The organism is Psychrobacter sp. UBA6291 (genome assembly GCF_002439405.1).
GTDB classification, from domain to species: Bacteria; Pseudomonadota; Gammaproteobacteria; order Pseudomonadales; family Moraxellaceae; genus Psychrobacter; species Psychrobacter faecalis.
On the sequence record NZ_DJUD01000022.1, the window covers coordinates 1 to 57671 of the forward strand.

Annotated in this window: 54 protein-coding genes and 4 tRNA genes (1 of these 58 running past the window's edge); 28 read left to right on the forward strand and 30 right to left on the reverse strand. The window is 43.2% G+C overall.

Features of this window, described 5'->3' with window-relative positions; all coding sequences use genetic code 11:
• The first annotated feature begins 280 nt into the window (after nucleotides 1-280).
• The 9 genes from lolB to panD all read left to right on the forward strand — a co-directional run bounded on the left by lolB (nucleotide 281) and on the right by panD (nucleotide 6488).
• Nucleotides 281-916: a lipoprotein insertase outer membrane protein LolB gene (lolB, locus tag B3R91_RS02605; protein WP_286796391.1), complete on the forward strand. Its 636-nt coding sequence runs from the start codon at nucleotides 281-283 to the stop codon at nucleotides 914-916.
• A gap of 61 nt (nucleotides 917-977) precedes the next feature.
• Entirely contained in the window at nucleotides 978-1934 is a 957-nt protein-coding gene (gene ispE, locus B3R91_RS02610) for a 4-(cytidine 5'-diphospho)-2-C-methyl-D-erythritol kinase (RefSeq protein ID WP_286796392.1), read from the forward strand.
• Nucleotides 1935-1978: 44 nt separating this feature from the next.
• Entirely contained in the window at nucleotides 1979-2563 is a 585-nt protein-coding gene (locus B3R91_RS02615) for a hypothetical protein (protein ID WP_286796393.1), read from the forward strand.
• Nucleotides 2564-2730: 167 nt separating this feature from the next.
• Nucleotides 2731-2806 (forward strand) — tRNA-Gln (locus B3R91_RS02620).
• Between the two features lie 242 nt (nucleotides 2807-3048).
• Nucleotides 3049-3124 (forward strand) — tRNA-Gln (locus B3R91_RS02625).
• Between the two features lie 110 nt (nucleotides 3125-3234).
• Nucleotides 3235-4182: a ribose-phosphate pyrophosphokinase gene (locus B3R91_RS02630; protein ID WP_068404706.1), complete on the forward strand. Its 948-nt coding sequence runs from the start codon at nucleotides 3235-3237 to the stop codon at nucleotides 4180-4182.
• Nucleotides 4183-4481: 299 nt separating this feature from the next.
• Complete coding sequence (locus tag B3R91_RS02635) at nucleotides 4482-5165, forward strand: 50S ribosomal protein L25/general stress protein Ctc (protein WP_068404709.1); 684 nt, start codon at nucleotides 4482-4484, stop codon at nucleotides 5163-5165.
• A gap of 207 nt (nucleotides 5166-5372) precedes the next feature.
• Nucleotides 5373-5954, forward strand: coding sequence for an aminoacyl-tRNA hydrolase (gene pth / locus B3R91_RS02640; protein WP_286796394.1), 582 nt, complete (start codon nucleotides 5373-5375; stop codon nucleotides 5952-5954).
• A gap of 153 nt (nucleotides 5955-6107) precedes the next feature.
• Entirely contained in the window at nucleotides 6108-6488 is a 381-nt protein-coding gene (gene panD, locus B3R91_RS02645) for an aspartate 1-decarboxylase (RefSeq protein WP_045443274.1), read from the forward strand.
• A gap of 73 nt (nucleotides 6489-6561) precedes the next feature.
• On the opposite strand, the gene B3R91_RS02650 is transcribed toward panD, so the two are convergent.
• The 3 genes from B3R91_RS02650 to B3R91_RS02660 form a co-directional block, all read right to left on the reverse strand.
• On the reverse strand, nucleotides 6562-7215 hold the full coding sequence (locus tag B3R91_RS02650; protein ID WP_068405779.1) for an RDD family protein: 654 nt from the start codon (nucleotides 7213-7215) through the stop codon (nucleotides 6562-6564).
• Nucleotides 7216-7463: 248 nt separating this feature from the next.
• Nucleotides 7464-7540: transfer RNA gene (locus tag B3R91_RS02655), tRNA-Arg, on the reverse strand.
• A gap of 184 nt (nucleotides 7541-7724) precedes the next feature.
• Nucleotides 7725-7814: transfer RNA gene (locus B3R91_RS02660), tRNA-Ser, on the reverse strand.
• 482 nt (nucleotides 7815-8296) lie between these two features.
• On the opposite strand from B3R91_RS02660, the gene B3R91_RS02665 reads away from it, so the two are divergent.
• Nucleotides 8297-9091 carry a hydroxymethylpyrimidine/phosphomethylpyrimidine kinase gene (locus B3R91_RS02665; protein WP_286796395.1) on the forward strand — a complete coding sequence of 265 codons (795 nt, stop codon included), beginning with the start codon at nucleotides 8297-8299 and terminating at the stop codon, nucleotides 9089-9091.
• Between the two features lie 103 nt (nucleotides 9092-9194).
• Here B3R91_RS02665 and B3R91_RS02670 read toward each other — a convergent pair whose 3' ends face one another.
• The 5 genes from B3R91_RS02670 to ppx all read right to left on the reverse strand — a co-directional run bounded on the left by B3R91_RS02670 (nucleotide 9195) and on the right by ppx (nucleotide 15356).
• Nucleotides 9195-9764, reverse strand: a complete 570-nt coding sequence (locus B3R91_RS02670; protein WP_068405786.1) for a YggT family protein — start codon at nucleotides 9762-9764, stop codon at nucleotides 9195-9197.
• A gap of 177 nt (nucleotides 9765-9941) precedes the next feature.
• Entirely contained in the window at nucleotides 9942-10775 is an 834-nt protein-coding gene (gene proC, locus B3R91_RS02675) for a pyrroline-5-carboxylate reductase (protein ID WP_286796396.1), read from the reverse strand.
• Between the two features lie 168 nt (nucleotides 10776-10943).
• On the reverse strand, nucleotides 10944-12554 hold the full coding sequence (tilS, locus tag B3R91_RS02680) for a tRNA lysidine(34) synthetase TilS (protein WP_286796397.1): 1611 nt from the start codon (nucleotides 12552-12554) through the stop codon (nucleotides 10944-10946).
• Nucleotides 12555-12729: 175 nt separating this feature from the next.
• Nucleotides 12730-13533, reverse strand: coding sequence for an acetyl-CoA carboxylase carboxyltransferase subunit alpha (locus B3R91_RS02685; RefSeq protein ID WP_193031594.1), 804 nt, complete (start codon nucleotides 13531-13533; stop codon nucleotides 12730-12732).
• Between the two features lie 281 nt (nucleotides 13534-13814).
• Nucleotides 13815-15356: an exopolyphosphatase gene (gene ppx / locus B3R91_RS02690; protein ID WP_144296774.1), complete on the reverse strand. Its 1542-nt coding sequence runs from the start codon at nucleotides 15354-15356 to the stop codon at nucleotides 13815-13817.
• A gap of 426 nt (nucleotides 15357-15782) precedes the next feature.
• Between ppx and B3R91_RS02695 the strand changes: the two genes are divergently transcribed.
• Nucleotides 15783-16208: a DUF962 domain-containing protein gene (locus B3R91_RS02695; RefSeq protein WP_286796398.1), complete on the forward strand. Its 426-nt coding sequence runs from the start codon at nucleotides 15783-15785 to the stop codon at nucleotides 16206-16208.
• Nucleotides 16209-16307: 99 nt separating this feature from the next.
• Here B3R91_RS02695 and B3R91_RS02700 read toward each other — a convergent pair whose 3' ends face one another.
• The 3 genes from B3R91_RS02700 to B3R91_RS02710 form a co-directional block, all read right to left on the reverse strand.
• On the reverse strand, nucleotides 16308-18038 hold the full coding sequence (locus tag B3R91_RS02700) for an AMP-binding protein (protein WP_286796399.1): 1731 nt from the start codon (nucleotides 18036-18038) through the stop codon (nucleotides 16308-16310).
• Between the two features lie 266 nt (nucleotides 18039-18304).
• Nucleotides 18305-19606 carry a glutamate-1-semialdehyde 2,1-aminomutase gene (hemL, locus tag B3R91_RS02705; RefSeq protein WP_286796400.1) on the reverse strand — a complete coding sequence of 434 codons (1302 nt, stop codon included), beginning with the start codon at nucleotides 19604-19606 and terminating at the stop codon, nucleotides 18305-18307.
• A 76-nt stretch (nucleotides 19607-19682) separates the two neighbouring features.
• Nucleotides 19683-20036: a zinc ribbon domain-containing protein YjdM gene (locus B3R91_RS02710; protein WP_068405853.1), complete on the reverse strand. Its 354-nt coding sequence runs from the start codon at nucleotides 20034-20036 to the stop codon at nucleotides 19683-19685.
• A gap of 346 nt (nucleotides 20037-20382) precedes the next feature.
• On the opposite strand from B3R91_RS02710, the gene B3R91_RS02715 reads away from it, so the two are divergent.
• Complete coding sequence (locus B3R91_RS02715; protein ID WP_286796401.1) at nucleotides 20383-21135, forward strand: YgfZ/GcvT domain-containing protein; 753 nt, start codon at nucleotides 20383-20385, stop codon at nucleotides 21133-21135.
• Nucleotides 21136-21204: 69 nt separating this feature from the next.
• Entirely contained in the window at nucleotides 21205-22530 is a 1326-nt protein-coding gene (locus B3R91_RS02720) for a D-amino acid dehydrogenase (protein WP_286796402.1), read from the forward strand.
• A gap of 70 nt (nucleotides 22531-22600) precedes the next feature.
• Here the strand turns inward: B3R91_RS02720 and B3R91_RS02725 are convergent, their stop codons facing one another.
• The gene (locus B3R91_RS02725) at nucleotides 22601-24811 is read right to left on the reverse strand and encodes a molybdopterin oxidoreductase family protein (protein ID WP_286796403.1); all 2211 of its coding nucleotides are present in this window, start codon (nucleotides 24809-24811) and stop codon (nucleotides 22601-22603) included.
• 116 nt (nucleotides 24812-24927) lie between these two features.
• Entirely contained in the window at nucleotides 24928-25617 is a 690-nt protein-coding gene (locus B3R91_RS02730) for a TetR/AcrR family transcriptional regulator (protein WP_286796404.1), read from the reverse strand.
• Between the two features lie 491 nt (nucleotides 25618-26108).
• Between B3R91_RS02730 and B3R91_RS02735 the strand changes: the two genes are divergently transcribed.
• Together B3R91_RS02735 and B3R91_RS02740 are read left to right on the forward strand one after the other, a co-directional pair.
• Nucleotides 26109-26312: a CsbD family protein gene (locus tag B3R91_RS02735; RefSeq protein WP_068405819.1), complete on the forward strand. Its 204-nt coding sequence runs from the start codon at nucleotides 26109-26111 to the stop codon at nucleotides 26310-26312.
• Between the two features lie 1002 nt (nucleotides 26313-27314).
• Nucleotides 27315-27581 carry a hypothetical protein gene (locus tag B3R91_RS02740; RefSeq protein ID WP_286796405.1) on the forward strand — a complete coding sequence of 89 codons (267 nt, stop codon included), beginning with the start codon at nucleotides 27315-27317 and terminating at the stop codon, nucleotides 27579-27581.
• Here the strand turns inward: B3R91_RS02740 and B3R91_RS02745 are convergent.
• Complete coding sequence (locus tag B3R91_RS02745; protein WP_165598608.1) at nucleotides 27568-28092, reverse strand: IS630 family transposase; 525 nt, start codon at nucleotides 28090-28092, stop codon at nucleotides 27568-27570. The genes B3R91_RS02740 and B3R91_RS02745 overlap by 14 nt on opposite strands.
• Nucleotides 28067-28393, reverse strand: coding sequence for an IS630 transposase-related protein (locus tag B3R91_RS02750; protein ID WP_349681527.1), 327 nt, complete (start codon nucleotides 28391-28393; stop codon nucleotides 28067-28069). The genes B3R91_RS02745 and B3R91_RS02750 overlap by 26 nt, the downstream gene beginning before the upstream one ends.
• A 385-nt stretch (nucleotides 28394-28778) precedes the next feature.
• Between B3R91_RS02750 and B3R91_RS02755 the strand changes: the two genes are divergently transcribed.
• From B3R91_RS02755 to B3R91_RS02765, 3 genes are all read left to right on the forward strand, one after another.
• Nucleotides 28779-28910: a hypothetical protein gene (locus tag B3R91_RS02755; RefSeq protein ID WP_286796407.1), complete on the forward strand. Its 132-nt coding sequence runs from the start codon at nucleotides 28779-28781 to the stop codon at nucleotides 28908-28910.
• Between the two features lie 145 nt (nucleotides 28911-29055).
• Nucleotides 29056-29394: a hypothetical protein gene (locus B3R91_RS02760; protein ID WP_191692287.1), complete on the forward strand. Its 339-nt coding sequence runs from the start codon at nucleotides 29056-29058 to the stop codon at nucleotides 29392-29394.
• Nucleotides 29395-29707: 313 nt separating this feature from the next.
• Nucleotides 29708-30079, forward strand: a complete 372-nt coding sequence (locus B3R91_RS02765; RefSeq protein ID WP_198327976.1) for a hypothetical protein — start codon at nucleotides 29708-29710, stop codon at nucleotides 30077-30079.
• 26 nt (nucleotides 30080-30105) lie between these two features.
• On the opposite strand, the gene B3R91_RS02770 is transcribed toward B3R91_RS02765, so the two are convergent.
• Together B3R91_RS02770 and B3R91_RS02775 are read right to left on the reverse strand one after the other, a co-directional pair.
• A complete protein-coding gene (locus B3R91_RS02770) occupies nucleotides 30106-30417 on the reverse strand; it encodes an NGG1p interacting factor NIF3 (RefSeq protein ID WP_286796408.1) in 312 nt (103 codons plus the stop codon).
• A 50-nt stretch (nucleotides 30418-30467) separates the two neighbouring features.
• The gene (locus tag B3R91_RS02775) at nucleotides 30468-31115 is read right to left on the reverse strand and encodes a DNA-3-methyladenine glycosylase (RefSeq protein ID WP_286796409.1); all 648 of its coding nucleotides are present in this window, start codon (nucleotides 31113-31115) and stop codon (nucleotides 30468-30470) included.
• 221 nt (nucleotides 31116-31336) lie between these two features.
• Here B3R91_RS02775 and B3R91_RS02780 point away from each other — a divergent pair, with 221 nt between their 5' ends.
• Nucleotides 31337-31936 carry a hypothetical protein gene (locus B3R91_RS02780; protein ID WP_286796410.1) on the forward strand — a complete coding sequence of 200 codons (600 nt, stop codon included), beginning with the start codon at nucleotides 31337-31339 and terminating at the stop codon, nucleotides 31934-31936.
• Nucleotides 31937-32048: 112 nt separating this feature from the next.
• Here B3R91_RS02780 and purC read toward each other — a convergent pair whose 3' ends face one another.
• From purC to B3R91_RS02800, 4 genes are all read right to left on the reverse strand, one after another.
• Complete coding sequence (gene purC / locus B3R91_RS02785; protein WP_102077796.1) at nucleotides 32049-32762, reverse strand: phosphoribosylaminoimidazolesuccinocarboxamide synthase; 714 nt, start codon at nucleotides 32760-32762, stop codon at nucleotides 32049-32051.
• A gap of 129 nt (nucleotides 32763-32891) precedes the next feature.
• Nucleotides 32892-33212, reverse strand: a complete 321-nt coding sequence (locus B3R91_RS02790; RefSeq protein ID WP_286796411.1) for a hypothetical protein — start codon at nucleotides 33210-33212, stop codon at nucleotides 32892-32894.
• A 149-nt stretch (nucleotides 33213-33361) separates the two neighbouring features.
• Nucleotides 33362-34267 (reverse strand): 4-hydroxy-tetrahydrodipicolinate synthase, encoded by a 906-nt coding sequence (gene dapA, locus B3R91_RS02795; RefSeq protein ID WP_068405840.1) that lies wholly within the window; start codon nucleotides 34265-34267, stop codon nucleotides 33362-33364.
• Between the two features lie 516 nt (nucleotides 34268-34783).
• The gene (locus B3R91_RS02800; protein WP_286796412.1) at nucleotides 34784-36238 is read right to left on the reverse strand and encodes a Do family serine endopeptidase; all 1455 of its coding nucleotides are present in this window, start codon (nucleotides 36236-36238) and stop codon (nucleotides 34784-34786) included.
• 793 nt (nucleotides 36239-37031) lie between these two features.
• Between B3R91_RS02800 and B3R91_RS02805 the strand changes: the two genes are divergently transcribed.
• On the forward strand, nucleotides 37032-39323 hold the full coding sequence (locus tag B3R91_RS02805) for a cation:proton antiporter (protein WP_286796413.1): 2292 nt from the start codon (nucleotides 37032-37034) through the stop codon (nucleotides 39321-39323).
• Between the two features lie 101 nt (nucleotides 39324-39424).
• Here the strand turns inward: B3R91_RS02805 and tmk are convergent, their stop codons facing one another.
• A complete protein-coding gene (gene tmk / locus B3R91_RS02810) occupies nucleotides 39425-40141 on the reverse strand; it encodes a dTMP kinase (protein ID WP_286796414.1) in 717 nt (238 codons plus the stop codon).
• A gap of 106 nt (nucleotides 40142-40247) precedes the next feature.
• Nucleotides 40248-41534: an endolytic transglycosylase MltG gene (gene mltG, locus B3R91_RS02815; RefSeq protein WP_286796415.1), complete on the reverse strand. Its 1287-nt coding sequence runs from the start codon at nucleotides 41532-41534 to the stop codon at nucleotides 40248-40250.
• 171 nt (nucleotides 41535-41705) lie between these two features.
• Here mltG and B3R91_RS02820 point away from each other — a divergent pair, with 171 nt between their 5' ends.
• Nucleotides 41706-42470, forward strand: a complete 765-nt coding sequence (locus B3R91_RS02820; protein ID WP_286796416.1) for a DpnI domain-containing protein — start codon at nucleotides 41706-41708, stop codon at nucleotides 42468-42470.
• A gap of 2 nt (nucleotides 42471-42472) precedes the next feature.
• Here B3R91_RS02820 and B3R91_RS02825 read toward each other — a convergent pair whose 3' ends face one another.
• Nucleotides 42473-42961 (reverse strand): hypothetical protein, encoded by a 489-nt coding sequence (locus B3R91_RS02825; RefSeq protein WP_286796417.1) that lies wholly within the window; start codon nucleotides 42959-42961, stop codon nucleotides 42473-42475.
• Between the two features lie 155 nt (nucleotides 42962-43116).
• On the opposite strand from B3R91_RS02825, the gene B3R91_RS02830 reads away from it, so the two are divergent.
• Nucleotides 43117-43305 carry a DpnD/PcfM family protein gene (locus tag B3R91_RS02830; RefSeq protein WP_286796418.1) on the forward strand — a complete coding sequence of 63 codons (189 nt, stop codon included), beginning with the start codon at nucleotides 43117-43119 and terminating at the stop codon, nucleotides 43303-43305.
• A gap of 6 nt (nucleotides 43306-43311) precedes the next feature.
• Here B3R91_RS02830 and B3R91_RS02835 read toward each other — a convergent pair whose 3' ends face one another.
• Nucleotides 43312-44262 carry an aminotransferase class IV gene (locus B3R91_RS02835; RefSeq protein ID WP_286796419.1) on the reverse strand — a complete coding sequence of 317 codons (951 nt, stop codon included), beginning with the start codon at nucleotides 44260-44262 and terminating at the stop codon, nucleotides 43312-43314.
• 15 nt (nucleotides 44263-44277) lie between these two features.
• Complete coding sequence (locus tag B3R91_RS02840; protein ID WP_323807200.1) at nucleotides 44278-44967, reverse strand: hypothetical protein; 690 nt, start codon at nucleotides 44965-44967, stop codon at nucleotides 44278-44280.
• Between the two features lie 514 nt (nucleotides 44968-45481).
• Here B3R91_RS02840 and aroE point away from each other — a divergent pair.
• The gene (gene aroE / locus B3R91_RS02845; RefSeq protein ID WP_286796420.1) at nucleotides 45482-46333 is read left to right on the forward strand and encodes a shikimate dehydrogenase; all 852 of its coding nucleotides are present in this window, start codon (nucleotides 45482-45484) and stop codon (nucleotides 46331-46333) included.
• 81 nt (nucleotides 46334-46414) lie between these two features.
• On the opposite strand, the gene B3R91_RS02850 is transcribed toward aroE, so the two are convergent.
• Nucleotides 46415-47566 carry an FUSC family protein gene (locus B3R91_RS02850; protein ID WP_286796421.1) on the reverse strand — a complete coding sequence of 384 codons (1152 nt, stop codon included), beginning with the start codon at nucleotides 47564-47566 and terminating at the stop codon, nucleotides 46415-46417.
• A 469-nt stretch (nucleotides 47567-48035) separates the two neighbouring features.
• Between B3R91_RS02850 and B3R91_RS02855 the strand changes: the two genes are divergently transcribed.
• The gene (locus B3R91_RS02855; RefSeq protein ID WP_068407742.1) at nucleotides 48036-49856 is read left to right on the forward strand and encodes an acyl-CoA dehydrogenase C-terminal domain-containing protein; all 1821 of its coding nucleotides are present in this window, start codon (nucleotides 48036-48038) and stop codon (nucleotides 49854-49856) included.
• A 169-nt stretch (nucleotides 49857-50025) separates the two neighbouring features.
• Nucleotides 50026-50505 carry a hypothetical protein gene (locus tag B3R91_RS02860; RefSeq protein WP_286796422.1) on the forward strand — a complete coding sequence of 160 codons (480 nt, stop codon included), beginning with the start codon at nucleotides 50026-50028 and terminating at the stop codon, nucleotides 50503-50505.
• Nucleotides 50506-50555: 50 nt separating this feature from the next.
• Here the strand turns inward: B3R91_RS02860 and B3R91_RS02865 are convergent, their stop codons facing one another.
• Together B3R91_RS02865 and ybaK are read right to left on the reverse strand one after the other, a co-directional pair.
• The gene (locus B3R91_RS02865) at nucleotides 50556-50927 is read right to left on the reverse strand and encodes a 5-carboxymethyl-2-hydroxymuconate Delta-isomerase (protein WP_286796423.1); all 372 of its coding nucleotides are present in this window, start codon (nucleotides 50925-50927) and stop codon (nucleotides 50556-50558) included.
• 111 nt (nucleotides 50928-51038) lie between these two features.
• Complete coding sequence (gene ybaK, locus B3R91_RS02870; RefSeq protein ID WP_144296799.1) at nucleotides 51039-51527, reverse strand: Cys-tRNA(Pro) deacylase; 489 nt, start codon at nucleotides 51525-51527, stop codon at nucleotides 51039-51041.
• 293 nt (nucleotides 51528-51820) lie between these two features.
• Here ybaK and plsB point away from each other — a divergent pair, with 293 nt between their 5' ends.
• Complete coding sequence (gene plsB, locus B3R91_RS02875) at nucleotides 51821-54640, forward strand: glycerol-3-phosphate 1-O-acyltransferase PlsB (RefSeq protein ID WP_286796424.1); 2820 nt, start codon at nucleotides 51821-51823, stop codon at nucleotides 54638-54640.
• Nucleotides 54641-54741: 101 nt separating this feature from the next.
• Here the strand turns inward: plsB and ettA are convergent, their stop codons facing one another.
• Complete coding sequence (ettA, locus tag B3R91_RS02880; RefSeq protein ID WP_198327959.1) at nucleotides 54742-56403, reverse strand: energy-dependent translational throttle protein EttA; 1662 nt, start codon at nucleotides 56401-56403, stop codon at nucleotides 54742-54744.
• Nucleotides 56404-56896: 493 nt separating this feature from the next.
• On the opposite strand from ettA, the gene B3R91_RS02885 reads away from it, so the two are divergent.
• Complete coding sequence (locus B3R91_RS02885) at nucleotides 56897-57187, forward strand: GNAT family N-acetyltransferase (protein ID WP_286796425.1); 291 nt, start codon at nucleotides 56897-56899, stop codon at nucleotides 57185-57187.
• 294 nt (nucleotides 57188-57481) lie between these two features.
• Nucleotides 57482-57671: the 5' portion of a 4a-hydroxytetrahydrobiopterin dehydratase gene (locus B3R91_RS02890; RefSeq protein WP_068407727.1), read on the forward strand. It continues 104 nt past the right edge of the window; 190 of the gene's 294 nt are visible here — the first part of the coding sequence; the start codon lies at nucleotides 57482-57484; its stop codon lies beyond the right edge, outside the window.

The window sequence follows — 57671 nt, forward strand, 5'->3', positions numbered from 1 at the left end:
CTTTTGCAAGAGGTCTATTAAAGTGCTTTTTGCTCAAAGCTTACTAAATACTAATAATCAAATACGATTAAAAATAAAAACGTTTGCGCTAAAAACTACAAGCCAGTTATAAGAAATGAACAGCCATGCATCAGCGCGTAACAAATGATGCTTAAGCTAAGCGTTTATTGTTTTATTTAATCTTTTAAAAAATCTATTACTTTTAAAACTTGTTACTTTTAAAACTTGTTACTTTTAAAACTTGTTACTTTTAAAACTTGTCTATTTTTGAGGATATATCATGTCAGTATTAAAAAAAAATCAGCCGAATAAACTGGCGCTATTTAGCGCTTTAACCGCCGCGCTCGTTATCACATCTGGTTGCCAATCATTAAAAACCGCTAATGCTACCAACCAGCCTATCGGCACGGTACAAGGTCAGAGACCTGAACAACCTAAAAAGCTTGAGAACTTTAATATCACGGGCAAAATCGGCGTTACCACACCTAGTAAGGACAATTCAGGAAACCAAGGCGGCAGTGCGTTTTATGCATGGGGACAACAAAATGACCGTTTTGCTATCGAATTGATTGGCGCGCTTGGTATTGGCAAAACCAATATCGAATATAATGGTCAGTCGGCGACTTTAGTCAGCGAAAAAACCGGCACGTTAACCGCTGCTGACCCTGAAACCTTGCTCAAAAAAGCCACGGGCTGGCAAGCGCCGATTTCACAAATGCCGTATTGGATATCGGGTCGCCCCGCGCCTTCAGACAGCGCGCCACAGCTTGATGACCAAAGCCGTTTGATTAGCTCGGTCAATGGTGAATGGCAAGCGAACTTTAGTTATAAAGGCAACGACAAATTGCCAAATAAAATCAGTGCCGTACAGTCACAAGGCAATAAAGTAGTGATGACTATCGATCATCAAAAATAATAGCCTTATGTAGACAGTAGAAAACACTATCTTTACTTACAACTCATAAAGACATTTATTTATGACTGAACGCACCACCGCAACATCAGTTATCACGCGCTTGTCACCGGCCAAGATTAATTTATTTTTGCATATCACTGGTAAGCGCGCTGATGGCTATCATAATCTGCAAACCGTCTTTCGCCTGCTTGACTGGGGCGATTATCTGCATTTTACGTTTGTAGACGATGCAGTATTTTCTATTATAGATAAAACCTTCGACGCTACTAAGCTTTGTCATCAGCTGCTAACGCTTGCTGGTGCCGACACCATAACCAGTAGTATCGATGACAATCTGATTTTTAAAGCCGCCCAAGCGTTACTAGCATTTGCTCTTCAAGCTGACAGACTACCTAAGCAGCTGCAATCAGTGCAAATCACCTTGGATAAGCATTTACCAATGGGTGCAGGCTTAGGCGGTGGCTCATCCAATGCCGCAACGACCTTATTAGTCTTAAATGAGATTTGGCAGCTCAACTTTAATCAACATGAGCTGATAAAAATTGGCGCAAGCATTGGCGCCGATGTGCCGATATTTATCTTTGGGCAAGATGCCATTGCCATGGGTATTGGCGAGGAGCTGTCCGCCATTGATTTGCCCGAGCAGCAATATTTAGTGTTAACCCCAAACGCCCATGTGAACACGGCTAAGCTGTTCGCGCATCCAAAGCTACAACGAGATATCGACGCCCTATCCATTGACATCATCAAAAGCCAGACCAATGACTATGTGCAACATTTAAACTCGCCTTATAACAATGTCTTTACGCCAGTGGTGACGAGTCTCGCTCCGGCTGTCGATGCAGCGTTACAGTATTTGCAAGGCTTAGAATCACAGGCACTCGGTACAGCTCGTATGACCGGCTCTGGTAGCGCCGTGTTCTTGCCATTGGATACGAGTGTCACGACTGATAAGGCGCTGTTGGCAAAATGGATTACGGATGCGCCTTGTGCAGGGTATCTCGTTGGCAGTTTGTAAGATGGACGTGCCCTACTCAAACTCTCAAATAAGTTGGTATTAATATGAACCATTCATATCTAAATAAGAGTCTAATAACCGCCACCGTTTTTATTTGCTTATCATCGAATTTGACTGGGTGTGCATTACTATCTAAATCTCACGATGAATCTCATGCTAATCGCTTATCCGATAAAATAACTTTGCCACAACAACTAGACATAAAAGTAAAAGACAACTCTCAAAATATAGAGGTTTCTCAGCAAGATTCCAAAGTCAGCTCGCCTACTGAACTATTCACTTATGCCGCGACTCTTTCAATGCGAGAGATAAATTTTGTTTTCAAAGGTAAATACGTTATCAAAAATAACTGCTTATACTTTGTAAAAAATAACAATGAGTATCTTAGTCCTATTTTTTATCCCGATAGAGCGATTCTTTTTGAGAATGAACAAGCCATTTCTCTAAATGGAACCAAAGTTAAGCTCGGTGAGGAGGTTGTCACTAGCGGTATAATTAAAGAGCGTATAGGTAGTTACTATTTACGAAAAGGTGATATTGTCATCGAAGACCCAGAGAATACAGCTTGTTTGACGGAACCTGCAATATTTATGAGTGGTAGAGTGGTCAATCCTCTCGTACAAAAGTAACTCGCACAGCATTAGCTTACGATTGACAGGCTTAATAAAAAGACCTCTATTCACTACAATAGTAGCGATGCAACTCAGGCTAATTCACTTAGTTTCGAATAAAAGCCATAAAAAGGCGCAAATGACTTGCAAAATCTAAATATTTATTTATAATAGGTCGCCTCAATAGGGGTATAGCCAAGTTGGTAAGGCATCAGGTTTTGATCCTGACATCCGTTGGTTCGAGTCCAGCTACCCCTGCCATTTTTAAGTGTAAAGCGTTCGATATGTCGTCATTATAAGCCTTTTTTAAATAAACGCTTATTTTATTGACATTGACAACGTTATCCCAGTTTCGGTATAGTTCGCAATGAACACCGTTAGGGAAAAGTTATATTGTAGACAGTTTATCTGTTTATAATATAACGAACAGGTCGTGACGCTATTTTAAGCGTAATTTAGTATAAATTATGCCTAGATATCGACGTACACAGCCTAGACATTACAGGGGTATAGCCAAGTTGGTAAGGCATCAGGTTTTGATCCTGACATCCGTTGGTTCGAGTCCAGCTACCCCTGCCATTTTTTACTGTAATAGTAGTCATCAATAGTTTTCCATACTCTTTTCTAAATTTGAGCAGTTTGATACTGCTTAGCGGTCGCTGCTTGAGTTAATCAATAGGACTTCTGTCATGCCTTATTTGGCGATTTTTACGGGTAATGCCCACCCAGAATTAGCAAAAACCGTAGCCGATCATCTCCATATACCTCTTGGTAAAGCTGACATCACGCGTTTTTCTGATGGCGAAATTGCCGTGGAAATCAAAGAACACGTTCGCGGTAAAGACGTGTTTATCATGCAGCCTACTTGTGCACCGACTAACGACAATTTGATGGAAATCATGATGATGGCCGATGCCTTGCGTCGTTCTAGTGCTGGCCGGATCACTGCTGTCATGCCATACTTCGGTTATGCCCGTCAAGACCGCCGTCCGCGTTCAGCACGTGTACCTATCTCGGCCAAAGTCGTCGCTGACATGCTAAACATCGTTAGTATTGACCGCGTTATGACCGTTGATTTGCACTCAGATCAGATTCAGGGCTTCTTTGATATCCCAGTTGATAACATCTATGGTACGCCTGTCTTATTAAACGATCTTAAAAAACAAGATTATGACAATATCATGGTGGTTTCACCTGACGTCGGCGGTGTGGTACGTGCGCGCGCGATGGCGAAGCAGTTGGGCGATACCGACATGGCGATTATTGATAAACGCCGTGCCCGTGCCAATGAATCACAAGTGATGCACATCATCGGTGATGTCCGTGACCGTGATTGCGTCATCGTTGATGATATGGTTGATACCGCAGGTACGTTATGCAAAGCCGCTGAAGCCTTAAAGCAAAATGGCGCTCGCCGCGTACTCGCTTATATTACCCACCCTGTCCTATCGGGTAATGCGCTAAAGAACATCAGCGAATCGGAATTGGATGAGATTGTGGTAACTGATACCATTCCATTGTCTGACGCGGCTAAAGCCTGTAGCAAAATCCGTCAAGTAAGTATCGCACCGATGCTGGCTGAAAGCTTACGCCGTATCAATAACGAAGAATCTATCAGCGCTATGTTTGATGCCTAGTTAATGCTTAAGATTTTCTTTCGCTAAAAAATATATTACTAAAAACGCTAAGTTTAATGACTTGGCGTTTTTTTATGTAAGACTGGCGTGCGCTATTTTAGCTAGGTCTTTATTATTGTTAAAGAATCACGTATAATGCGCGCCTGTATTCATCATTCGTTAACCCCTATTATTTTTGGGTATTTTATACTTAGCGACATGATTGATACTTTCTAAAGTATTGATTATCCGGTGATAGACTGGTCGCAAGTCTGTTATTGCTGGTAGATACTTCACATACTCTCTATAGGATTATATCCATGGCTATTGATCATTTTGCAATCAACGCAGTTGACCGCTCTGCTGAACAACAAGGTAAAGGTGCGAGCCGCCGCCTACGTAAGCAGAACCTAGTTCCTGCTATCATTTATGGTGGTGGTGAAGAACCAACTGCTATCTCTATCAAAATCAACGAGCTCGTAAAATCGCTTGAATATGAAGCGTTTTTCTCACAAATTTTGACCATCACTACCGATAAAGGTGATGAGCAACAAGTCGTTATCAAAGACTTGCAGCGCCATCCTGCTAAAGGTTTCCCAATGCATGCAGATTTTCAGCGCATTGTGAAAGGTCAAAAAATCAACATGCACGTACCGCTACATTTTGCTGGTCGTGAAGAAGCGCCAGGTACGAAAGCGGGCGGTATCTTATCTACGCTAGTATCTGATGTTGAAATCGTTTGCCTACCATCACAATTACCTGAGTACTTAGAAATCGACGTATCAGGCATGGAAATTGGTGATCTATTCCGTTTATCAGACATCAAATTGCCTGAAGGCGTAATTATCTTTGATCTTGACATGGAAGATGCGCACGACCGTACCGTTGTGAACATGCAGCCACCAACAGTTGAAGAAGTTGACGAAGACGCTGACGAAGTTGATGCAGCTGACGTACCTGCTACTGAGCAAGGTGCTGAGCCTGAAGACAAAGACGCTGAATAATAATCTTTATAACGCTTATATAGCGGCCTTATGGTTGCTCGGTTATAAAAGATTGGTTTAGTCAAAAAATAGCAGGTGATGAATGTCTCCTGCTGTTTTTGTAACTGAGGTTTGAAAAGAAGGTTTAAAAAGTAGGATAAGCACGATCAGTTCATCTTACTTTTCAAACCTTATCTCTTATTTATTAAATTTAAGCAGGGTGTTTTTATGGCCATAAAGCTTATTGTCGGTCTTGGTAATCCTGGTCAGCAGTATATGTTTACGCGTCATAATGCAGGGTTTTGGTTCGTCCATCATTTGGCGCAGCAGTTTAATATTGCCCTCGCCCCTGACAAAAAATTCCACGGGGTGACGGGACGCGGGCAAATTCATGGTCACGATGTGCGCCTGCTTATGCCTCTGACCTTTATGAATAAATCTGGTCAATCGGCGGTGCCGATGGTCAATTTTTATGGTATTAACAATAATGAGCTGCTGATTGCCCATGATGAGCTCGATATTCCCGCTGGCAGTATCAAGCTTAAAACCGACGGTGGACACGGTGGTCATAATGGTCTGCGTGATATCACCCCGCACATTGGCAACGACTTTCATCGCCTGCGTATCGGTATCGGTCATCCGGGTCACAAGTCTAAAGTCAGCGGTCACGTATTATCGAAAGCGGCGCCTGATGAGCAAATGGCTATCGATAGCGCGTTAAGTGCTGCTTTTGACGCCTTACCGTTATTATTAGATGGTGATATTGAAAAAGCACGCTCGCAGATTAATGGCTTTAAATTACCAGAATAATCTGCCGTTGATGGCAAACATTTAAGTCATTTAAATCGCCAAAGCGTAAATTTAGCCGTGACTTTTAGGCAAATAACTTTTATTCTACTTACCCTGTCCCCATTAAGCTTTTGATTTGGTTCATTTATATCAGTTACCCTAAGGAAGCAACCTATGCTACTTAATATGCTCAAGTGCAAATTACATCGCGCCCGTGTTACCCATGCTGAGCTGCATTATGAAGGCTCATGCGGTATCGATGGTGACCTACTAGACCTTGCTGGTCTGCGTGAAAACGAATCTATCGATATCTACAACGTCACCAATGGCAAACGTTTTCGCACCTATGCGATTCGCGCTGAAGCGGGCTCTGGCATTATCTCGTTAAACGGTGCCGCCGCGCATATGGCAGACCTGGGCGATATCGTCATCATTTGTGCTTATGCCCATTTTGATGAAGTAGAAGCCGCTACCTATCAGCCAAAACTGGTGTATTGCAACGAAGACAATACCGTGAAAGACACTGCCAATATCATTCCGGTACAAGTGGCTTAATTATCCATGACTGCTATTTAAGTGATCAATAAAAAAGCTGAATCTAATTAAGATTCAGCTTTTTTTATGCTATTTATTTATCCTGCTTACGGTTTCTAATCACCCGCCATAGCCCTTCATTTTCTGTTTTCGGCATTTTTAAAGTGATGGTATTTGATAGCATGTCTTGTATTGCCAAACCGCGACGATTAAACAGACAAAAGGCATAGTTGAAAACAAAGCCCAAAAAAGCACTGGTCAATAAGATAGCGCGTGAACCACCGATGACACTACCGATGAGTCCAAATATCAGCGGCATCAGGCTCGCCGCCAAGATACGTTTGAACGACTGCCCCCACGTAAGCAGGTGACCATCATTATTGACCGTTTTTAAGCGCCACGTTTGCATACCTAGTGTTTGCCCACCGCGGCGCCAAAATAGCCCGTAGAAGCCCACCAGCGTCAGGATAAACGAAGGGGTCATAATAAAGTTTTGATACCATGTCGGTAGCGATCTGGCTTGCTGTGACTGCGTGCCCGTCTCCATCGTCAATAGCGTACCAATTACTGTCAGCACCGTACCAACCAAAAACAGTAGTGCCAAAATCAACATACCATCATAAAGGATGGCCGCCATACGCGTGCCTGGCTTGGCAATCACTGCCTCTTCGGCAACGGAGTCTTGATGCGCTGAGTTGTTGCGTGGCGATTTTGCTTTAGTAGCAGCTTTTGGTGATGATTTTGACATGATACCAGCCCATAACAAGCGAAAAATAGAGCGCTCATTGTACCGTAATTCAGGCGCTTAGCGTACCTTATGATAAGACAAGACTTTTGGTACAAGGGCAGGAGAATTTGAGTTTAGGAAAAAACATCAATACCAGATTGTACTGCTATAAAAATGACAGACATAAAAAAATCGCCAAATTGTCATAAGACAGGCGATTAATTTAGTTTAGCTTAATGGTTACATGAACAAATAAGCTAGTATGCAAATGGTGCGCTTGGAGAGATTCGAACTCCCGACCCCTTAGTTCGTAGCCAAGTGCTCTATCCAACTGAGCTACAAGCGCGTACTTTGCACATTATCTACTGAATTATTCAAAAACAATTGCAGTAAATTAGGTTGGTTATTATATAGATAATCTCGCTTGTGTCAACTTATTTTTTAATTAAATTCAAATTATTTTTGAATGTTAATCTAAAATATCATTAACGCTATTTTTGCGTCATTACTCTTTATAACAACTGAATAAATGGCGGTGAAGGAGGGATTCGAACCCTCGATACGCTTACACGTATGGTTCCTTAGCAGGGAACTGGTTTCAGCCACTCACCCACTTCACCGGACGATTTAAGACGCTTATCAAAATATTTTTATTAAAAATGCTTTTTAAGCCAAATATCTCTTTAAACACAGTATCGATGCTAATGATACGTCTTATGCCGTGGGCGAGTATTATAACAAAGCCGAAACGAATTGCAAGCCTTGTCTACAGATTTAATGCCGCTTTTGTCATAATTATTAATTTAAATGGTTTTATCATTCTCTAGTCATAAGGAATATCTTATTTAGCGGTGAATATCCGAGTTTTTAGACTTTATTACTTATAATCAAAATATCCCAAAATCGCTACGGGATTGCTGATATCAATTTTTCGTAGCCTCTGTCTGCGCAGGCACAGCAAGCAAGAAAAATTGGTATCAGCAGATATATTGATATTACTTTTCACTGATTGTATTTACTAAAATCTGCTGGCTATGGCTTTTTGGTCAATGGATGGCTATAGTATTTATGATTGATTTTAGAATAAATAAAAGGAAGGGTTATGCGACCGGTAGTACTGTGTTTTTCAGGATTGGATCCGTCAGGTGGTGCTGGATTACAAGCGGATATCGAGGCAGTCGGTCAAGCAGGTGCCCATGCCGCTATCGCTTGTACGGCAATCACCATTCAAAACTCACAGCAGGTATTTGGTTTTGAGGCTTGTGCTGCTGATTTGGTAGCAGCGCAGGCGACCACCGTGCTCGATGATTTGCCTGTGCGCGTGATTAAGTCAGGTATGCTTGGTACCACTGACAATATCGCCATGCTGACGCGTTTATTTGCCGAGCAGGTTATCGCTGCTGAGACGCCATTTGTCCTCGACCCGGTATTGGTTGCCAATAGCGGCGGCAGCTTGGGCGATGAGCAAACCTTGGTAACGGCGTTTAGAAAACTACTGCCCTATGCGACGTTAATCACCCCAAATACGCATGAGCTACGGGCTTTAAGCGGCGAGCAAGATTTACATATCGGTGCGCAAAAACTATGCGCCCAAGGCTGTCATGCGGTATTGGTCAAAACTTCACACGACTTTACCAGCGGTGATATCAAGCAGTATCTCTATATTAAAGGCGAGATGGTGCATAAAAGCGTTTTACCGCGCCTAAAGGGTGAATTTCACGGTTCTGGTTGCTCATTAGCGAGCTTTATCGCGGGACGCTTGGCGATGGGTGACGCGCTTATCGATGCGGTAAAAGCGGCAGATAGTTGGATTACCCAAACGCTGCGTGCCGCTGATGCGCCGCACCCTAATAATGCCAACGCTCAATTGATACCCAATCGCTTTGTAGAATTTTAGAACAATCTATAGATGGTAAATAAAGAAAGGCGCTCTATAAAATATAGAGCGCCTTTTGTATCTTTTATAGAATCGCTAGTTTTTTAAATTTTATTAAGCCAGCCTAACCCAACATCGGCATAAAGCTAGATGCTAAGCCACCGATAAAGATTTCCAGCAGATAAAAGGCAAAGAAAGCAATCATTGGCGATAAATCAATCATGCCCAAATTTGGCGTAATACGACGAAACGGCGCTAAAATTGGCTCAGCCAACATAACTATAATACCAATAATCGGATGCTGAGACTGGGTAAACACCACAATCCAGCTGACAATGATAGAACCGATGACCAGATAGCGGCACATGCGTAAAAAGTCTAATATCAAGCTGATAGTACCAGTAAAAAATAGCGGCACAGGCGCGATACCTTTATGGGTCAATGCCGCCTTGCCAGAGATATCAATCAGGCGAATTAAAAACATCAAGACAATGGCAGCAATACTGATACGACCTTGGCCGACGGTAGGGAAAATACGCCCAAATACATCAACGATATGAGTGGCTCTATAAGCAGGCGCAATCATAGGGTTGCTGGCATCCATCCCTGCAAACTGCAGCATAAAACGGATAAATACCAACATCATGGCGAAGGTGGTGATCAAATCAAAAATTTGCAATAACAGGTTGTTCATGAAGTGCTACTCAAGGTGACATTATTAACGGGTTTTAGGATGACGAATGTCATTATCAGGCATTTTTATGACTTTAAGTTTTTTATGACTTTAAGTTCTTATAATTATTAATAAGGCATCTCATCAACCGCGACATGCCCTATCAATAGCGTACTAGCCTAGCTATTTAGTACTATTTTATTTACTCATCTCTTCGCTTAGCGCTTGGCTACGATCGGCGCAAGCTTGCATGGCTTCAACGATTTGACGGCTGATGTCATTGGCCTGCATGGACTCGATAGCTGCTTGGGTGGTACCATTTGGTGAAGTGACTTTACGGCGTAGCTCGCTTGGTGCGTCCTCACTACCCAGCGCCATTTTCGCCGCGCCAAGCATGGTTTGCATCGCTAGCGCTGACGCTTGCTCTTTATCCAAACCTAATGCGACTCCGCCATCGACCATCGCTTCGATAAAGTAAAACATATAAGCGGGCGCTGAGCCTGATACGGCGGTGACCGCATGCATGTGCTCTTCATTATCGACCCACATGACCAGACCTGACGCTTCCATTACCGCAGTTGCCAATTGCTTTTGTTCGGCAGAAATATTATCCGTACCGTAGAGACCTGTTGCCCCCATTTGAATCATGGCTGGCGTATTTGGCATCGCACGAACGATATTGCCATAGCCGCCGAGCATATTTGATAATAGCGCAGTCGATAATCCTGCTGCCACTGAAATCACCAGCTGCGTGTCTAAAACGTCAGCAAAACCACTGACCACCACTTTCATGACTTGCGGCTTGACTGCCAATACCACGATGTCAGCACCGATAACCGCCGCTTTTGTATCGGCCGTTGGATCGACCGTATTCAATCCTTTAGCAGCCAATTGCTCGCGCGCATCACTGCTCGGATCAGCAACGGTAATCAGACTCGGTTTGACGCCGCAGCTGATAAGTCCACTAATCAAAGCCTGCGCCATATTACCGCCACCGATAAAGCTGATTTTTTTATTATCTAATACTGACATACGTGTCTCCTATTCAAAAAATGCAAAGGCACTCAAACTAACATAATGATAGGTAAAATGACACTCAGTTTACCATACTGCTACTGGCGTCGTTTGATAAATTGAAAGACTCAGTAATGGCGTTGCTGTTTAAGTAATTATCACTATAGAACGCACCATATTTATTATTTAACAGGTTTTATGCAGAGTTAAATGGCTGTTGATAAATGCGACAAGCTGTTTTACATCTACACTAATATTCGCCTGCTCAGCATTCAACGCCCAGCTTTCAAAAGGTGATAATAATAAAATAGGCAGTTCTATCGGGCAATCGTTCTCTAAAGGCTCATTTTTACTACTTTCTTTATTCATAAAAGTAACGCTCACTACTACCAAACTCTCACGCAGCCATGATGGAATAGCCAAGGTTTGATAGAGTTTTTTACCAGATTGCGGGCGCGATGCCAGTGCGGTTTGTATACGCTGTTGCCTGTCTAATGGTGCAAAGGTAATCTTAAGCTTATCTTTATCGCTTTCTACTTTATAGCTTTCTAATAGCTGAATTACTTCATTTGGCAAAACTTTTAATTGCCAAGCAAATTTATCCTCATTACGTAAATTAATTGCAACAGGTTGTCTGCCAGTTGCCTGAACATCAGCCTTAATAAGATTAGACTCAGTAAAATTAAATAAGGTTTGAGTCTGCTTGGCAAGCGGCAACTCTAACCATTTGAGCCAGTCACTGCTGAGACGGTAAAGCTGTTGACGATAACGGCGAACAGTATACGACTGCTTGCGACCTTGCCAAAATAGCACCGTTTGATGGTCATTATCATCACGTTGGCTTAGGCTTAACACATCATCAACGAGCTGTTTGGCTGTCGGTAATGGCTCATCTTGACCAAGCCAATGATGCAATAATTGTCGCTGACGATAAATCGGTAGTTTTTGCAATTTATCTATATTTAGCACGCGCTGGGCAGGCGGCAGCTGTAATGAGGCAACCTCTGTGTGCTGCAAATCCTCGCTTGCTTGGGCATTGATTATTAATTGCGCGTCACTTAATAACTGCGCGCTACGGGCAATATTATCAATAACGTTGGAGTTATAGCTCGCCAATATCGGCATGATGTCTCGACGTAGGCCGCTACGCACATTATCACCAGCATCGTTGGTTGGATCGTCGATATATGGCAGCTTTAAACGCTGAGTATAGGCGCTGATAGTGGCGCGTTTGATAGTCAGCCACGGTCGCCATAATACTATGCGATGTGTGCCCTGCGTTTGAATGCGCCACGGCTGCATACCAGACAAACCATTCACCCCAGCGCCTTGAATCAGACGCATTAAAACCGTTTCCGCTTGGTCATCGGCATGATGAGCTAATAATAAAACGTCATCTTGATTAAGCTGCCTTCGCATCGCATCATAACGAGCTTGCCGTGCGGCTTGTTCATCTCGACCATTGACCTGCGCCTGTAAAATTCGACAGGGTATATTTTGCGCCTTCGCCCAATTAGCAACGTGCTGCGCCCAAGCGCCACTAGCCGCTTGCAGATGATGATTGACATGCAGTAATTGCGGCAAAAATGGCAGTTTACCGTGGCGATAAAGCTGCACACATAGCGCTGCTAATGCCAACGAATCTCGCCCCCCGCTACACGCCAGCCAAACTCGCCGACCATGTAGTTGCTCGCCATATTCAGCTAGACTTTTTAACAATGCCTCTGCTAGAACAGCATCGATAGGCAGTTCTGCAACTGGCTCAATGGGGTGTGGAAGAATGGCGCTACTGGTCATAATCGTTCTTATTTACTGAGTGGTTTTATTTACGTATCAATCAATTAAAACATAAACAAGTCGGCACAAAAAAACGCGCCATAAAATGACACGTTTTTATTTTAACATTAAGCGCAAAGCGATGTCGTTAAAAGCTAAGTCTAAGTAACTTAGCAATATACTTTCATATAAATGCTTAGCAAGGCAACATCACTTCTGAGTTAAAGGACTTCAATTTCTCATAACGCAGCTCGCAGCGCTCATCCGCATCCATATCTTTAAGCTCATCTAATTGCTCAACAATTAATGCTTTTAGCGCCGTCATGACTGGCTGCGGCTGAAGATGAGCACCCTCGCCTTCATCGATAACTGCGTCAATTAGGCCCATTTGATAAAGGTTAATGGCATTCAGTTTTAATGCTTCACTGGCATCTTGGGCTTTTTCAGCAGTTTTCCACAGGATAGACGCACAGCCTTCAGGTGAAATGACTGAATAAATACTGTTTTGGAGCATATTTACTTTGTCGCCAACGCCAATTGCCAATGCGCCACCTGAGCCGCCTTCACCAATAATAGTGACGATAACAGGTACTTTAAGGCTAGAGAACACGGCGATACTTTCAGCAATGGCTTGCGCTTGGCCGCGCTCTTCAGCACCAATGCCGGGGTAGGCACCTTGGGTATCGACAAAGGTCATCACCGGAATATTAAAGCGCTCAGCCATTTTGACCAAACGAATGACTTTGCGATAACCCTCGGGGTTTGCCATGCCAAAATTATGTGCGATACGCTCACGCGTGCTACGACCACGATGCTGACCAATCACCATTACAGGCTGACCATCTAGGCGCGCAAGACCACCAAGAATAGCCTTGTCATCTGCATAAGCACGGTCGCCATGTAATTGATCAAATTCGGTAAACAGCTGATTGACATAGTCCATAAATAATGGACGTTTGGCATGCCGTGCAAGCTGAACGCTATCCCAGACGGTACTCATAGACGCTTCCCTTTCATAATTCTATATAATGTGGTGATGGTTAATAATGGCTGTGTTAGTTAATACTATTATTATCGACTCTCAAATAATGAAAGTACAGTTGTAAACTCAATAGAAGCTATAGTAGCACATCTTAAATCGCATGGCATTACTGACAACGCCGCTTTTGTTACGTTAATCCGTAGCACCATTATTATAATAGTAACGGCTTCGCATTAAGAATCAGTATTAAGAATCAGTACTAAGAGTCGGCATTAAGAAACAGTATGAGCAATCAGCCCTTATGCCTCAACCATACTTCCATCAACAACACTCAGCTTTACGCCCCATTTAGCAAACTGCTCAATCTCCGTATGCAAGTCTGACAATAAGAAAGTATAGTGCTCACTACTTTCACCAACGGTAATTTGCCAGCGGTTATTGTCAATCACTTTTAAACCCAGTTTTGGTAATTCATGCTCGCTACGGCTATGATGCGCAAGCACCGCCAAACGTAGCAGCAAACACAGATAAACCAGCGAATCGCCACCGATTATACAAGCCTGCTCTAACATATCCGCTTTGAGCTTACGGCGATGATTGAGCATCAGCTGCGCCATGCGTTTTTGATCGACCTGCGAAAACCCTGGAATATCAGAGTATTCAACCAAATAAGCACTGTGTTTATGATAGCCGCTATGCGCAATTGCTAAACCGATTTCATGTAATGACGCTGCTCGTCTAAGTAAATCACCATCTTCTGTACTAAGTCCAAGCTTTTCTTTGACTTGCTCAAATAAACTGCGGCTGGTTTTGACCACTTGTTTGGCTTGTTTTTTATCGCCAGAGTAGCGTTTAATCAGCGCAAGCACACTGCGGTCACGCACATCTTCGCTAGCAAAACGTCCAAGCATATCGTACATAACGCCTTCACGCAGCGCGCCATCTGAATACACCATGGTCTCAATGCCGAGCACTTTCATCACCGCTCGCAATACCGCAACGCCCGCTGGGAAAACCGCTTTACGGTGCTCTTTGACGCCTTCTAATTCAATGTCATCGACGTTGCCAATTTTAAGTAATAATTTTTCTAACTTTTTAACACCTTTATAGGTGATGCGTTCTTGTTCATCTGCCCAACCTTTTGACACAAGAACGTTGCGCACCGCTTTAATCGTCCCACTTGAGCCAACCACACTACTCCAGCCGGTTTTTTGGTAACGGCCGTTAATCGCAAGCACTTCTTTGCGCGCCGCTGAGATGGCATTATTAAAGGCTTCTTTAGTAATTAAGCCGTCCGCAAAATACTTTTGGGTAAAGGCGACGCAGCCCATTTGTAAGCTTTCGGTCAATAACGGATCGAACTCTTGACCGATGATAAACTCTGTCGAACCGCCGCCGATATCAATAACCAACCGCTTATCGCTACTGGCATTGGTATGCGAGACGCCCAAATAAATCAAACGCGCCTCTTCTCGTCCAGCGATAATCTCAATCGGTTTGGGCAAAATTTTATTGGCCCGAGTAATAAAGTCATTGGCGTTTTTTGCTTGGCGTAAGGCGTTGGTTGCTACCACGCGAATACGCTCGGGCGGCACCGAATCCAAACGTGCCACAAAGCGGCTTAAGCATTCAAGCCCGCGCTTTTCAGCCGCCGCGCCCAAGATATTATTCTCATCGAGTCCGGCAGCGAGCTGCACCTTTTCAGACATAGACACCACTTTTCGCACTTCACCGTGGTCGAGACGCGCAATCGCCAGATGAAAACTGTTGGAGCCGATATCAATAGCGGCCATCATTTCATCTTCAGCAAGTGGTGGATTTTTTAGGTAGTCTTTGGGCATAAGCGAGATTGTTACCGTATTAGATAAAGTGGTATTTAAAAGCTTTCAAGCTTTTAAAATAAAAAATATGAGCAAGTTTTGCCATTAAAGCATTTATGCCAAACGCTGGCAAGTCAGCGGCTACCATCGCTAAACACAGCTTGCAAAAACACCCAAATATCTAAGAAGGCTCAATTAAATACTGGCTAAACAATGATTAAATCAGAACCTTAAAGTCAGTCTCTAACGCTTGTCTTAATACCATCGGTTTGCTACATTGAAAATGCGTTAGAATCTCATAATTAGCCGGTATATTGTAATAGATAACAACTACTTACTTATATTATAAACATTGGTTATATAAGCTCATTACATAAAGCAGCGACCAATTTTGCGATTGAATACTCATCTTTATTTAAAACAACTAATTTGCAAGGAAGCAAAACCATGAATCAAACTACTACCCAAACCTTACAAAACAAAGCTGCCCAAACTGAAAATGCCGATACTCATATTAATAAACAAAGTAATGGCAAGCTTATCAAGGTAGCAGACCTAGCCAAACATAAATTTTATGATTTTTATCTAAATGAGCATCAAAATATGGCTTGCCGCCGTTTGCATTTCGCGGGTAGTAGCTTTGGCTTATTAGGCTTAGCAAAGTCTGTCAAAAATCGCTCAGCCAAACCGCTGCTTAAAGGCATCGCTGCGGGATATGCTTGCGCGTGGGTCGGGCATTTTTTCTTTGAGAAAAACAAACCTGCTACTTTTAAATACCCATTACAAAGTTTTGCTGGTGATATTCGTATGTTCACCGATGTGCTCCGCGGTAATTTGAGCTTAAAAGACCGTAAGTTCGATAAAGCGCGTTAAATTTATTGATAATAAACAGAAAAAACAAAAACTGGGCCAGTTTAAGACGCTAGCCCAGTTTTTTATGTTGTTATCAAAAATCTATTATTTAGCAGCTATTTAGCGTAAAGACTTACGAAGTATTTTACCTACAGCGGTTTTTGGTAACTCATCGATAAAATCGTAAGCTTGCGGACGCTTATAACCGGTCAAACGCTCTTTGGCAAACGCCGCCAATTCCTCAGCCGTTAAGCTGGAATCTCTTTTAACCACAAACGCTTTTGGCACTTCGCCACTGTGCGCATCTTCAATGCCAACGACAGCCACCTCGAGCACTTTAGGATGTTCCGTCAGCGCCGCTTCCACTTCATTTGGATATACATTGAAACCCGAAACCAAAATCATATCCTTTTTACGATCAATCAATGTCAAAAAGCCATTTTCATCTAACATGCCGATGTCACCGGACTTAAAGTACCCATCATCGGTAAAGGTCTCTGTATTATCCAAACCCCAATAACCCTGCATCACTTGTGGCCCTTTAATACCCACTTCGCCGGGCACGCCAACAGCGCAGGCGGCTCCTTGCTCATCAATGATTTTGATATCCATCATGGCTAAAGGTAATCCGACGCTGCCATTAAAGCTATCTATGCCCGGTGGATTAAAAGAGATAACCGGCGACGTTTCTGACATGCCATAACCCTCATTAATAATCATGCCTGTAGCGCGCTGCCATCGGTCAGATACCGCTTTGATAATCGCGGTGCCGCCACCGATAGATAGTGCCAGCCGACTAAAATCAAGCTCGGTAAACTTTGGATGATGGAGCATGCCGTTAAATAACGTATTGACCGAAGGAATCACATGCGGCTGATGTTGTTCAATGCTATTTACTAAGCCATCGATATCGCGCGGATTGGTGATCAATATATCTTCCCAGCCGCCATAAATACCCAGTAAACCACAAACCGTGAAGGAGAAAATATGATAGAGCGGTAAAGGGTTAAGTATCTTGATTTGCTCGCTGCGACCTGCTTCGACAACGCTGCCAAACATTGCATAACACTGGCAAATATTAGCCATCAAATTATAATGAGTAAGCATCGCGCCTTTTGGCTTACCCGTTGTGCCGCCCGTATACTGGAGTAACGCCAAGTCTTCGCGCGTGATGGTCGGTGGCTGAAACTGATCTGCATGGTACGCTTGCATAATATGAGCAAAGCTCACATAACGTTCTTGATGAGATTTTGCAACTGTAAGCTCATTTTCACCGTCATTTTCGGTTGAACAATGAATACTGTTAAGGATAGCAATATCATTATCGATAAGCTCAGCACTCGGATTGATAGAACAATGTACGACTAAAGACAGTTGCGCTTTAACCTCATCATCCAATTTATCGAAAGCTGCCGACATACCATCGAGAATCACCAATCCACACGCTTGAGAGTCTGTCAGCTGATGGGCCAACTCATACTGGGTATACATCGGATTGACATTTACCAATACTACCCCTGCGCGCAGACAACCAAGCAGCACCACCGCATATTGCAATATATTTGGCAATTGCACCGCAACACGGTCGCCCTTTTGAATGCTTTGTGCTTGTAAAAAAGCAGCAAAGCGGCGACTTGCAACATCTAACTGAGCAAAATTTAAGGTGGCAGCGCCCATGCTAAAAGCAATAGCGCTACTGTGCTGATCAATTTTTGGTTGTAATAAATCAAGCAGGTTGTCCTTACCGTTTAACACATCCAAATTATTTTCCAAGCCATATTGCTCGTAAGCCCGCTGCCATAATGGCGGAACACGGCTACTTAGTGCATTATTTTCAAAGCTATTATCCATCAAATTGCATCCTTGCTAAAACGTGATTGGTGCTCTCAGAATAGCACAACTTAGTCGTTGTATTATAGGTTCTAGAACAAGGATACTTTTAGGTTATAGATTATTTTCAAGCCTAAAAAACTTCCACCATTTATTAAAAATTCGTTTTATTAATACGCAGGGACAAAAAAACCAGCACGATAATCCTGCTGGTTTTTATGTTGCAGATATAAATTCTAAAGAACATTAAACTTTAAATTTTAGACAAGTAATTTTAACCAAATGATTTACGCTTTTGCCATTTCTGCAAAAATCTCATCAGCGGCTTTAATAGACGCTTCAATGTCTGCATCACTATGCTTGATCGACATAAAGCCTGCTTCATAGGCAGATGGCGCAAGATAAATACCGCGCTCTAACATGCCATGAAAAAAGGTATTAAACACATCCATATCGCATTCTGTCACGTCATCAAAGTTTTGCGGTACGTTTGTCGTCTTGTCTTTAACAAAGAACATGCCAAACATGCCGCCCAATTTATTGGTGCGCAGATTGATACCATGCTTATCTGCCGCCGCTTGGATACCATCAATAAGCTGGTCTACTTTCGCAGATAATTCGGCGTAAAAACCATCAACGGTTAAATCTTCAAACATCGCAATACCAGCGCGCATGGCCAGCGGGTTACCTGATAACGTACCCGCTTGATAAACGCCGCCAAGTGGTGCAATACAGGACATCACTTCTTTTTTACCACCAAAAGCACCAACCGGTAAACCGGCACCGATGATTTTACCAAAGCAAGTCAAATCAGGGTCAATGCCAAAATGCGCTTGCGCGCCGCCAAGTCCGACGCGAAAACCGGTCATTACTTCATCAAAAATCAATACTGCGCCATTGGCGGTACATTCTGCGCGCAAAGTATCATGGAATTCTTGCGTCGGAATGACCATATTCATGTTGCCAGCGATTGGTTCGACAATCACGCAAGCAATCTCACTACCCCATTTTGCAAAGCACTCTTTAATCGCTTGCGGGTCATTATAAGGAATGGTAATCGTATGCTTAGCAAAATCCGCTGGCACGCCTTTTGATGTTGGTTCGCCAATATCTAGCATCCCTGAACCCGCTTTTACCAGTAAGCTGTCGGAATGACCATGGTAGCAGCCTTCAAATTTGACGATTTTGTCACGCTCAGTAAAGCCACGCGCCAAACGAATCGCGCTCATGGTCGCTTCTGTACCTGAGCTTGTCATGCGAATCATCTCAACACTTGGGACGATGTCGCAAATCTTATCGGCCACGGTGGTTTCAAATGGCGTTGGTGTACCAAAGCTCAAACCATCATCAGCGGCTTTTTTAACCGCATCAATGACTTTTGGATGCGCATGACCCAAAATCATCGGCCCCCAAGAGCCGACATAATCGATATAAGCATTGTCTTCGGTGTCATAAATTTTGCTGCCGTTAGCACGGTGCATAAAAATAGGCGTACCACCAACGCCAGCAAAGGCGCGAACCGGTGAGTTTACGCCGCCAGGAATATGTTTGCGGGCTTGCGCAAAAAGTTGTTCATTTTTAGTGCTCATAATTAGTCTCTACTTATTTTTTTGGTGTTATTTTATTAACGATAGCTTAATTAACAATCACTTAATTAACAAAAACTTAAGCTTTTTTAACCACTGACGATTTGAGCTTCATCGGTCCAAAACCATCGAGTTTACAGTCGATATCATGACCGTCAGAGGCATCTGGCAACAGACGAATCCCTTTTGCTTTGGTGCCGACTTTGATAATGGTTGATGATCCTTTGACCTTTAAGTCTTTAATCACGGTGACGGTATCGCCATCTTGCAGCTCGTTACCGACCGCATCACGAATGACCGCATCTTGCGCTTCAGCCTGCGCCGCATCGGTTTCAGCCGCGGTCCACTCATGAGCACACATAGGACATACCAGTAACGCACCATCTTCGTACGTATATTCAGCATCGCATTTTGGGCAATTGGGTAAGCTCATAATTTCCTCGTCAGCCGTGATAAATTGGGTGTATTCTAACGCTAACATTGTACCGTAACTCGCCAGCTTTCACCAATCGCTCCGCTTGTAAACACAGAACTGTGACTAATTGATACATTCGTTTATCCCTTAACGCGGACGTTTTTTATCACGTGGTTTTTTGTGGTACTCTGCTGTAACCAAATTTGATTTGATCACCATTTGTCTTTAGGTACTAAAAAGATGGTAAAAACTTAAATAACGACTTTTTCGCATTATTTTAACAGTAAGTCTTATAACGACTTTAATCACTCAGTATTAACCCTAATATCTGAGGCTATAGCGACTCATAAATAGGACAATAATAATGACTCAATCAACATTGCCACAATTTGTTCAACTAACCATTCAAGGTGAAGATGCCGCAAAGTTCTTACAAGGGCAGCTAACCTCTGATGTCACTAAGCTTGGGCTTAGCTATCAAGCAACGGCGCTTAGCAATTTAAAAGGTCGTATCGATTTTGGCCTTTGGATTAAAAAACAAGACGAAAAGCATTTTGATGTAGTCATCAGTGCCGATTGCGCTGAGGCTTTGCAAGCGCATCTTAAAAAGTTTGGCGCCTTTTCAAAGTTTGATACCAGTACACCAACGCCCATTTATCCTTGCGTACTCGATGGAGAGCCAACCTTTAGTCATAAAGACGAGCATAATACTATCGATGACACTCAAGCGTGGATGCAGGCGAGTCTTGCAGCGGGTAATTATTGGATAGTCGCGGACACACGAGGCGAGTTTCAGCCGCAAGAGCTGCGCCTACATCAGCGCGGCGGTATGGACTACGATAAAGGCTGCTACCTCGGTCAAGAAGTCATTGCCCGTATTTACTTTAAAGCGGCACCAAAAGCGTTTTTACATTATGTCAGCGGCACAGGTGAGGTTCCAGCCGCAGGTGATAAACTAGAGAAAATTCAGGTGGTCAATGCCATTGCTGATGATGATATTAATGCTAATGGCTTTAAGGCATTGGTTGTTGCCCGCCCAGAGCATTTAGCCGATAGTGAGCTTACGATATTAGATTTACCACCAGCACTACAAGCAGATGCCGCCCGTCAAAAATAACGTGAAACGTTTGGTAGTCCATTTGGTATTTTAAAAAGCATTTTTACTAAAAACGTAGCAGAGCAATTTATGACCCATATTGCGGTACTCGGAGCAGGTGTGGTGGGCGTGACCAGCGCTTGGTATCTTCGGCAAGCAGGCTACGATGTGACCGTCATTGAGCGCGAATCTGCTGCCGGTATGCAAACCTCATTTGCCAATGGTGGGCAGATATCCGTCTCGCACGCAACCCCTTGGGCAAATCCGAGCACACCAATGAAAGCGCTTAAATGGTTGTTTCGTGAAGATGCACCGCTGCTCTACCGCTTGCGAGCTGATAAAGCGCAGTTGAAATGGGCAATGCAGTTCTTACAAGAATGCCGCGCAGAACAAGCCGATGCCAATTTGGTACAGATGGTGCGTTTGGGCTTGTACTCACGCGAAGCATTGCAGCAGCTGCGTGCTGATATTGGTATTGATTACGAGCAGCAAACGCGCGGTATCATGCATTTTTATACCAACCAAGCTGAGTTTGATGCTGCCATCGCGCCAACCGAGCGTATGCAAGAGCTCGGCTGTGAGCGTTATGTGATAGATATTAATAATGCTATTAGCCTTGAGCCTGCGCTTTACCCTATCGCGCATAAGCTCAAAGGCGCCACTTACACCAGCCGTGACGAATCAGGTAATGCGCATGTATTTACCCAGCGTTTGGCGCAGCGCTGCATCGATGCTGGCGTGAAATTTTTATACGATACCGACATTTTGACGTTAAATACTGACGCCCATTCTGCTCGCCCGCACGTGCATAGTATGACCATTCGTCCCAAGGGCGAAAACGCACAGACTTTTAGCGCTGACGATTATGTACTGGCACTTGGCAGCTATAGCGTATTGCTCATGAAACCGCTCAATATCCATCTGCCGATTTTCCCTGCCAAAGGGTATTCAGCCACTTATCAAGTCAATCCGCGTGCGCCACATTTAGCACCTTTCGTCAGCCTTATTGATGATGAGTTTAAATTAGTCACCTCGCGCCTTGGTGACAAATTACGCGTCGCAGGTACGGCGGAATTTAACGGCTATAATATGGATTTAAATAGCACGCGCTGTGCAGCCATTACCCGTCGCGTACAGCAGTTATTTCCCAAAGGTATCATTGCCAATTCTGTGCAATATTGGACAGGACTGCGCCCAATGACGCCATCAAATGTACCATTAATAGGACGCGCACATCATGGTCAAGTCCGTCATGGTAGTGTCAATACAAACGCCAGCTTTGATAATTTGTGGCTAAATACCGGACATGGCACGCTTGGTTGGACCCATGCTTGCGGTTCGGCAAAGGCGCTCAGTTTATTGATACAAGGTGAAACGCCGCAAGTAGACTTTGATTTTATAGGTTTAGGAACTTAAAATTAAAAACGTAAAAAAGGCACTTTTTTAAGTGCCTTTTTAAATTAAAGACTTTTATTTTAGAGCTATTTTATGCAGCGCTTCCTGATTTAATATCACCATTAACCTCAGTATCAACAGTTTCCAAATCAACCACCTCTAGCGCGATTGCTTCTAATTGTACAGGTACGCCATTGACCGCCGCATTACCACTTAGCTGGTCGATTAAGGTATCGTCCGTCAAGTCATTAACACTGACACCGGCATGCGCTTGCGCAATCTTTTGCTGCACACCTTTACGCCCATGACCCCAACCATGAGGAATACTGACTACGCCAGGCATTAGCTCATCGGTGACTTCTGCTACGATCGTCACACTACCAACACGCGAGGTCACTTTTACTTCCTGTCCATCCTTAATACCATATTCTTTCGCTGTTTCAGGATGCAGCATCAGCGTACAGCGTGGCTTGCCTTTTACCAAGCGATAGCTATTATGCAGCCATGAATTGTTACTGCGTACATGACGACGACCGATAAGTAAAGTCTGTTTGTCATCGTAATCCTGCATCATCGTTTGCACGCGCGCCAAATCGGCTTGATAAAAATCGATATTAAGATGAATTTGCTTATCTTTATGCTTTATTGCTTGCGGTAGCATTCTTTTGAGCGTGCCTAAATCCAGTCCATGCGGTTTTTTCTTGAGTTTATTTAGATTCATGCTAGCATAAGGTCCACGTCTCAAGCCTTGATCAAGCAAAAATTTTGGTCCTAAAGTCTTAACCAATCGGCGCTCAATTTTGGTCGTAAGCGGCGCTTTTTTATCGAGGCGTTTTGCTAATTCCAAATAGATTTGCCAATCATGTTTGGCACTTTTTTTCTTAGCAAACAACGCTGGAGAGTATTTAGCGACATTATGTACAGCAAAATTATTAAAGGTAACGTCATAATGGTCACGCTCTAGCGGCGAGACGGGTGGCAAGATAATATTGGCATGCCGGCTGGTTGCTGTGACAAAGTAATCAATTGCGACCATAAAGTCCAAATTGGCAAAGGCTTTATCTAACTTTTCACCATTTGGCGTACTGAGGACAGGGTTGCCTGCAACGGTCATAAAGCCTTTTAATTGACCCTCGCCTGTTACCAGCATCTCGTCACCCATCGCTACGACAGGATAATCACCATTGAAATCAGGCAAATTACTCACGCGGCTATGACGTTTACCTAAATAACCTGGGCCGGAGTTATTGACCACATCGAGCGCAGGATTGGGGAACATGAGGCCGCCCACTTCATCCAAACGTCCGGTGACGATATTAATCACCATAATCAAATACTGGCTTAATAAGCCAAATTCTTGCACCGATACGCCCATGCGCCCATAGCAGACGGCGCTTTCGGCTTCGCAAAACTCTTTGACCAGTCTTTTAATCTCATTTGCGGCAATGCCAGTAATATCAGCAACTAACTCTGCGCTATAGTCTTTAGCGAAATCTGCCAAGCGCGCAATCTCTGGCGCAAGCGCCGCCGCTCTATTATTAGTCCGTGCTTTGTCCGCGTAACCTTGGTCATAGATTTCATTGAGCATAGCAAGCAAAAATAAAACATCGGTTGCTGGACGGATAAAATGATGCTCGCTTGCAATGTCAGCAGTTTCGGTACGTCTTGGATCAATCACTACTACTTTGCCATCGCGGGCTTTGATGTCTTTTAGCTTTTGGCGCATATTTGGCGCGGTCATAATACTGCCGTTAGATGCCAGCGGATTGCCACCAATGATGAGCATATATCGGGTGCGATTGACGTCAGGCACGGGGATACGCAGCATATGCCCAAACAGGTGCATGCTGACGATATGGTGCGGTAATTGATCGACCGAGGTTGCAGAAAAACGACTGCGGGTCTTGATACTGCTTAATAGATGCTTAATGGTCAGCATGCCGCCCATATTATGGACGTTGGGATTGCCTAAATAAACACCAAAAGCATTTTGGCCATGTTTCTTTTGTACTGACTGAATACCCGCAGCTACTTTATCAAGCGCCTCATCCCAGCTGACTGTTTTCCAACCGTTAGCCGTCCTCTCAATTGGATGACGCAGGCGATCTGGGTCTTCATGTAAATCTTGTAAGGCAGTTGCTTTTGGGCAAATATAACCTTTAGAAAATGGGTCATTTTTATCGCCTTTAATCGATAATACTTTTGCTCCATCGTGCTTTACTTCAATACCGCACATCGCTTCGCACAGATTGCAGGTTCTAAAATGTGTTTGCTCATTCGTCTTGGTTTGTTTACTGCTCATGGTCACGCTCCCTGTGATCGTTACTATCGCTTTCGCTAACTAAATTCCGTTTTATGATATGAATAGATTCGTTAGTTTTAAAAATTTTGCGAGCTCAGCATTCATTAATTTGCTCACTAGCTACTTATTACTTGCTCATTATTGATAAAAAATCCACCAAAAAGCCCATCAAAGTTTTTGCACAACATCGCAATTGCTTGCTGCTGTGAATAACGTCCTTGATGACAGCCTAATATCAACTCATGAACTTGCGCGCTCGCACTATCAACGCAGAGATAAACTTCAAACGTCTCAAAAGAACACTCGGCTGACTGTAATTCTTGGATGAATATCTTTGTCCATTCCTCGCGTATGTCGGTAAACAAACTTCCCAAACCTTTATCTTCTATTCGCAAATCAAAGCGCAGACTGTCTTCGAGTAACCGTTGGAATAACCTAATATTTTGAAAGGCAGCTGTAAAAATTAGCGTCAAGCAATGCTGACAGCGCTGATTGAACGCCGCCCTAGACAGCGTTGGATAATCACCAAGCATATCTGCCCACGCCTTACGCATCAGTGATAAATAATTGTCTTTTAATTGCCTACTCAACTCACTTTGTAGCGCCTCTACGCTGTCAAAATGATTATAAAAACTTGGCTGAGCGATTCCCGCCCCTTTAGCGATTTTGTTCATACTCATGCCGCAAGCGCCTTCCAAGCTATAAAGCTGCAGCGCACTTTTTAATAAGGCACGACAGGTTTTGGCTTTTGCCAGCTCACGCTTCGTATCTAATCTTGTGGCGTTTACGGTATTAAGTGGACTCACTGTTATTCTGTCCTAATTGTCTAAGGCTTATGATTTCAGCTATAAGCTTATAGTTATTTAAATAACAAGTCTATAATCAGGGGCGTAAAAGATTAGATTTTCCATTAATAGTTTTAGAAGTAGGATTGATAAAGACATAAAAAAGGACAACGCACTATATAGGTAGAGATTTGGCTGCTGGTTTTCTTTACGTATCGCTCTGACAAAGTGCCCTGTCTATTACACAACTATGCCCTCCATAACATAGCAAGAGCAATGACCATAATTAAGCAACACTACAAACATTGCTCATACAGACACGGCGGTCTGAAATTCATATATTGGTATCACAAGTTGGCCACGGGCTAGCTGTAAAGTACTTAAAACAGTACGAGATAAACAAGAACAATCATAAATAATAACTTGCTCCTAAAGCACTTTACGGTTTATAGCGTTAGAATTTTTAAACTATTTACCTTAAAGATTTGATAACTAAAATAAGGATTATAATAATGAACGAACATACGCTAAAAGGTGATTGGAAACAGATGAAGGGTACGGTCAAGCAGAAGTGGGCTGACCTAACTGATGATGATTTACTACATATCGAAGGTAGCCGTGATAAGCTCGTGGGTAAAGTCCAAGAGCGTTATGGTCACAGTAAAGATGACGCTGAGCGCGAAGTAGATGCATGGCGCGTTGAAAACAAATACTAATTTGTCTTATAAGAATTTTCTTACATATAGATTTTTATAAGCTGTTTATTGAGAAAGGTCACATTGATTTAATGTGGCCTTTTTTATCGTCTATGCTTTTTTATCGTCTATGCTTTTTTATTGTCTATAAGTAACTACTCATCATATTGGCTTATAGATTTTAACGATAAAAATATGAGGTCGTTATCATTTGGGATAACGGGTATGATAAAAGTTTTCTAAGGAATACACGTTCTGAGAAAATCTGAATGGAGAATTCTTAACACCCAGACACGATAAAACCGCATAGCAATTAATTGTTATGCGGTTTTATTGTTAACCATCCTTGTTACCCATCACCACTCTAATCGCTGCATCCTTGCAAGATATTGAGTATATTGTGATAGCCGGGCATCCTGCCCATTTGTTCTGACTACTACTGGCATTAGATGCCTGCAGCACGGGTCATGTGTCCTTATTCCAATTGCCTTTATCATCCTGATGCTAGCGATTGAACTATTATCCTTAATACGGTTAACTCAATCCTTGAGTCACATTCCCTTATGCCGTGTGTGTATAGTGTCAAATTATGCATCACGTGTTAAGTCGCGTAAGCGTCATTGCATGTAAGCATATGCTTACGTCGATTTTAAGATAGCCAATATCTCAATCTAAGTTATTGATAAATTTGAAATAATTTTTACGTATATCTTTAATTGTTTCGTACTCCCTATATTAGTCATTAAAAGTGTTAGCGATATTGAACAAATTTAGAAACGCCCTAGTCACCTAAAGTGTCGAATGTTTACGCAACTATTTGCAAAATTTACAACTTATTAACATCAAAGACATGGAAAGATGATTTTTAAGTCTTACTATGTGTATGTAAGAAAATATTTCAATATTAAGAAACAAATATTGGCTTTGCAGGCTTATAAGCTACCAATCACCTATTGTTAAAAGTATCCCTGTTAAATAATCGTTCCTTATTCAGATCATCGGTACTCCAAAGGAGATTTTATTGTGAAAACTCTATCCGCTTTCTCATTTAAGACCGCAATATCTGCTGGTTTAGCGCTGACTTTGTTAGGAACGGTGGCTGGTTGTGCCGTTGTTGATCGAGGTTATGGAAATTACCCAATATATGGTGGTAACAGCAATTACGGCAATGCTGACTATAAACGCGTTAGCCAGACTCTAAGCAATAATCTACGCCGTCAAGGCTATCAAGTCATGGACATCCGCTCTGATAACTATCGTGGCAACCATGCTATAGTCAGCTCAAAATAAAATTGTTATGGTTAGGACAAACATCATAAAACAATTTGGATAAGTCGTTTTCCATCCAGCCTTGGCGTAGAAACTTCACCTGAGCCCATTTCTTTTCGATAGGGTTCAGATCAGGGCTGTACGGCGGCAACCATAAAATACGATGACCATGCCTATTCAGTAGCTTTTGAATACGCTTACTCTTATGAAATCTGGCATTATCCATCACAATCACGCATTTGGTTTTAAGACTTGGGATTAGCTTGTGTTTGCACCAGTGATAGAAGACGATGCTGTTGATGTTGTGCTTAAAGTAATCTAGGGCAAACAGCATCTTTTCATATAGAGCACCGATAACGTTGGTTCGCCTTTTACCTTGCCAGTTGTAGCTATCGATACAAGGCTCACCAATCGGTGCATAGCCATGAGAGCGAATGGTCTCGTGCTCAAAGCCGCTTTCGTCCATATATACAATGGGGTAGCCTTGCTGCTTAAAGTGCTCAAGCTTATTCTGATATATCGCTCTTTTGATCGGACAGGCTTTTGGATGTTCTAAAGTCTTTTTTTTGACTGATGCCTAGACGCTTTAGGGCATGATGAATGCCTGTTTTACTACAGTTTAGACGACGTGCTCGCTCATACTGGTAATCATCAGGATGTTCTTTGACATCATTAAGTAGCACATCATCTGGTATTTTATAGGGTTTGGTTTGCCTGGTTGTTTTACTATGAACACGCCGCTTCCAGTTTTGTATGGTGGTTGGGCTCAGATTATAAAACTCAGCTGCCTCGGCAAAGGTCATACCATCATCTATACTTTTAAGAACTTGCATACGAAAATCTAGTGAGTAAGTCATGGTCTTTATAATAACAATTGAATTTGATAGTTAGTTTATAACACTTTTAGGTGGGATTGACTATATTACTGCCATCGCTAGAAAGAACAATCAAACCTACGAGCTTAAATATAGCTATCCAGACTTAAGACTCATCAGCTCAAACAAAAGAGGTTCCTCTAATGTTTGGCAAGATGATAGAAACGATAAAGACCGTTACGACAAAGATGATTATAAAAAAGACAAGTATAAAAATCATGGCAAATATAAAAACAATAAGCGCTATAAAGACGATGGTATCGAAAACAGTATCAAACGAGATTCTCGTTACCCAGCCATTAAGCAGCGCGCTGTCAACAAAGTAAGATCAATGGGATACCGTGTGGAAGACATTGAATTTGAAGAAAAGAACGGTCGCGGTGTGTTTGAGATTGAAGCCAAACGCGGCTCACAAGAATATGAGATTTTACTTGGCTATCCAAACTTGAATGTGATTAAGATTAAAAAAGACTAATCTTTAAACAGTCCATTTTTATACGTTAGCTTTTCTTATGCAACGTTATTGTGGTAGTGCAACATTAAGATCAGTAATTAAATACCAGTAATCGCCACATTACTGATAAGTAATAGGAATTAATAAGATAATAGGAATATTTATTATGAAGATATTAAGCTTCTCAACTTTAAAAACCGCTTTTTCTGCTGGTATTGTGCTTGCTTTATTGGGCACTACCTTTGGTTGTACCGTCACGCCAAGACATGATGGTCAAAGAGTTTATTACCCAAACGGTCCGTATCAGGGTAACGGCAAGTATAACAATAATGGTCGTTATAATAATGGCGGCCATAAAGTCAATCATGCTCACCACGATAGCAAAAAAGGCAAACATAAGAATAAAAACGGTCATCACAAAAATAAAAACGGTAAGCATAAAAAAGATAATAGCCGCTACAACAATAATGGTCGCTATAATAATAACCATTATCGCTACAAGTAACTTAACCTCTCAACAATTTATAGAAATAGCGCATAGCGCCTAATGGCTAGGCGTTTGGGTTTTTGGGTCTGTGCTCTCGTTATTTGACGACGTTTGACAAAATTTAGCTATTTTAGATGAGTACGATTCAATTAAGAACACGCCTTGTACGTACAGATAAGATTTTGGCATCGTTGATGACTTGATGCCCTTGGTCAAATAAGCCAGCCCTTGGTTTAGTTGACCATTTTTTTATTGTGTCGTTTTTAACATAGAACCTTGCTTATATAGACGAGCTACCAATACCTTTAATAGCATAGCATGAGAGAATATTATGAAAAAATATACGTTATTAAAAACCACGGCGGCGAGCAGTATGATTGCCGCGTTACTGTCCATAACGACTGGCTGCGTCACCGCGCCCGGCTACAATGCTTATGGTGACCTTTATGAAGACATTTACAAAGATACTAAAATCTATAAGAAACACAAGAAAACCATCAAGTCTATTGATAAAGAACTTTATCAGCCTGCTATCGAGCAGCGCGCGGCCAATCAGGTTAGCAATATGGGTTATCGGGTCAAAGACGTCAGATATAAAAAAGGCGACAGTAAAATAAAAGTAAAAGCTCGCCGCGGCAGTAAAGACTATAAAATCGAGCTTGATTATCCAAGCTACAACGTGATTAAAATCAAAGAAGACTGATAATTTCTGATAATAAATTCAAGATCTTAAAAATCCAATACTTGAATCACATCATAGGCAGGCGTTTCATAAGGATGCGCCTGCTTTAATGCTTCAATCACTGGCTTAATATACGCGTCGGCTACCACCATCTCCACGCACCATTCTTCGACCGTTTCAAGTGTATCCTGCGTGCCAATATGCGGCTGACTGCCTGCTAACGGCATAAACTGCCCTGTTCCTTTAACTTGCCAACAGCACTGCTCATAATCACCAATTTTTCCAGCACCAGCCGTAAATAAGGCAGTCTTTACTTGCTCTAGCGCTTCATTGGGAATAAAAACTGTCAATTTATACATTGCTTACCCCTTTCATGCTCTTTAAAAAATTAGTAACAACTCTAGATTGGCTATTTTTTGGACAGTGAAGGATGGTCGGTCCAAACATAGCGCAGTAACCAATCTTTCGCCGTGCCCGCATAATCAATGCCAATACGTGGGCGCAGCGATACTGGCGGCTGACAGCCGTCGTCTTCGACCCAAAGCCCTGACGCAGGCATGATAGGCGCACCATATAACTCGCGGTCAATTTGCAGCCGTTTGGTTAGCTTGCCAGGACCTGCAAATTGCTTGGGATCGGTTAGCTGTTTATCTGCGCTCAGTAATTGCTCGTCGATTAAGCGCGCGCTATCGTCTGTCAAAAACCCTGCGCGTATTAATACCGCTTCTGGCGACTCTGCCGTTCCGCTGACCAAATTGAGCATATGATGGATACCATAAGTCAGATAGACATAGAACACCCCACCCTCGCTATACATAATTTCGGTACGCGGCGTGCGCGTGCCAGCATGGGCATGACAAGCGGCATCACCTTCGCCAATATAGGCTTCGGTCTCTGAGATGCGCATCCGTAGGGTTTTTTTCTTACCATCACTATCGATTAGCTGTCGGCATAAAACTTTGCCAATTAAATCTGCCGCTACCACGCAGGTCGGGCGGACAAACCAGCTAGGTTCTAAAACCGTGGATTGAGTATCAGGTAATTTGGACGATAACATCAAGGGCGACCTTTTTTATAACGGCATTTATATCAACGATATAAATTTAGCATAAAAAACTACGTAAGGCGGCTAAGCGTTAGACCTTATTACCTATTGCAACTGTTGCTATACAGACAGTTAACTCATTCTAATAGTAAGCTTAAAACTCGCCAACCAATTTTAAAGTTAAAAAACTAAAAACATCCAACACTAAAAAATACAATCAAAAGGATATAACAATGACTAACTCTAATACTAACAATGATAAGCAGCAAAATAACGATAGCAATAAAAATGCTAGCGAAAAAGATACGAATAAAAACGCAGCGATGAAAGATAACAACACTAATAATGGTAATAATGCTTCTAAAGGCAACGCTACTAACGATTCAAAGGACAACGCCTCAAAAGATAGTCAGTCTAAGACAGACGATAACAGTAAGAACGACAAGCAAAATAGTCAGTCACAAAGTAAAAACAGCAAAGACGATAAGTCATCTAATCAAGACAATACTAATGACAAAAAAGATGATAAAACGTCGGACAAGAACGATAGTAAAGATAGCGATAATGATAAATCGTCTGATAAAAACAATAGCGGTGCCAAAAAAGACGATCAATCAGACGCTAAAAACGACAGTAAAAATGGTGACGATTCTGACAAGAAGGATAAAGATAGTAAAGATGATGACTCTAAATCTAGCGAAGATAAAGAATCTTCTTTAAAGGACACTGCTACCACTAAAGCTAAAGAAGTCGTTGGCACATTAGCAGACAAAGCTGCCGATGCGATGGAGATGGCAGCGAAGAAAATCAAAGAAGCGCGTAAAGACAAATAACATAGCAGTTTTTAACATAGCAATCTTTAACATAACCGTTTTTAAAGTGCTTATTCCCATAAAAAAACTGAGCTCAAGGCTCAGTTTTTTATTCTTTAAATACTTTATATTTCTAGTTTAACGGCACACCGATACGTTTTGCTACTTCTTCATAGCCTTCAATCACATCACCCAATGATTGGCGGAAGCGGTCTTTATCGAGCTTTTTCTTGGTCGCTTTATCCCAGATACGGCAGCCATCAGGCGAGAACTCATCACCTAAAACGATACGATCATGGAATACGCCAAATTCAAGTTTAAAATCTACCAGTATTAAATCGCCAGCATCAAACAGCTGTTTTAATACTTCGTTTACTTGGTGGCTGAGCTCTTTCATTTTCGCCAATTGAGCTTCAGTTGCCCAATCAAGCGAGATAGAGATGGACTCATTGACCATCGGATCGCCAAGCGCATCGTCTTTATAAAACAGCTCATAGGTAGGCGGCGTCAAAGCTTGACCTTCCTCTAAACCTAGGCGACGTACCAAACTGCCCGCGGCAAAATTACGCACGACGCATTCAACTGGAATCATGTCTAAACGCTTGACCAACACTTCATCGTCTGACAACTGCTTTTCAAAATGGGTTTCGATACCAGCGTCAGCCAGTTTTTGCATGATAAAAGCGTTAAAGCGGTTATTCACCACGCCTTTACGAGCGAGCTGTTCGATACGCTTACCATCGAGTGCGGAGGTATCGTCGCGGAAGTGTAAAATCAGCAGATCATGGTCTTCTGTTTCATAAACAGACTTGGCTTTGCCTTTATAGAGCAGTTGTTGCTTTTGCATGAGGGAGTTCCTGTTCGTTCAAGCTTATGTGGTAAAAACGCGCAGTGACCGCCAAGCGCTTTGTATTAAGGTATAAAATGCTTAACCATAATAAAAGACCAGCGGTATAGATAGGGATGAAAAAGGGGTTTATTCTGCTGCTTGGGACGCAGCAACTGTACGCTGAGGTCTTGGCAGCTGGTATTGTTTACCCGACTCATTTTCTAGTTTCAAGGTATTAGCACCGGCATTAGGCGTTGGGTATAACGGCACAAATGGCGCTGTTTCTTGCGCCGCTGGCAATTCTAATGGTGCCAGTTTTTTGCTTTGCTGATACTCAAGGCTACCATTATCGCGCTTACCAAACAGACCTTTTGTCGCTTGGCAGCCGCTCAACACTAACGTACTACCCAAAACCACGGTCATTAGCATCGGGAATATTTTTGCAGGGTTTGATGATACTGTCATCATATTATCTCTCTGAGTTAGCAGTTATTGCTTATTTGGTGCGTATGTAGGCAAAGCGTTTATAGTTTTACTTACTATGTCTAAAACTTTTTACTTAATAGTCAAAGCTTATAGAGCCACTATAAGCGGTATGTTTATTAAATTATAAAAACCTAAAGTAAATTTGCACGGATTAGAGCTTCATCAATGGTCGCATGGTGCTTTTCAGCCAACCATACCAACGGCAAACGAATACCGGTATCTATCATGCCCATTTTATGCAGCGCATATTTAACAGGAATAGGGCTTGATTCGATAAATAAGTCACGGTGTAAGTGCTTAACCACGTCATGAACTTTATGAGCGGCATCAAAATCTCCACGCAGGCCGGCGCTAAAAGTCTCACTCATAGCTTTTGGTGCCACGTTAGCCGTCACCGAAATATTGCCTTTACCGCCAAACTGCATCAGCTCAAGAGCTGTACTATCGTCACCAGATAACACCACCATTCTGTCGCCAACGGATCTGATCAGTTGCTCACCGCGAACAGCCGAACCTGTGGCGTCTTTAATAGCAACGATATTGTCAATATCAGCGAGGCGTTCAACGGTCTCTTGGGCGATATCTACAACGGTACGTCCCGGTACGTTATAAAGCATTTGCGGAATTTTTACCGCTTCAGCGATGGCCTTATAATGCTGAAACAAGCCTTCTTGTGGCGGCTTATTATAATAAGGCGCGACCAATAACGCACAATCAGCACCTGCTTCAGCGGCATCTTGGGTTAGTTTAATGGCTTCCATCGTATTGTTGGCACCAGTTCCTGCAATGACAGGCACGCGACCTTTGACATGCTGAACAAAGTAGCGAATCACATCACTGTGCTCTTGCATGGACAAAGTCGCTGACTCGCCAGTGGTACCGACAGCGACCAAGCAATGCGTACCTTGCTCAATCTGCCAATCTATGAGGTCTGCCAGACGTTTATAATCGACCGTGCCGTCAGGATGCATGGGCGTTACCAAGGCTACCATTGAGCCTTGTAGTCGGGTTTTAATATCGTCGTATGCTGTACTCATAACCGTGCCTGTATATCCTAGCTTTTATTAAAGCTATCACATGATAAGTCGTTTGCAAGTGTGCCTATCTGCTCTATGGAGCTGAACGTTTGGTTTGGTAAAATAACGTCAGGGCAAGACCTTGCGTGATGTTCATACTGTGTATTCATTTTACTAACGTGATTAACGCTATTTAGCTGCTGCCACTTGATTGGCTGAGAGCCATAAAAACGCCTGCTAGTGTAGCATATTTTGCCTTCATCGCTATCAAACAATTCATGCTTAACACTTCTATAAAGCGAAAAATTTGCAATCTATCATAATGCTAAGCGCGATGTTATTTGGCTTAAAAAATAAGCCTGAAAACTAAATAGTTAGTGTAACGTAACTGCTTAGTGTAGCGTAACTAGTTAGTAGCAATAAAACCTTTTTAGGTATTTTAACGAATCGTCAACATAGCAATGGTCGGACGATATGTATTACTGTCAATAAAGACAGCCGATTCATAACGCTGCTAATCACGCACGCTATCCTTTGCTATTCAATGCGCAAACCAATAATACCTGGGATGCCCTGACGGACTATCTCAATCGTCACCACCCCTTTTTCGGGTAATGACCCCACGGCGCTAGAAAAATCATTGACCGTTTTAATCGGTTTTTGGTGCAAATTGGTGATGACGTCGCCTGCCAGTATGCCCGAGCGTGCCGCGAGTCCCGTCGGCTCAATAGCGGTGACCAACACGCCGGTCTTATTATCAGCAGCCAGCTCTATTTGCTCCTCCGGCGTTAAATTGCGCAGCGCCAGTCCCAAGCTGATGCCGTTGGCTTGCTGTGCGCCGGTTTGCAATTGCATAGCATTGGAAGCATTACTAAGCTTGCCCGTTATGATAGCTTGTTTACCGTCGCGCTGAATGTGAACGCGAAAGATATCGTCAGGCCGCGCCCGATTAATCAGGTTTAATAAATCGGAAGCTTCCATAATTAGAACATCATTGTATTTTAAAATAATATCGCCTGGCTTTAGCCCCGCTTTTTGCGCCGGTGAGTCTGGTGAAACGCGCGTCAATAATGCCCCTTGCGGACGCGCTAAATTATAAGCTTCGGCTAAATTCCGGTCGATATCCTGCGGAAAAATACCCAGATAGGCGCGCGCGACCTCACCGTTATCTTTTAGCTGCTCATAAATATCCATCGCTGCATCAATCGGGATAGAGAATGACAGACCCATATAGCCGCCCGTGCCACTAAAAATACGCGAGTTGATACCAATCACTTCACCGCGCTGATTAAATAGTGGACCGCCAGAGTTACCCGGGTTTAATGCCACGTCAGTTTGGATAAAGGGTACACTGGTTTCACGGGAAAAATTACGCGATTTGGCGCTCACAATACCCGCTGATGCTGAATAATCAAAACCAAAGGGCGAGCCAATCGCCAATACCGGCTCCCCTACTTTTAGCGCGTTAGAATCGCCGATTGGCAAGGCGGGGAATTGACGCCCCGTCACCTTGAGCACCGCCACATCTGAGCGCTCATCACTGCCCACCAATTTGGCATCAAGCTCGCTTCTGTCATTGAGTGTCACAGTAATTTTGTCCGCACCTGCCACCACATGATGATTGGTTAGCATATAACCATCACGGGTGACAAAAAATGCGGTGCCATAGGCATGTTCAATCGCGGGCGTCGCTGCTTGGTCAGGAATATGTAAGCGATCACCAAAGAACTTACGTAATAGCTCGGCGGTTTGGGCTTTAGCAAGCTCCGCCTCACTGACAGTTTTGGTGACGTTTACCCGCGCAACCGCTGGCGTGACTTGCTGTACCAAGCCCGAAAAATCTGCGGTGGTAACGGCCGCTTGGGCAGTTGGCACGGTCGCGATATTGATACCTGCCGCCATAGTAGTGGCTACCGCTATAGCCAACGCGCTCTGCTGTAACCAACGGCTCAAATCGGCTGTATTCGACGTTTTAGACATATTTTTAGGCATGTTACCCTCCATATAATGGGTCTTTATAATTGTTATAAACGGTTTGAATAGGACCGTTATGAATAATAATTCTGGCGTCTTATTTATACATTATGCTGATAATCGCTCAGTTTACTTTTTCGCTAACCTCTAAAGCTAACATTTAAAAACTGATTTTTATATTGGTCTTTGCATTGCTGGCTGAGAGATTCTACCGCTTGCTTTTGTTATCTGCGTTCAGCATAAACTTTGGGAAATGCAAACTTACAAAGAAGAATGCTTGTTAGTTTACCGTCCATTTTCGACTTATGGTATAAAACTTTATCTTTTCTATCATAAAGATAACCTTATTGCTAACATGCCAGCACTACTCCCTTTAATAAGCGTTCTTAGCTGAGAATCAAGTGGCGCAAAGATTGCTCTAGAATACGTCAAATAAAACCATGTTATGATAACAAGCCCAATAATTTATATGACAAACAAAAGTTAATTTTTGTAGGTCGTTATTTTAGCAAATCGGCAATCATCAGCTTATTTTTCATCTTTTGCTTTTTAGATTCTGCTTAGGGATCTAAAAAGCTTTTGTCTTTACGACGATATCGTACTGATAGCCAACCTCACTTGTGCTTTGATTACTTGTACTTTGTTGATAGTGTGGTTGATGCTTTTATTAACAAGCGCTAGATTTAGCGCTCAGCGGTGTCAGATATTGCAACACTATATTTAGACGACGTTTGCTGCGGCTTACGCTAGCAGCGCTGGTAGTGCGCCTGAATAGATATAAAATATGACAAGATTATAAAAGGATTAATTTATGGATACCGCCTTATTGTTATCCGGCGTGGTTGGGCTTGGTATTGCCGCCCAATGGTTGGCTTGGTATTTAAAGCAACCATCCATTTTGTTTTTATTACTGATTGGTATTATTGTTGGCCCGATATTGGGCGCTTTTGACCCAGACTTGGTGCTCGGCGAGCTGATGTTCCCCTTTATCTCATTGGGCGTGGCGATTATTTTATTTGAAGGCTCGCTGACTTTAGAGTTTGATGAGATTAAGCAGCACGGCTCTGTGGTACAGATGCTGGTGTCGGTCGGTGTCCTTATTACCATTGTCATTGTGGCGCTATCGACTTACCTGTTGTTTGATGTCGACCCTTTGATTGCTTTGCTATTTGGCGCGCTGGTTTGTGTGACTGGTCCTACCGTCATTATGCCGTTACTGCGTAGCGTACGTCCGAATAAAACTATTTCTAATATTTTGAAATGGGAAGGTATCATCATTGACCCTATCGGCGCGATTGCAGTGGTTTTGGTCTATGAATATATCATTTCAGGCGGCGAAGCCAGTAGTATCTTACTGTTTGCCAAAATTGTAGTATTGGCAGTGGCCATGGGCTTAGCGGGCGCGTGGTTATTGGCGTTTTTAATGCGCCGCCATATGATTCCTGAGTTTTTACGTAATGTCTTTACCTTAGCTTTTGTACTGCTCCTGTTTTCTATCTCCAACCATTTAGAGCACGAGTCCGGCTTATTAACGGTCACCGTCCTTGGCGTGGCGCTGGCTAACTGGCCAAAATTTCCACGTGAGACGATTTTAGAGTTTAATGAATCGCTGACCATTTTATTGGTATCGGTATTATTTATCATTCTTGCGGCTCGCGTTGAGCTTGCAAGCTTGCTTAGCGTTGGTTTTGCAGGCTTGGTGTTGCTCGCGATTGTGATGTTTGTCGCGCGTCCTTTGTCTGTTTGGGCATCGTCTATCGGCTCCAATCTAAAAACCAATGAAAAGCTAATGATTAGTTGGATTGGGCCGCGCGGTATCGTTGCCGCCGCTATCTCGTCGCTTTTTGCCATTCGCTTGCAAGAGTATGATATTCAAGGCGTTGGGCTGCTCGTACCTTTGGTTTTCCTCGTCATTATCGGCACAGTAATGATTCAAGGTTTGGGCGCCAAAATGGTTGGTAATTTCTTGGGCGTCCGTGAGCCTGAAACCAACGGTATCTTAGTCGTTGGCTCCAACCCTATCGCTTTATTGGTAGCGACGTCTTTAAAAGACCAAGGTTTTGATGTCATCGTCGCCCATAATAACTATACTAATATCGCCAAAGCTCGTATGAGTGGTTTGCGTACTTACTTTGGCAATCCTATCTCTGACCATGCCGGCCATCACTTAGACCTTATCGGTATTGGGCGTCTGTTTGCCATGAGTACCGATAGAGAAATGAATACCTTGTCTGAAATTCATTACCGTCATGAGTTTGGCGAGCGTAAAATCTATCGCCTCAAATTCAGTGATGAAAAGGTCAAAAGTGAGCGCGATGATAAGCAGGGCAACTTCCATTCGCAGTGGTTGTTTGGTAAAGATGTGACTTATGCCAAGCTTGCCAGTATGCTGTCGAAAAAAGCGCGTATCAAAATCACCAACATCACCGACAGCTATAGCTTTGAGCAATATAAGGCCGATAATAAGCAATTCGTGCCGCTTTATACCGTCGATAAAGAAGGTAAACTGCACGTGATTACCGATAATTTCGATGGGGTGGTGCCGCGTGATCGTAAGCTGATTTCATTGGTCGTCGATGATGAAGTGCAACCAAAAGCGGTCGATGTAACGGCAAAACAAGAGCAGGCACGCGCGGCGGCAGATGCCAGCTTTGAGTCCAGCTCGAAAGCGCCTGAAAAGCGTAAAGAAATAGAGCTTACCGATGATAGTAATGACACTGCTATGCCAGAGGCAGTATTAACCACTGCTAAAGAAGTTAATGTAGCAGAAGTCTTCGAGTCAGAAAAGGTACAAGACAAACAAGCCAATAGCGTTATTGATACGCCTAATAAAACTCATGTATCAAGCACGACGGTTAAGAAAGATAACGTGCAAACAACAGAGTCTGATGCTACTGCTCCTAATAGTTCTACCAATGCTATAAATAAAGGTGTCATGTCGGATAATTCGTCCGCAACTTCAAAAACCAAAACCTCTAGTAATACCAACGGTAATGGCAGCGCACCAAAAACTAAAAAAGGCACGCTTGACCCCAATCGTTTGCCGGATTCTAGCGGTGACAGCCTTGATAACGTTGACAGCATGGATATAGATAAAGAGTAGAGTTATCTTTTTAATATTTTCCATAAACGATAAAAGCCCCAACTGCGCAGTTGGGGCTTTTTTTGGACAATATAAGGTAGAAATGACAGCGTTAAAAAACCTTAGCTTAGCGCAAATTTTTCCTGAACGGTTTGCCAAATACGTTCACTGACTTCCTCAGCGCTACCTGACGCATCAATACGCTGGATACGCTCCGGCTGCTCGCTGGCAAGGACGCTAAAACCTTGATGCACTCGGGTAAAAAACTCCGTCGCTTGCTGCTCAAAACGGTCAGCGGCGCTGCGTTTATTGGCGCGCGCCATGCCTTCTAATACTGGCAAATCTAGCCACAAGGTCAGCTCTGGCAACTCTTTGACAAACTGCTCGACAAGCATAGCAATTTTGGCACGTACAGCATTATCACCATGCGCGCGTCCAAAACCTTGATAGGCAACGGTCGAATCAGTAAAGCGGTCACATATTACCCACGTACCGCGTTGCAGCGCAGGTAAAATAACTTGCTGTAGATGGTCACAGCGCGCCGCAAACATGAGTAGCAGCTCGGTATCATCATTAATTTTGGTATCCGGGTCTAATAAAACAGCACGCAGCTGCTCGGCAAACGGACTACCGCCCGGCTCACGAGTACGCAGATAGTCAATGCCTTTTGCTTGTAGCTGGTTGCAAAGCTGCTCAATAGCGGTGGTTTTGCCAACGCCTTCGGTCCCTTCAAAGCTGATAAAGCGCCCTTGATTGGACGCTGTATTTATATAATGTTTAGGCGAATTTATTTGTGCTGATTTTTCTTGCACTGATTTATCTGGTAGGGATACTGACATGATATGACCTTATGTCATTGATGAGTGTTATGGCGTTATATAGATAGCTATATAACGCCATGACACTCAGTACACGATAGGTTTTTAGAAAAGATAAAGGATTAAATTACGGCGGCGGTGTTTGTGCTTTTTTCTGACGCATGACGCTGAGATATTCTTTGACCGCTTGGTTATGCTCATTTAAGCTATTGGTAAATTTGTGCCCGCCGTTACCGGTCGCCACAAAATATAGTGCTTCGCTATCAGCAGGATGCAAGGTCGCTTCAATCGAGGCCGCAGATGGCAGCGCGATTGGCGTTGGCGGCAAACCATCGATTTGATAGGTGTTATAAGCCGTCTTTTCATCGATATCTTGACGGCGAATATTGCCTTCATAACGGCTGCCCATCCCATAAATAATGGTCGGATCGGTTTGCAAGCGCATATTTTTATTCAAACGATTGCTAAATACCGCCGAGACCAAAGGACGCTCTTCTGCCACGCTGGTTTCTTTTTCGATAATCGATGCCATCACCAGCGCTTCATACGGACTGTCATAAGGCAGAGCAGGGTCGCGATTTTCCCACGCTTTGGTCAATGCTTGCTGCTGACGCTTATACAAATCGGTCAATACCTGCTTATCAGTGCTGCCTTCGCCATAATAATACGTATCAGGCGCAAACCAGCCTTCAAGATTGTGATTGACGATAGGGTCATTACTATTGATCACCGAATCTGGCAAGATGCCAACCAAATCCAACGCCTGTGCGATGCTGGCATTCGTGCTATCCGCCGTCAGTACTTCTTTTTTGATGCCTTTATTATCTCGTAGCGCCTGATATAAATCTTTTGAGGTTTTGCCTTCGATAATCTGTACCTTGACCATCGCCGCTTTTACCCCTTGCCCCAATACTTCTAAGGCTTCAGCAAAGGTAGGGTTTTCTGGTAATTGATAAATACCGGCATGCAATGGGCCATCGATTTGCGTTTTCATATAAAGCTTGGCAATCGTGGCAGAAAACAGCGGTATTTGCTGCTGCCACTGCGGCAATAGCCCATAATACGTCTGACCCGACTCAATCGTCACCATCTGCTGCGGCTGCTCAATACGGCCAAACAGCGTCTGATACACCATCACCAAAAAGAACGCTGCAATCAGCCCAAGCACCAATAACACTTGATAACCACGCTGCATAAAAAACGATGGATTATCAGCTTTATAGTGGCGCGGTTTAGTGCCACCGCTAATGAGTGAGATATCCGTCGCCGGTACTTCCTCTGCGCTAACGTCGTCAATGATAGGTTTTTTGTCCAGCGCTGTCGTCTCGACAGGCTGCTCCAGCGCGTCGTCATGTTCATTTTTTGGCGACTCATCAGGGCGTTTAGGGGGTATTTCAGGTGTTGGCTTGCTCATGGCAACTCGCGAGGCAGAAGTTTGCTAGAATTTAGCACTGAACTGGGCGATTTTCAATGGTATTTGCTTAGCTTATCGATTAACTTACTATTTGCCTTGAGAGTGATGGCTTAATATTCATCCTTTTTTATTGTTATTTCCCAGCTTGCCCATTGGTCACGAAAACTTATTATGAATCTAAATTTCAATCAAAGTCTTGCCAACAACTATCAGTCACCAAGCCAAATCATTAGAGTGCTCAGTGAGGATTGGGTTGCCAAACACGGTTATTGTCCTAATTGTAGTGCTCAGCCATTGAATGAATTTGCTAATAACCAACCTGTCGCTGATTTTTATTGTTCAAACTGCGATGAAGAATATGAATTAAAAAGTAAGAAAGCAAAATTAAGCAACATTATTAATGATGGCGCTTATGATACTATGATTCATCGAATCAATAGCAAGAACAATCCAAGCTTTTTCTTTTTAACCTATTCGCCAGAATACAAAGTTAATAACTTTTTAATCATCCCTAAGCATTTTTTTAAACCCGATATGATTGTTAAACGCAAACCTTTATCTGCAACTGCCAAACGCGCCGGTTGGGTTGGTTGTAATATCGATTTGCGCAAAGTACCCGAATCAGGAAAAGTATTTTTGGTCAAAGACCAGCAAGTCATACCACGCAAAAGTGTCACCGAGCAATTTCAAAAAACCTTGTTTTTACGTAAGCAAACTATCGCTTCACGTGGTTGGACACTAGACGTTTGGCAATGTATCGATAGGCTAGAAGACAGCTTTTCTCTCAATCAAGTTTATGCGTTTGCCGACTTATTAAAACTCAAACATCCCGAAAATAACCATGTTAAAGATAAAATCCGTCAGCAATTACAAGTATTACGTGATAGAGGTATTATTGAGTTTGTTCGGCGTGGTCATTATCGAAAATTATACTAAGTTTAATTATCATCCCAAAGTGGCAAATAGGCGCTTGATACTAGAATCTCATAAAATCTATGAGGAACATAGTCTTTCTCTAACTCGCCTTGTAGTAAAAATAAAGAATTTAAATCATCTTTAAAGCAATTGCTGACTTTATTCTTTACATACCTATTCCAGTCTATTAGCAATCCTAATGGTGTACGAGCAGGTCTAGTAAAAGGCTGACCTTTGACGGTAATCTGGCACATTGGATAATCACTATTTATGGGAATATCGAAATCATATTTAATGCCCTCATCTGATATATATGAATATTCAAACACACTGCCATAAGCGACATACCTCTTACTTTTCGTACAATATATGACACTAAATGCTAGTTGCGATTTAGTATTCATATAGACATTTTCATGAGGGTATTGTTTGGCTTTAAGACAAATTTCACTAAATATCATTAATCGACGTAATTGTAGTGGGATTCGTTTATTTTCATAAATTGAACGCATACGATTTTATCCTTTAAAAAATAGGATCATTGATCGATTTTCCTTATCGCACAAGACTACGTAACAAAAGACGATCACTTCTTTTTGAGCGCCTTTGCTAACCTAGTAAATATACATCTTAGAGAAATTTTGATAAGCAGGTATTGGGAAGGGTGATGATGAAAAACGATAAGAATATGGAAAAAGTCTTTCAGATAGAGATTGTCGAGACGTTAAGTAACATCATAGAGATTAGCGCAGAGAACGAGCAAGAAGCACTATTAAAAGCGCAAGATATGTATAAAAAAGAGGAAGTTATTTTGTACGCAGATGATTGTATTGATACCAAGTTTAATATTCTTTAAATACAGTTAAATCGCTTCAAAACTCACCACTTCACCCGACAATAACCTCAGACTACTCATGGGCATAATACCGCGCAGCGCATTACAAAAGAATAACTGGCTTAAATGGGGTAAATCCTCATCTTGTAACGACCTGATGATAACGGGGTTATTGCTAGTCGATAATGTATCGATAATCACTTGCCGCATCACGCCAGCAACGCCCGATTGCGCCATCGACGGCGTATACCATTGACCTTGGGTTAAATAGTTGCTGCTGTTATTTTGAGAGTGTGGACGATTGAACGATTTTGCGACTGGCGCTTCTACTAATTGATAAAACACATTACTCATCGTGCCCTCAACCCACTGCCCGCTCATATCGCGTAGCAGACCTTCGGCGATGCTTGGCTTGATAGTGCCTGCCAATGTCTTAGCTTTGATAGCTTGCAGCTCGCCACTTGCCAGCACATTATCGAGGCGATTTAAGCTTTTAAGTCCAGCAAGCGTTGGCGGCAAACAAGCAATTTGAGAGGATAAGCAAATGGCGCTCGCGGTAGGTTGTAGCGGGAGGAATTGATTATTAGCGAGTGGCAGCGATCGTGCGGTAGTAATGGCCATCGGTGAGGATTTAAGCCAAATCTCGCACGCACTGCCGCCACCAGTATTTGGTGTATAACCATAACCACGGACTTCTTGCTCGGCGCGCGTGATTATAAGTTTTAGCATACCTTGCTGTAATTGCTTGGCATGTGTTTTTAACGCCGTTAATAATGAAAAACTGTCCAGCTGAAGTTGCAAGGCTACCGCATGCGAGACAAGGCGCTGCTGATGATAGTCCAACCACAGTATCTGCCCATCGATGACGCCCATAGTGGTAAAAAAACCATCACCGTATGCCAACCCGCGATTGTCTAACGATACCGTGGTCTGTGTAGCATTTGACGGATGCAAACATATCCAGCTATTGGGCGACATTCAGGCCAGCCCCGCTTATTTATCAGCAGTTTGAGCAGCAGATTTATTAATCACTAGCATACAGCTATAAAACTCGCATTTTGCCAGCTCTACTTTTTGACCGCCGATGGTTTTATTTTTGGCGATTTGACCGCCGAGCATATCAGCGACCAGCTTGCCGCCTTCATCGCCCATTAATTGACGCGCCAGCTGATAAGCTTTTTTGGCATGGTTTTGACTGATTTCTTTTTCTTTATCAGAGTCGGTTGGATTGGCAAAATACCAGCCAAGCTCGAGGTATTTTTCAGAATCAATCAGGTCCAAATACGGCGCATCATCCTGCATAAAGCGATATTTGGACGCCGGATTACTGGCATAGTCCAAGCTATTTTCGTCGGTGCTGACCACCTTACCAAAGGCTGATTGTATCTTTTTAAGCTCATCGATACTTAAGGAGGTTACTTTGGCAGTGCCCCACGAGGCGATATCGTATTTTACTGGCGTCCCTTGCGCAGCTGTTGCGCCATCAAGATCAGCGTTGGCATTGGGGTTTTCTGCCTTGGAGGTCTCAGCGGCGGTCTGCTCGCTATTATCAGCGCCTGCTTCTTTGGCCGCAGTATCACTCTCTGTATTGCTATTACAGGCGCTCAAAGACACGCCAACTGCCATTATCGTACTGACCATCAAGGTCTGTAGGCTTTTATTCCACATGGGCAATGTACTCACACTTTTAAAGGGATCCAAAAACGATATTAACGAGCGGGGTTTGCTGCCGCTGATAACGAAAAATGTCTGTTAAACTTTTATAGTTATATAATTTATTGGTTATAGGCTTTGGTAGCAGTCAAATTGTTAAATACTGCCTTTTAATCATCGTAAAATGCAAGGCCGACTAAAATCTTCATGCTTCCTAGTTTACCCAACTGCTTAACACTTGACTAGCTTTTACCTTACACTTACCGCTCCGGCAGAGTACAGATTTGTTAAAGACCTCACGAGATAAAGGCATGATTTATTTGGCTAATGAGCAGCTCCGTTTTTAGCCCTTTTATTGACTTAGCATAATTGGCTTAGCTTAGTTGGTTTAGTATAGGTTTGTGAAAGTTAACGTTATCCCCTATGATAAGTAGCAATTATTAAATGACATTGCATAAGATAATTAAACGGCCACTTTTTTATTGATAACTTCTCACCTGTTGATTTTGCCTATATTTCACCCTTTACAAGCAGCGGACCCTTTATGACCCAGCATTTTATCGTTATAGGCAATCCGATTGCCCACAGCAAATCCCCTGAAATCCATACGCAGTTCGCTGTGCAGACAGGCTTAGAGATTAGCTATCAGCGCCAGTATTGCCCTGATGATGTAGCCAGCTTTACTGCGGTGATTGAGGCATTTTTTCAGGGCGGCGGCGTTGGTGCTAACGTGACTGTGCCCTTTAAGCAAGTAGCTTATCAGTGCTGCGCGGCGCGTGGCGGCTTGTCTGAACACGCTAAGGTTGCAGGCGCTGTCAATACTTTGTTGATCAATAAAACATTGTTAAAAAATGGCACACCGATAGCCGAGGCGATATATGGCGATAATACCGATGGCCAAGGGTTGGTCAATCACATGACAAGTTTAGATTGGCCGCTAAAGGGCGCGCGCGTGGCGATTATCGGCGCAGGCGGCGCGGCGCGCGGGGTGATATTGCCATTGATTGAAGCGGGTATCAGCGAGCTTACCCTTGCCAATCGTACATTAAATAAAGCGACAAATTTAGTTACTGATCTAAACGCTGCAAGTGAGACAATTGCTAAGCAGCAGATTAAAACCTGTAGCACTGAAACGCTAAGCGGTGAGTTTGATATCATTATCAATGCTACCTCGATTGGGTTATCGGGCGATACGCTGCCGCTTAGCGACCAACTAGACGGCCATTATGCTTACGATATGATGTATGGACGTGAGCTGCCGTTTTTGCAGCATTTTACCAAGCGCGGCGCACAAACGTCAGACGGTTATGGCATGCTTATCGGGCAGGCAGCGTTAAGTTTTGAGCGTTGGACAGAACATAAAGTCGATGTTGCGCAAGTCATCGACAGTTTATAAGTACATTGAATGAACAGCTTAAACCGCGACTAAAAAAGCCATATGAATAGAAATCATACAGCTTTTTATCTGCTAAAAAATTTAGCTAAAACGCGCTAGCAGCCAATTCTCCATCCGGCGCAGCGGCACGCGTAAATCGGTCGAATGCATAACCACCCCGCCGCTTAGCCCCACCACGCAGCCAATCATGGTATCAAACAAACGCGCTAAAATGACCTCTTGATAAGCTTGCTTAGTAAACGGCAACCCACTGCCATATTCGGCAATAAATATCGTCAGCGGCGTGATAAATATCACCGCCAAGCCATAATGGCGGTCGACCAAGGTTTCGATACACAGCATTAAGCTTAATATCGCCAGTGCCACACCCCATATCGGCAAACCCCACGCCAGCATCCATCCCGCCAGCCCAACGCCAACCATGGTGCCAAGCAAACGATGGATTTGCTTAATCCACATGGTACGCAAATGAATACCTTGGATAATCAAAAAACAGCTGACTGCTGCCCAATAGGGATTTGATAAATTTAAGCTCAGCGCGATGACTAAGGATAGACTGACAAAACCGGCGACAATCACACTCTCCGTAATGGTATCGGGCTCATAGCTATAGGTCGGGGTCGGTGTCGCTGGGCGCGTCGCTAATAGAAACAGCGAATATAGCAGCGCCATCACCAAAGCAAAACCACTACCGAGCATCACCAAACCCGTGGCTGGCATGGCATCTTCTAAAGGCAGGGGGATAAATAGCGCAATCGCCCCCGCCATCATCACAAACAAACCTGCGGGCGGCGGCTGGCGATAATAGCGCCCAAAAATTACAATACCAAACGCCATCAAGGTAAATATCGGCAATTTTAATGGCGGAATTTGCTGCGCTATCAGGCCCAGCGCAAAACACAGCGACATGGCAAACCCCCACGCCATCACCGTCACCAAACGAAACGGCAGCTTACCTGCTAACGGGGTATTTAAAATAACCATCGCCCCTAGTGACGCTTTAATACCAGACGGCAGAGCATCAAAATACGCCCCAACAAATACCGGAAAGCTAATGGTAATTGCAGCGATAATCGGCATGTGCCACGGTCGCTTGCTACGGTTGACGGTTAATAAATGGTTGAGTTCACCATCGATAAGTTTTTTTAACCGCGCAACTACTGCCATTAGCCAAAATACGGGCGTCGTTTTGTGCTGTGTTTGGTATGCTAAATTGCGCTTTGGTGCGCTCATAAATTGTGTTCCTTTATTCTGTTTGGGCACGCAACTCATACACTTAACGGTTGTTTTGCGTCTATCCCGCTGTCTATAATAAAACTTACGCTGCAACCTGTACTAAAACTATGGTTGTTTATAAAACTGGACTTATTGATGCCTGTTTATAAATAAATAACCATTTATATTTATAACTTAAATTTTTATGTTTTTTAATATATTATGAATATTAGTTATCGGTTGTATATTTGTGGCTATAGAAGATTTATACTGACCTCAATGCTACGACAGCTGTTTTTTATCAAGGATGCCTTAACGGTTATCAAAATGGACAAGCTGTTCTTAATAAACTTAGATGACGACCTGTGATACTGTCTGCCTTTATCCCAGATAATTAAACTCCCGTTTACATGAACCATAGCTCAATTGATGAGCCGACAGTCTATGCTAACGAACTATGCTAATGAAATAATCAAAGAGAGCGACTATGTTAACTTACAAAGCACCTTTGCGTGATATCAAGTTTTTGATAAATGATGTTTTTGACTATCAAACGCATTATAAAAGCCTAGACAATGGCGAAAACGCCGATCCTGAAACCGTCGATATGATTTTGCAAGGCTTTGCTGACTTTGCTGAGAATGTCTTAGCGCCTTTGTACCAGCCAGCGGATGAAGAAGGCTGTCATTTTGAAAATGGTGTGGTCACTACGCCTAAAGGTTTTAAAGAAGCTTATGACCAGTTCGTCGAAGGCGGCTGGCAAGGTATTTCGTACCCTGAAGAGTACGGCGGTATGAACTTACCGATGTCAATCAACCTTATTAAGTCTGAAATGATGGGTACGGCTAACTGGCCTTGGGCGATGTATCCTGGCCTATCAACTGGTTGTATCAACACCTTACTACAGTACGGTACCGACGAGCAAAAAGCGATTTATTTACCTAAATTGGTTGAAGGTACGTGGTCGGGCACCATGTGTTTGACTGAGCCGCAGTGTGGTACTGACTTGGGTCAGGTTAAATCAAAAGCCATCCCGCAAGATGACGGTACTTATAAAATCAGCGGTACCAAGATTTTTATCTCAAGTGGCGAGCATGACTTAACCGACAATATCGTCCATATCGTTTTAGCTCGTCTACCAAATGCGCCAGAAGGCACACGCGGTATCTCATTGTTCATCGTACCAAAATTCTTGCCAAATGCTGAAGGTGAATCTGGCGAGCGTAATGGCGTGGTTTGTGGCTCTATCGAGCACAAAATGGGTATCAGCTCATCGTCAACTTGTGTTTTAAACTTCGATGACGCAGTTGGTTACTTAATTGGTGAACCAAATAAAGGCTTGAAAGCGATGTTCACCTTTATGAACACTGCTCGTATCGGTACTGGTATTCAAGGTTTGGCGCACACTGAATTGTCTTTCCAAAACGCCCTACCATACGCTAAAGACCGTCGCTCTATGCGTACCCTATCAGGCACGAAAGACCCTGAAAAAGTGGCTGATGCGATTATTCATCATGCCGACGTACGCCGTATGCTATTGACCCAAAAAGCCTTTGCTGAAGGCGGTCGCTCAATGATTTATCACTCAGCGCGCTATGCCGACAAAATGTCTCAAGGCGTTGCCAATGGTGATGACGCTGAGTTTGAAAAATGGGATGACAAATTGGGCTTTTATACGCCTATCCTAAAAGGCTTTTTAACGGAGCTTGGTATTGAAGCGGCCAAACACGGTCAGCAAATCTACGGTGGTCACGGCTATATCAAAGAATGGGGCATGGAGCTTATCGCTCGTGATGCACGTATTGCGACGATGTACGAAGGTACCACTGGCGTACAGGCGCTTGACTTACTCGGTCGTAAAGTTATCTTGCAATCTAAAGGTAAAATCATCCGTGATTACACCTCAAGCATTATGAAATGGTGCGGCGAGTATGCGCTTGATAAAGACATGCGTAAATTCGTTTGGGCGCTGACCAAACTATGTGCTGAGTGGAACACCTTGACCGTACGCTTGATGCTGATGGCGCGTAAAGACCGTGAAATCATCTCTGCGGCATCAGATGACTTTTTGATGTACTCAGGCTATGTGATGATGGGTTATCACTGGGCGCGCATGGCGGCGGTCGCTTATGACAAGCTTGAAAACGGTGGCACTGAGTCACCAGAATTCTACAAAGCTAAGATTCAAACGGCTGAATTTTACTTTGATAAAATCTTACCACGTACCTCAGGCCATGCTGAAAGTATGGTTGCTCCAAGCGAGAGCATGACGGCAATGGCAATCGATAACTTTGCTTTCCTAGACTAGGATTAAGATTACTTCACAATCAAGCAAATAATTAACAAGAAAAGCGCCTATTCATTAGGCGCTTTTTTATGTTTAATATAAAGTCAGAGAAGATACTAGAACCATAGTCATCAAGTAATAGACATGCAAATAATAGACAGCTGATAAAATATAATTTGATAAGGAAGCAATGATGTTGTCGATTAATAACAGAACCACTTTATCAGGTACACGAGCGCTAAAAACGCTATTATTGAGTGCCGTATTAATCAGCGTTGGCGCAAATAGTGCGCTGGCTAAAACCAGCGATACCACCATTCATTTTGCCAAAGGCGCTATTAGTAGCGTGGTTACGGGTAAATTAAAACCTAACGAACAGGAGCGCTGGTATCGTTTTAATGCCGCCGCTGCGCAATATGCCATCATTAATATTGCGCCGCTTACTGGCACGTCTGAGACCGCCAATGTCGGCGTCCTACATATGCCAAATGGTAAGTATGATGGCACCAAAGGCGGGATTATTTACCAAGGCTGCCTACCCGCAACTGGCGAATATCGCTTACGTATCGCCCGCAATTTGATGGCGACTCACGGTGAAACCGCTGGTTATAAAGCTGAGGTGATGGTACTGCCTAAGTTTGCCAGTAAGTCGCTATGTGCAGATAAATAGCTGGTCTGTCATTTTTATAAATCACTCTTATAAACAATTGAGCCTAACGTTTAGCTCAGCATTTTTTTATGATAAATCGCGCTGAGCTCTTCGACCTCAACACAGATTTGGATGTCGGCGCGTCCTGATTGCTGTGCATTCAAGCTTTCCTCTATAGCAGCCGTCAATAATCCAGCGAGTTGATGGCGTATGACTTCGTCACGGCCGCTCATAATTTTTAGATGCGCAAAAATAAAGCCATTGCGCTGCTCGTCATCTTCCACGCCAACCAAAAACGTCTCAATCGGTACGATACGGGCTTTTATATCAGCAGGTTTACCAAAGTGTCCACTGTCCCATAGTGCTTGATTTAATGCTTTTAGAAATGATTCTTCATGAGTAATCGTGACGTTTGGCGTCACTTGAATGGTTAAATGCGGCATGGGTAACATCCTTATTTAAAAATAGCAATTCTACTAATAAGCAGCGCAAACACTATTGAGAGCAAATGACAAAGGCGCAGAATAAACGGCGTGTAAAATTCTTCTTGAATACTAATCATCGATGATATCTACAAAGCGCGCGTTAAGCGTGGTCGCTAATTGCTCAGGTGGCAACTCAATCTCTAGACCTCGGCGACCGCCACTCACATAGATAGTCGCTTGCTGTTGCGCGGCGGCATGGATAAGCGTCGGTAGGCGCTTTTTTTGCCCCAATGGGCTAACGCCACCGAGCACATAACCCGTCGACCGTTCGACCAATTTAGGCTCAGCCATTTGTACTTTTTTACAAGCCAGCATTTTATTGCTCGATAAAGCCTTCGCCACTTTTTTAAAATTTAGGGTTTTATCGACCGGCAAAATCGCTACGGCCAGCGCACCTGCGTCGGTTGTCACCACCAAGGTTTTAAACACCCGCTCGGCAGTAATGCCCAGTTTTTCTACTGCTTCTAGTCCGAAAGAGGCGGCGGTGCTGTCGTGAGTATATTCATGCAACTTATAATCAAGGCTTTGCTGTTTGGCAAGTTTGATAGCAGGGGTCATAATATTTTGGCTTAGAATATTGAAGTTAAAAGATAAAATTCCACATAGATTTGAATGTAAGTATTTTGATTTAATGCCATACAGTATTGCGCGAAATCGCAGGCTTTTCTACCTCTTGCTTTAAATAATTTCGCCTTTTAACAGTTGGCTCGTTAAGTATTCTCGGGCATTTAAACCAGTATTCTATGCCGTTATGCTGTTAATATTGGCAGTATATACAGACACTATATATCGCTTTGATGGCTTTTATGGCATCATAAGCTCACCACATTTGACTAATTTTGATACTGATTATGATACCGAAGTTCTTAAAAAAACGGATTTTTAAAGCGCCCGTCGCAACTGATCATACAACCTCGACCCCAGAATTCGAGGCTGAGATGTTGCCGGTTGCGTCAACCCTTTATGCCAATGCGCCGATTAACCAGCTTTATCGCAAACTATCGGGTCAGCTGCTTGATGTGGCTGTGAAGCCAAAGCTTTTGGGTGAGTTGCCAGAATTTGACGATGACGACAATATCCTCAGGTTTTATGTGCTGCAAGATTATTCGCGCTCCAACAGTATTTTGATTGACCTACAAACACAAGAGCACAATCTGCCACCCGCCTTGGTCGGTGTGCAAGATATTACTCATGATATTAAAGAAAATGCCGCCATTATCTTTTTACATCATCCACATGCCAAAGACAGCCAGTTATCACCTCGCCTATCGCGTCTGGTTGCCGCGGTCTTACAACATCCAGAATTACAAGTGCGCTTGGTACCAGTGTCAATTCTATGGGGACGCGCGCCAGAAAAAGAAGACTCGTTATTTAAACTGTTGACCGCCGATAACTGGGAAGATCCTAGCATCACCAAGCAGTTATTTAATATCGGGGTGATGGGGCGTGATACCTTTGTCCAGTTCCATCCGCCACAAGATTTACGCACCCTTATTCATGACAACTTAAAAGGCGATGGCGAAGGATTTTCTGTCTTTGATTCAATAGCGACCGAGTCCACCAACAAAGCCGCCCAAAACGCTACGCCAGTTTCTAACGCTGAAATAGCAAATGGTACTGATATAGTAAATGATGCTGATCTGGTAAATGATATAGCGCCTAGCTTTGCCATGGTTGCGTCAGCCGATGGCAATCGCGAGCTGGTGCGCTCATTACAACAGCAGCTTAATATTTATTTGGACAAACAGCGCGCCAGCATGCTCGGCCCCGACTTATCGGACAGACGTAACTTGGTCGACAAATTGGTTTATTCGCCCGCTATCAAGCATGCAATAGAAGCAGAGGCTGCGGCGTCAGGCACCAGTGTGCGGGAAGCGCGGATGTTAGCCAAGGGCTACGCCAATGAAATGGTCAATGATTACTCACACTCTATCGTGCGCGGTTTTTATAAGTTCCTGACGTGGTTGTGGACGCAGCTTTATGATGGCGTAGAAGTGCATCACTTTGAGCGTGTACGTGAGCTGGCCGCTGATTATGAGCTTATTTATGTGCCTTGTCACCGCAGTCATGTCGACTACTTGCTGCTGTCCTACGTCATTTATATGCGCGGATTAAGCATTCCTTATGTCGCAGCGGGTGATAACTTAGATGTACCAGTATTGGGGCCGTTATTGCGCGGCGCGGTTGCCTTTTACATTCGTCGTAGCTTCCGTGGCAACGCGCTATATACTGCGGTACTGCGTGAATATATGCATACGCTGATTACCCGTAATACCCCGATTGAGTACTTTATCGAAGGCGGACGCTCGCGTTCAGGGCGACTGCTGCCACCGAAAATGGGTATGCTAGCGATGACGGTACATAGCCAGTTACGCCGAACCAATAAACCTGTGGTGTTTATACCGACCTATATCGGTTACGAGCGTATCATGGAGGGTGGCACTTATGTGGGCGAGCTAAAAGGCAAGCCAAAAGAGTCAGAATCGCTAATAGGTCTCCTCAAAGTTGGCCGTAAGATTGAGCGTATCTTTGGTAATGTGCATTTAAGCTTTGGCACGCCGCTGCACCTTAGCGACTTTATGCAAAAATTCGATGTGCCGGCCAACAGCTTACCTGCCGATCGTACCGACACGCCACTCGATGATAAAACCAGCGCCATGGTGGATAATATCGGCGTCAAAGTCATGCAGCATATCAATAAGGCGGCGGTCATCACTCCAGTGTCGCTGTTGTCATTGGTATTATTATCGGCACCAAAGGCGGCGCTTGATGAAGATATTTGCCGTGAGCAAATCGCCCTTTATCAAGGTCTGGCTCAGCATTTGCCCTACTCTGATGATACGATTATCACCGATATGACGCCGCAGCAAATCATCGATTATGGTATTAAGCTAAAACTTATCGAACGCATACCGCATATCTTGGGTGATATTATCCAGGTTGCTGGCAAACAGGCGGCGCTACTAAGCTATTTCCGCAATAATATCCTGCATGTCTTTATTTTATTGTCTTTCTTATCCGCTCTGGTCGCGCGCAACGGTCGCATTGAGCGCAGCCGTCTCAATAGTATCGCCGAGCAGTTATATCCATTCTTACAAAGCGAGCTGTTCCTCTATTATTCAGCGCATGGTCTTCAAGAGACGCTGAATAAAAAAGTCGATAGCCTACTTGCAAGTGGCCTGATTGTAGAATTAAGCGATGGTATGTTGAGCGTCCCTGAGACCAATAGCAAATGCTATCAGCAGCTACAAGTACTGGCGACGCCAGTTGAACAAAGCCTTGAGCGTTACTTTATGACCCTTGCGCTACTCGCTCAGCAAGGCTCAGGCAATCTGACCGAAAACGAAGTTGTTGACCTCTGTCATTTGCTTGGTCAGCGTTTATCAGTACTGTATGCTGACGACATTCCTGACTTCTTTGACCGTGCGCTATTCACCAGCTTTATCGGTGCCTTGATTCGTCTTGATTATCTGCAAAAAGATGAAGAAACTGGCATCTTAATTTTCGATCAGCGTATCGATAATATTGCCCATCATGCAAAATATGTCCTGAGTCCTGATATGATGCAAATCTTGCAGCAAGTGGCGAGCCTCAATGAAGAAGAAATTGCCCACGCCATTACTGAAATTAGCAATAAAAAGCAGCGTAAGTTTGGCCGTAAGCGTTCATAAAGCAACGTAAAAGCTGAACATAAAAAAGACCTCTAATAGATTAGAGGTCTTTTTTTATATCTAAAATTATTGTCCAAAAATACTTATTATAAATAACTATCCTAGGTAGAAATCTTTTTATACTTCATACGTTTAGGACTGGCGTCATCACCCATGGTCTTTTTGCGATAAGTTTCAAACTCAGAATAGTTACCATCGAACCAAATTGGGCCTTCTTCTTCGAATGCCAAAATATGAGTCGCGATACGGTCAAGGAACCAGCGATCATGCGACACCACCATCACCGTACCTGGGAATACTTGAATAGCATCCTCTAGCGCACGTAAGGTTTCGATATCCAAATCGTTTGATGGTTCATCAAGGAGCAAGACGTTAGCGCCCTGTTTTAGTGTCTTAGCAAGTTGCAAGCGGTTACGCTCACCACCTGATAATTGACCGACATGCTTTTGTTGGTCTGAACCTTTAAAGTTAAAGCGGCCGATATAAGCGCGGCTTGGGGTTTCATAGTCGCCTACTTTGATGATATCGAGGCCGTCAGAGACTTCTTCCCAAACAGTCTTTTTGTCATCTAAGTTATCACGTACCTGTCCGACATAAGCGACTTTGACACTTTCACCCAAATCGACTGAGCCGGTATCTGGCGTATCACGCTCGGTAATCATGTTAAATAGCGTGGTTTTACCCGCACCGTTTGGACCGATGATACCAACAATAGCGCCTGCTGGGACGTTAAAGCTTAAGTTTTCATAAAGCAGACGATCACCAAACGATTTAGAGATATCGTTGACTTCGATGACTTTATTACCCAAACGAGGACCCGGTGGAATATAAATCTCAGAGGTCTCATTACGCTGCTGGAACTCTTTTGAGTTCAATTCCTCAAAACGCTGCACGCGTGATTTAGACTTGGCTTGCTGACCTTTTTGGTTTTTACGAATCCACTCAAGCTCTTTTTTCAGCGCTTTAGCAAACGATTCTTCTTGTTTATTTTGCTGCTCTAGACGGACGTTCTTTTGCTCGAGCCACTCCGTATAGTTGCCTTCGTACGGATAGCCATGGCCACGGTCAAGCTCCAAAATCCACTGAGCAACGTTATCCAAGAAATAACGGTCATGGGTAATGGCGACGATGGTACCGCTATAGTTCTGCAAGAATTGCTCAAGCCAAGCAACCGATTCAGCGTCCAAATGGTTGGTCGGTTCGTCAAGTAACAGCATATCAGGACGTGACAACAGCAGACGACATAGTGCCACACGGCGTTTTTCACCACCTGATAGTTTGCTAACGTCCGCATCCCATGGCGGTAGACGCAAAGCATCAGCGGCTTTTTCTAGCTGGGTATTTAAATTATGCGCATCCCATGCTTGAATGATGTCTTCCATTTTGCCTTGTTCTTCGGCAAGCTTATCAAAGTCGGCATCAGGTTCAGCATATTCGGCATAAATGGCATCGAGGCGTGACAGTGCATCTAAAGCTTCACGCATACCATCTTCGACGTTGCCGCGGACATCTTTACTGTCATCAAGCTGTGGTTCTTGCGGTAGGTAGCCAATTTTGGTACCCGTTTGCGCGCGCGCTTCACCGCTAAAATCTTTATCCACGCCCGCCATAATGCGTAGCAAAGTTGATTTACCCGCACCGTTGATACCTAGCACACCAATCTTGGCGCCAGGGAAAAATGACAGGTTGATATTCTTTAAAATTTCACGCTTAGGCGGAACAAGTTTTGACACGTTGTTCATCGTGTAGATATATTGAGCCATTAACACTCCGATAGACTGCATAGACGAGACGTGCAAACCAGACTTAGCAATCATGCCAAACGGGCTGCGCCTCAAAAATCAGGGTTATAAATTGTTTACCATTATCGCATTGTGGCGCAACCCCTGCAAGCTAACGGACTGTTTTACCTGTCTTTATATGCCTTTTAACTTTTTTTGCAGGCTTTTTACGCTTAGCTGTCTGTTTTATTAGCTTTCTCTGCCAATACCTTTATGCGAAATCACGCCTTACGAAGTCATGTCGTGACGTTTGAATTAAAGTAAGGCTATTAACATTCGCCCTATCTAGCCTTACGGTAAATGACTAGAAAATTCATTTAAAAAAGCTCACAATAAGTGCAATGAAATGTTAAAACTGTGCAGATCATGCATATGATAGCTATTTAATAACTAATGCTTAAATAATCAACACTTAAGAATAGCCAGTTTAACAACCGCTAGGAATAATTATAAATATCGATAATGGAGAATTTTTATGAGTAATGACAACAAACAGAATCTAGATATCGTCCACAATGAGCAAGCCAAACGTTTTGAAACGTCAATCAATGGTCATACTGGTTATATCAGCTATCAAGAGCGCGGCGATCAACTGGTATACGACCATACCATCGTGCCACAAGAATTGGGCGGTCGCGGTGTTGGTTCGGCACTGGTTAAGCATGCTTTAAAATATGCGCAGGATAATAACAAAAAAGTGGTTCCACAGTGCTCGTTTGTCGCCTCATATATCGATAAACACCCTGAATATAAAGGGTTGCTTTAAGCTTAATAAAACAAGCCAATGATAGATAAAGCTTTATAGTAGTAACTATATCGTAGTAATTATGCTATAAAAGTCTTATCTTGATTTAAGCGCTAAAACGTACGACTCCCCCCTATTTATCTGACGATAATTATTATATTTTTGCTTGCAATGATGTAATAAAGACCATCAGAATTAGGTGGGTTTTTTGTCCTATGTGCTTTTTGTCATGACATTGGGTAAGAGAAGATATATAAAATGAAATAAAAACCCGCAAACCGATAACCCTCCCTAATAATAATAAAGGATATCACCATGAGTAGTTTATCTAACCAACAAATCGACTTACAATTGGAAGACTTGGCTGGCTGGCGGCGCGACGGCAATAGTATCGTTAAAAGCTATCACTTCAGCGATTTTATTGAAGCGATGAGCTTTATGAATCAAGCCGCTTTTTATGCCGAAGCGCTCGAACATCACCCTGAATGGAGCAATACTTATAACG

Bases quoted from the DNA above. Each gene is read 5' to 3' on its own strand.
- lolB (WP_286796391.1), top strand. From the start codon at position 281: ATGTCAGTATTAAAAAAAAATCAGCCGAATAAACTGGCGCTATTTAGC.
- ispE (WP_286796392.1), top strand. From the start codon at position 978: ATGACTGAACGCACCACCGCAACATCAGTTATCACGCGCTTGTCACCG.
- B3R91_RS02615 (WP_286796393.1), top strand. From the start codon at position 1,979: ATGAACCATTCATATCTAAATAAGAGTCTAATAACCGCCACCGTTTTT.
- B3R91_RS02630 (WP_068404706.1), top strand. From the start codon at position 3,235: ATGCCTTATTTGGCGATTTTTACGGGTAATGCCCACCCAGAATTAGCA.
- B3R91_RS02635 (WP_068404709.1), top strand. From the start codon at position 4,482: ATGGCTATTGATCATTTTGCAATCAACGCAGTTGACCGCTCTGCTGAA.
- pth (WP_286796394.1), top strand. From the start codon at position 5,373: ATGGCCATAAAGCTTATTGTCGGTCTTGGTAATCCTGGTCAGCAGTAT.
- panD (WP_045443274.1), top strand. From the start codon at position 6,108: ATGCTACTTAATATGCTCAAGTGCAAATTACATCGCGCCCGTGTTACC.
- B3R91_RS02650 (WP_068405779.1), bottom strand. From the start codon at position 7,215: ATGTCAAAATCATCACCAAAAGCTGCTACTAAAGCAAAATCGCCACGC.
- B3R91_RS02665 (WP_286796395.1), top strand. From the start codon at position 8,297: ATGCGACCGGTAGTACTGTGTTTTTCAGGATTGGATCCGTCAGGTGGT.
- B3R91_RS02670 (WP_068405786.1), bottom strand. From the start codon at position 9,764: ATGAACAACCTGTTATTGCAAATTTTTGATTTGATCACCACCTTCGCC.
- proC (WP_286796396.1), bottom strand. From the start codon at position 10,775: ATGTCAGTATTAGATAATAAAAAAATCAGCTTTATCGGTGGCGGTAAT.
- tilS (WP_286796397.1), bottom strand. From the start codon at position 12,554: ATGACCAGTAGCGCCATTCTTCCACACCCCATTGAGCCAGTTGCAGAA.
- B3R91_RS02685 (WP_193031594.1), bottom strand. From the start codon at position 13,533: ATGAGTACCGTCTGGGATAGCGTTCAGCTTGCACGGCATGCCAAACGT.
- ppx (WP_144296774.1), bottom strand. From the start codon at position 15,356: ATGCCCAAAGACTACCTAAAAAATCCACCACTTGCTGAAGATGAAATG.
- B3R91_RS02695 (WP_286796398.1), top strand. From the start codon at position 15,783: ATGAATCAAACTACTACCCAAACCTTACAAAACAAAGCTGCCCAAACT.
- B3R91_RS02700 (WP_286796399.1), bottom strand. From the start codon at position 18,038: ATGGATAATAGCTTTGAAAATAATGCACTAAGTAGCCGTGTTCCGCCA.
- hemL (WP_286796400.1), bottom strand. From the start codon at position 19,606: ATGAGCACTAAAAATGAACAACTTTTTGCGCAAGCCCGCAAACATATT.
- B3R91_RS02710 (WP_068405853.1), bottom strand. From the start codon at position 20,036: ATGAGCTTACCCAATTGCCCAAAATGCGATGCTGAATATACGTACGAA.
- B3R91_RS02715 (WP_286796401.1), top strand. From the start codon at position 20,383: ATGACTCAATCAACATTGCCACAATTTGTTCAACTAACCATTCAAGGT.
- B3R91_RS02720 (WP_286796402.1), top strand. From the start codon at position 21,205: ATGACCCATATTGCGGTACTCGGAGCAGGTGTGGTGGGCGTGACCAGC.
- B3R91_RS02725 (WP_286796403.1), bottom strand. From the start codon at position 24,811: ATGAGCAGTAAACAAACCAAGACGAATGAGCAAACACATTTTAGAACC.
- B3R91_RS02735 (WP_068405819.1), top strand. From the start codon at position 26,109: ATGAACGAACATACGCTAAAAGGTGATTGGAAACAGATGAAGGGTACG.
- B3R91_RS02750 (WP_349681527.1), bottom strand. From the start codon at position 28,393: ATGCAAGTTCTTAAAAGTATAGATGATGGTATGACCTTTGCCGAGGCA.
- B3R91_RS02760 (WP_191692287.1), top strand. From the start codon at position 29,056: ATGAAGATATTAAGCTTCTCAACTTTAAAAACCGCTTTTTCTGCTGGT.
- B3R91_RS02765 (WP_198327976.1), top strand. From the start codon at position 29,708: ATGAAAAAATATACGTTATTAAAAACCACGGCGGCGAGCAGTATGATT.
- B3R91_RS02770 (WP_286796408.1), bottom strand. From the start codon at position 30,417: ATGTATAAATTGACAGTTTTTATTCCCAATGAAGCGCTAGAGCAAGTA.
- B3R91_RS02775 (WP_286796409.1), bottom strand. From the start codon at position 31,115: ATGTTATCGTCCAAATTACCTGATACTCAATCCACGGTTTTAGAACCT.
- B3R91_RS02780 (WP_286796410.1), top strand. From the start codon at position 31,337: ATGACTAACTCTAATACTAACAATGATAAGCAGCAAAATAACGATAGC.
- purC (WP_102077796.1), bottom strand. From the start codon at position 32,762: ATGCAAAAGCAACAACTGCTCTATAAAGGCAAAGCCAAGTCTGTTTAT.
- B3R91_RS02790 (WP_286796411.1), bottom strand. From the start codon at position 33,212: ATGATGACAGTATCATCAAACCCTGCAAAAATATTCCCGATGCTAATG.
- dapA (WP_068405840.1), bottom strand. From the start codon at position 34,267: ATGAGTACAGCATACGACGATATTAAAACCCGACTACAAGGCTCAATG.
- B3R91_RS02800 (WP_286796412.1), bottom strand. From the start codon at position 36,238: ATGCCTAAAAATATGTCTAAAACGTCGAATACAGCCGATTTGAGCCGT.
- B3R91_RS02805 (WP_286796413.1), top strand. From the start codon at position 37,032: ATGGATACCGCCTTATTGTTATCCGGCGTGGTTGGGCTTGGTATTGCC.
- tmk (WP_286796414.1), bottom strand. From the start codon at position 40,141: ATGTCAGTATCCCTACCAGATAAATCAGTGCAAGAAAAATCAGCACAA.
- mltG (WP_286796415.1), bottom strand. From the start codon at position 41,534: ATGAGCAAGCCAACACCTGAAATACCCCCTAAACGCCCTGATGAGTCG.
- B3R91_RS02820 (WP_286796416.1), top strand. From the start codon at position 41,706: ATGAATCTAAATTTCAATCAAAGTCTTGCCAACAACTATCAGTCACCA.
- B3R91_RS02825 (WP_286796417.1), bottom strand. From the start codon at position 42,961: ATGCGTTCAATTTATGAAAATAAACGAATCCCACTACAATTACGTCGA.
- B3R91_RS02830 (WP_286796418.1), top strand. From the start codon at position 43,117: ATGATGAAAAACGATAAGAATATGGAAAAAGTCTTTCAGATAGAGATT.
- B3R91_RS02835 (WP_286796419.1), bottom strand. From the start codon at position 44,262: ATGTCGCCCAATAGCTGGATATGTTTGCATCCGTCAAATGCTACACAG.
- aroE (WP_286796420.1), top strand. From the start codon at position 45,482: ATGACCCAGCATTTTATCGTTATAGGCAATCCGATTGCCCACAGCAAA.
- B3R91_RS02850 (WP_286796421.1), bottom strand. From the start codon at position 47,566: ATGAGCGCACCAAAGCGCAATTTAGCATACCAAACACAGCACAAAACG.
- B3R91_RS02855 (WP_068407742.1), top strand. From the start codon at position 48,036: ATGTTAACTTACAAAGCACCTTTGCGTGATATCAAGTTTTTGATAAAT.
- B3R91_RS02860 (WP_286796422.1), top strand. From the start codon at position 50,026: ATGATGTTGTCGATTAATAACAGAACCACTTTATCAGGTACACGAGCG.
- B3R91_RS02865 (WP_286796423.1), bottom strand. From the start codon at position 50,927: ATGCCGCATTTAACCATTCAAGTGACGCCAAACGTCACGATTACTCAT.
- ybaK (WP_144296799.1), bottom strand. From the start codon at position 51,527: ATGACCCCTGCTATCAAACTTGCCAAACAGCAAAGCCTTGATTATAAG.
- plsB (WP_286796424.1), top strand. From the start codon at position 51,821: ATGATACCGAAGTTCTTAAAAAAACGGATTTTTAAAGCGCCCGTCGCA.
- ettA (WP_198327959.1), bottom strand. From the start codon at position 56,403: ATGGCTCAATATATCTACACGATGAACAACGTGTCAAAACTTGTTCCG.
- B3R91_RS02885 (WP_286796425.1), top strand. From the start codon at position 56,897: ATGAGTAATGACAACAAACAGAATCTAGATATCGTCCACAATGAGCAA.